Raw genomic sequence first — 48,572 nt, forward strand, 5'->3', positions numbered from 1 at the left:
CCGAGCGCGGCCCGGGCGCTGAGGCGCTCTTCAGCGCCCGCGGGCCGCGGGGGGGGCGCCCGCCGCGGGGGCGGCGCGCGGGCCCCTCCGTCGTGTGCGCGGCCTACGTGTGCGCGGCCTAGTAGACCGGCTTGTGCGGCTCGATCTGGTTCACCCAGCCGAGCACGCCGCCGCCGAGGTGGACGGCGTTGGCGAAGCCCGCCGCCTTCACCACGGCCAGCACCTCGGCCGAGCGCACGCCCGACTTGCAGTGCAGCACGATCTTCTTGTCCTGCGGCAGCTTCTCCAGCGCGTTGCCCATCAGGAACTCGTTCTTGGGGATCAGCACCGCGCCGGGGATGTTGACGATCTCGTACTCGCCGGGCTCGCGGACGTCGATGAGGTAGATGTCCTCCTCGTCGTCCTGCCACTGCTTCAGCTGCTGCGAGGTGACGGTCGAGCCGATGGCGGCGGCCTGCGCCTCGTCCGACACGACGCCGCAGAAGGCCTCGTAGTCGATCAGCTCGGTGACCGTCGGGTTCTCCCCGCAGACCGCGCAGTTCGGGTCCTTGCGGACCTTCACCTGGCGGTAGTTCATCTCCAGGGCGTCGTAGATCATCAGCCGGCCGACCAGCGGGTCGCCGATGCCCGCGAGCAGCTTGATCGCCTCGTTGACCTGGATCGAGCCGATGGACGCGCACAGCACGCCCAGCACGCCGCCCTCCGCGCAGGAGGGGACCATGCCCGCCGGCGGGGCCTCCGGGTACAGGCAGCGGTAGCAGGGGCCGTGCTCGGCCCAGAAGACGCTGGCCTGGCCGTCGAAGCGGTAGATCGAGCCCCACACGTACGGCTTGCCGAGCAGCACCGCGGCGTCGTTCACCAGGTACCGGGTGGCGAAGTTGTCGGTGCCGTCCACGATCAGGTCGTAGCCGGAGAAGATCTCCATGACGTTGGAGTTGTCGAGGCGCTCCTCGTGCAGCACCACGTCGACGTAGGGGTTGATCTCCTTGACCGAGTCGCGCGCCGACTCCGCCTTGGAGCGGCCGACGTCCGACTGGCCGTGGATGATCTGGCGCTGCAGGTTCGACTCGTCCACCACGTCGAACTCGACGATGCCCAGCGTGCCGACACCGGCCGCGGCCAGGTACAGCAGGGCGGGCGAACCGAGGCCGCCGGCCCCGACACAGAGCACCTTGGCGTTCTTCAGCCGCTTCTGCCCGGCCATGCCCACGTCGGGGATGATCAGGTGGCGGGAGTACCGGTGGACCTCATCGACGGTGAGCTCGTCGGCCGGCTCGACCAGGGGTGGCAACGACACGGGGACTCCGATGGGTGTCTTGTTCGGGTGGCCGGGGCCAGCCGCGGTGTGGGGTTGTTGCGCCGCCACTCGGGTGGCTGTCTAGGCCAACAGTGTCACGCCCGACCGGTATTCCGAGACAGCTCGTCCGATGGGCGAGACGGGCGGCGCCGGATCGTGGGACCGGCCACCGCACCCCCCGCAGACGCCCCGAGCCCGTGTTTCCGGGGCCCGGGACGTCCCCGCGGCACCACTCAGACCCGGCAGGCCGTCTCCAGCCAGACGTCCCCCAGCGACTCCTCCAGCGGCACCTGCGTCCGCCATCCGAGACGGTCCCGGGCGGTGCGCACGTCCGCCTGCCGCCACGGCACCGGCTCGCCCGGCACCGCCCGGCCCTCCGGCCGCTGACCCTCCGCCCGGTGGCCCGGCAGGTACGGGCCGGGCTGGTGGTGATGGTGGCCGGACAGGTGGTCGCCGCCCGTGCCGACCGCCTGCGCGGGCAGCAGGACCTGCCGGTTCTCCTCGACGATCGACCCCTCGAAGCCCGAGGCCCGCACCAGCAGCTGGGCCGCGTCCCGGGCCCGGACGGCGTGCCCGCTGCCGATGTTGACCACCCCGGTCGCGGCCGACACCGCCGCTGCCTGGATGGCCCGCGCGACGTCCCGCACGTCCACGAAATCCCGGTATCCGGACAGGTCCGGCATCCGCACCTGGTTCTCGTCCCGCTCCAGCGCCCGCCGCAGCCCCTCGGCCAGCCGTCCGAACAGCGAAGCGGTCGGCGCGCCGGGCCCCACCACGTCGAACACCCGCAGCACCGCCGCATCCAGCCCGGAGGCCAGCACCAGCTCCGTCCCGGCCAGCTTGGACACCCCGTACGGGCCGACCGGCCGCGGCTCGGCCTGCTCCGACACCGGCACCCCGCCGGGCACCGGCCCGTACTCGGCGGCCGAACCGACGTGCACCAGCCGGGCCGGCTCCCGGCTGCGCCGGATCGCCTCGCAGACCGTCGCGACGGCCAGCGTGTTCGACCGGATCAGGGTGCGCGAGCTGCCGTAGGTGGCGCCCGCGCAGTTGATCACCACCTGCGGCGCGACCGCGTCCAGGAAGCGGGCCAGCGCACCCGGGCTCCCGGCGGTCAGGTCGAAGCGGATGTCGGCCGAGTCGCGCCGGCCGAGCACCGTCACCTGCAACTCCTGGTCCATCAGCAGACGGTCGGTGACCCGGCGGCCGATGAAGCCGTCGGCGCCCAGCAGCAGCACCCTCATCGGGGGTGTCCTTCCACGAAGCGAGGTCGGGAGACGACCTGGCGGACTGAAATCAACGAACGGACGAAACGCAGATCGGGGATCGGAGTTCGGGACCGGGACCACGGAGCGGACCGGGGTCGCCGAACGGATCGGGGCCGCGGACGACGCGGCGGGTCAGCGGTGCGCGCCGGCCCGGCCGAGCACCGCCCAGGCGTACGCCAGCAGCGCCGCCGCGACGGCACCGCCGCCGAGCAGGAGGGCCGACGGCAGCGAGCGGCCCAGGGCGAGCAGCCCGAGCGTCGCGGCGGGCCCGGCCAGCGCGCCCACCGCTGCCGCCGCCGGCCGGTCGCAGCGCGCCAGCAGCGCGGGCAGCACCAGCAGCAGGCCCAGCACGCCCTGCGCCGCCCACGGCGCGGGGCCGGCCCGCTCGGCCGCCAGGTGCAGCAGCCCACCGTCGTGCCCCGGCCCCGGGCGCGGTGCGACGACGGCCAGCACGGCCAGGGCGGCGAAGGTCAGCACCGCGAGCACCGCCAGGTGCAGGGCGACCGCGACCGGCAGCACCGGCCGCATCCGGGACCGGAACTCCGCCAGCGTCCCCGCCGCGCCGAGGTGACCGCGGCCGACCTGCCGGTACCAGCGGGCCGCCCACTCGGCCGACCCGGCCGACACCGCCGCCGCGAGCACCAGCGCGACGGTCAACGGCCGGTCCCCGCCCGGTACGGCCGGCGGGAGCAGCAGCAGCCCGGCCAGCCCCAGCCCCCGTCCCGACCCGTGTCCCGGCGCGGCCGGTCCCCTCCGGGAGCCGGCCGGCCCGCCCGGCAGCGGCGCCGGCCCGAGCGCGTCCGCCGGACGGAACGGCCCGGCGGACGGCGGTCCCGGCTCGTCCCGCGGCGTGGTCAGCGTGGTCAGCGCGGGCAGCAGCACCAGCGGCACGGCGGCGGGCAGCAGCACCGGCCAGCGCGCGCCGAGCGCGGCCACCCCCGCGCAGGGCAGCGCGGCCAGCGCGGCGGCGGTCAGCGCCGCCCGGCCCGCGGCCCCGCGCCGCCCCGGCCGGACCGGCCCGGGCTCCGGCGGGCGGCGGGGCACCCGGGCGTACAGCTCGTCGGCGAGCGAGAACAGGTCGGCGTGCCGGCAACGGGCGGCGGCGTCCGAGCCGAGCCCGGCCTCCTCCAGCCCGGCGGCGATCTCCAGCGGGTCGACGGCGCGCTCGCACAGCTCGCGGTGCTCCGTCATGACCTCGCGCACCGGGTCCGCGCTGCGGCCGGGCGCCGCGGCGCCGGACATCAGACGGCCTCCGCGAGCGCGGCGGGCTCCCGCTCGGCCGGCTGCCGCGAGCCGGAGTCCCCGTCGTCGCCGGGGGCGCCCGCCCGGCCGTCCGCCAGCCAGTACTCGGCAGGGCGGGCGAACGGCCGCGGCACCGGACCGCCCTCGCCGCCGCCCCCACCGCCGGGGAAGGCCGGGTACTGCGAGACCAGCTCCAGGTAGATCTCCCGGAAGGCGCCTATGACCGGCTCGACGGCGAAGCGTTCCTGCGCCCGCAGCCGCCCGGCCAGCCCGAGCCGGGCCCGCCGCTCCTCGTCGCGCAGCAACGCCAGGCAGGCGCCCGCCAGGGCGCGCGGATCGCGGGCGGGCACCAGCAGACCGGTCGGCCCGACCACCTCGCGGGCCACCCCGACGTCGGTGGACACCACCGCCCGGCCGCTGAGCATCGCGTCCGCGAGCAGCCGGGGGGCGCGCTGGGAGAGCGCCGAGAAGACGACCACCGTGCCGGACTCCCAGGCCCGCGCGAGCGACGCCGGCCGCCCGGCGAAGTCCACCGCCGCGGCCACCCCCAGCCGCTCGGCCAGCGCGGCGCAGTACGCCCGGTAGCCGGGCGCCGTCTCCTCGCCGTACAGGACCAGGCGGACACCGGGCAGTTCCTCGCGGACCCGGGCGAAGGCGTGCAGCGCCAGCTCGGGGTCCCGGCCGGGCTCCAGCGCGCCCGCCCACACCAGGGTCGGCGCGGCCGGCTCCGGCCCGGCGGCCGGGCGGTCCACCGCCGGCGTCCCCTCGTACACCACCCGGGTGCGCGCCGGGTCGGCCCCGCAGCGGCGCTGCCACTGCCGGTCGTGGGCGCTGCCGGGGGTCAGCACGGCCGCCTGCCGGTAGGTCTCCTCGGTGAGCGCCCGGAAGAAGGACAGCAGCAGCGCCCGCACCGGCCACCGGTAGGGCGCCTCGCGGTAGCCGAGGTACTGCTCGCGCAGGTGCAGCCCGTGCTCGGTGACGGCGAACGGCACCCCGTGCAGGTGCCGGGCGACCAGCGCGGGCAGCGCGGCGAGCCCGCCGCCGACCACGTGGCACAGGTCGGCCGCGCCGAGGCCGCCCGGGCCGGTACCGTACCAGGGCGCGGACAGCGGCCGCAGGAACTGCTCCAGCAGGTCGGCCGCGACCAGCACGTCGCACACCAGCGGCTGTCCGGCCGAGGTGTCCGCGCCGGGCAGCCGCCAGGTCCGCTCCAGGATCCGGCGGGCGTGCCCGGAGGCCAGGAAGGCGGGCAGCGTGCCGTCCTCGCCGGACAGCACCGCCAGCCGGTACAGCCCGGGGCCGAAGCCGGCCCGCTCCCCCGGCAGCACCAGTGCCCGCACCAGTTCCTCGTACGCCCCGGCGTACCGGCGTCTGCGCAGCGCACCGGGCGCCCGCCCGGCGGGCCGGGGCCCCCACAACGCCAGGTCGCGGGCGTCGCGCCACAGCGGCGACGGCCGCTCGACGGCGCCCGGTCCCCGTTCCCCGCTGAGCCGGTACAGCGCGAAGTCGTGCTCCGGCAGGCCCCGGGCCAGCCGGTCGCACCAGCCTCCGGCGCCACGCTGGGAATACGGACGGGCACCCTCGGTGAGCAGGGCAACGCGCACGGGAGACCTCCAGGGCAGAGTGGATTCGCGGGCGGATCACGGACGGATCGACGGACGGCCGAGCGGCCGGGGCGCCCCCGGGCGGCGGCCGGGGAGCCGGTCGGCCGGGCCGGTGCCGCGGCGGTCCGACGGCGCGGCCGCGGCCGTGCCGCGGTCCGCTCCCCCGGGCGCCCGCCCGCTCCGGCGGCCTGGCCCGACCCGCCGGAACCCCGGCCGCGGCCGCCTTCCGGTTTCTCCGGCGGCCGCGGTTCCCCCACACCTGTTCGGTCCGACAGCAGAAAGGTAGGACCGGCCCCGGGCAATCCATCGGTCACATGCCTGGCTGCCACCTGAACGAGTGAAACGCCGTGACCTCGACCCGAACCGGGCCGTTACCGGGCGGTACGCGCGGCCGCCCGTGATACCCGCTCCCGGCGGGCTCAGCCGGCGGCGTGCGCGATCAGCTCCCGCACGGCGCGGGCGACCTCGTCGGGATGCTCCATCATCGCCACGTGCCCCGACTCCGGCAGCACCAGCAGCCGGGCGTCCGCGAAGGCCGCGCAGGCACGGCGGGCCGAACGGTAGGAGACCAGCTTGTCGCGCAGCCCGTACACCAGCAGCACCGGCACCCTCACCTGCTCGGCCTGCCGCCACAGCGCCTGGTCGCCGCGCTCGGTGTACGCCGAGACGATGCCGCGGGCCGAGCCGACCAGGGCCGGCATCGCGTGCGGCACCTCCAGCCGGCGCCGGTACTCGGCGACGGCCTCGGCCCGGGCGGCCGGGCTCAGGCCGGCCGGGTCGCCGTAGACCAGCCGCAGCAGGTCCTCGGTGGCGGCCTCGACGTCGCGCCCGTTCGCGGCCAGCCGGCGCAGCACCGCGGGCACCCCGGGCACCGCGAGCAGGCCGGTCGGCCAGGCGGAGCGCTGCGGGGGGAGTTCGGGCAGGGCCGGCGAGACCAGGGTGAGGCTGCGCACCAGGTCCGGGCGGAGCGCGGCGAGCCGCACGGCGACCGCGCCGCCGAGGGAGTTGCCGAACAGGTGGACCGGTCCGCGGTCGGCGGCCTCCAGGCAGCCGATCACCGCGCGGACGTGGCCGGAGAGGGTGAGGTTGCCGTCGGTGGGCGGGTGGGAGCGGCCGAAGCCGGGCAGGTCCACGGCCTCGCCGTCGACCAGGCCGGAGAGCCGGTCCATCAGGGCCGTCCAGTTGGCGGCCGAGCCGCCGAGCCCGTGCACGAAGAAGCCGGGTTCGCGCCCGCCGGCGGGCCCGTCGTCGGCGGGGCGGTGCACCGCGAGCACCGCCCCGGGAACCTCGACCGTACGTACCTGCTGCTCAGCGCTGCTCATGGTGGACGATGGTAGTGAGCCGAGGGCCGGAGCACCCGGGACGGTCGGCCGTTCCTTGTCTCTGTCGCACCACTGCCGAGGCCGAGGTCAGCGCCGTATTGTGGGCTCCTGACAACAAGGCCGACCGTCTTTTCTCGCCTTCGCCGAACGCGGGCGCGGTTACCGAAAAGTAGAATCGGCCATCTTGCCAGCCCCGAACAGACCCGAAGTGAGGAGCGCCGTGACGGCCATCCAGGAGGCGCAGGAGCGCCCGCGCGGTGCCCGCCTGCCGCGAAGCGCCCGCCGTGAACAACTGCTCGGTGCCGCCCAGGAGGTGTTCGTCGCGCAGGGCTACCACGCGGCCGCCATGGACGACATCGCCGACCGCGCCGGGGTCAGCAAGCCGGTGCTCTACCAGCACTTCCCCGGGAAGCTGGACCTCTACCTGGCGCTGCTGGACAAGCACTGCGACGCCCTGGTCGAGTCGACCCGCCACGCGCTGTCGACGACCACCGACAACAAGCAGCGCGTGGCCAACACCATGGAGGCGTACTTCAACTACGTCTCCAGCGAGTCGGGCGCCTTCCGGCTGGTCTTCGAGTCGGACCTGACCAACGAGCCGGCCGTGCGCGAGCGCGTCGAGCGGGCCTCCGAGGCGAGCGCGACCCTGGTCAGCAAGGTGATCCAGGAGGACACCGACCTGCCGGAGGCGGAGTCCAAGCTGCTCGCCGCCGGGGTCTGCGGCCTGGCCCAGATCACCGCCCGGTACTGGCTGTCGCAGGGGCTGGAGATCCCCCGCGACGAGGCGGTGCGCCTGGTCGCCAGCCTGTCCTGGCGGGGTCTGAAGGGCTTCCCGATGCACCCGGGCGACCAGCCCGGCGAGGGTGCCCACCAGGGGTGATCCGGCGACCTTCGCCTGGGCGGTGATCCGGTGCTCTATGGTGAAGCCGTACGGCGCGGTCGCCGCGAACGCCTGTTCCAGGCGGTCCGGTGCCCGCGCGTGGAGGCTGCAACCCCGGAGGGACGGAAGCCGTGGAGGTCAAGATCGGTGTGCAGAACGCGCCGCGCGAGATCGTGATCGAGAGCTCGCAGACTGCCGATGAGGTCCAGAGCGCGGTCGCGAAGGCGCTGGAGGGCCCCGAGAAGCTCCTCACCCTGACCGACGAGCACGGCCGCCGCGTCATCGTCCCGGCCGAGCGCCTGGCGTACGTGGAGATCGGCGAGCAGGCCGTCCGCAAGGTCGGCTTCGGCACCCTCTGAGGCGCCGCCCGAGCACGCGTTCCGGTGCCCCGTTCCCGCGAGGGAGCGGGGCACCGCTGCGTGTACGGCCGGGTGGGGCGGGGTACGGCGACAGGTGCGGCACCGGCGCCGCGGGCCCGTCCCCCGGGAGGCAGTCTTGCTGGTCGAGTCGATCGTCTTCACCCTGATCGGCCTGGCCACGGCCGGCGCCGCGCTGCTGGCCCTGCCCTCGTACTACCGGGCCGCCCGCGCGCTGACGGTCGGCACCGCACTGGCCTCCGCCCTGGTCGGCGGGGTGGTGGCGCACTTCTGCCTGGACGGGCGCCACCCAGCGGTGTCCGTGGCGGCCTCGGCGCTGGCCTCCGGCGTGCTCACCTCGCTGCTGGCCCGGCCGGACCTCGCCGACGGGCGGGCCCCGGCGCACCGGCACCACCCGCACCGGACCGGCGCCCACCGCGCGCCGCGGCGGCACCGGCCGGCGTAGCCGTCGTCGGGGCGCGGCCGGTCAGCTGGCCAGGCCCAGGGCGGCCATCCGCTTGGTGTGCGCCTCGGTGATCCGGTTGAACATCTTGCCGACCTCGACCAGGTCGAAGCCCTGCACCCGGACACCGCCGACCAGCAGGTTGGACAGCGCGTCACGCTCGGCGACCACCCGCTGCGCCTGGCTGAGCGCCTCGCCCATCAGCCGCCGGCCCCACAGCGCGAGCCGGCCGCCGGACCGCGGGTCGGCCTCGATCGCCTCGCGCACCTTGTCGACGGCGAACTGGGCGTGGCCGGTGTCGGACATGACGCCGAGCACCAGGTCGCGGGTGTCGTCGTCCAGCCGGACGGCCACCTCGCGGTAGAAGTCGGTCGCGATGGCGTCGCCGACGTAGGCCTTGACCAGGCCCTCCAGCCAGTCCGAGGGCGCCGTCATCCGGTGGAAGAGCTCCAGCGGCTCGACGAACGGCCGCATCGCCTCCTGCGGGTCGGCGCCGATCTCGGCGAGCCGGTCGTGCAGGCGCTGGTAGTGCTGGAACTCGGCGGAGGCCATCCGGGCCAGGGCCGCCTTGTCGGCGAGGTCCGGCGCCAGCTTGGCGTCCTCGGCGAGCCGCTCGAAGGCGCTCAGCTCGCCGTAGGCGAGCGCGCCGAGCAGATCCAGCACCGCCGCCCGGTAGCCGGGGTCGGCCGAGCACGCGGCCCAGTCGCCGATCGAGCCGGCCGCGGTGTCCTGCGTCTCACCATGGGTCTCCATGACCTGCCAGCTTAGTCCCGCAGGGCCGCCTCCCCCACCACCCGCCGCAGCCCGGTGACCGGCCGGATCGCCCGATCCCGCGGTCGTCGCCGGGGGCAATGTCAGACGCGTCACGTGTTCGAGTCGTCGCCTGACTGTATGGTGGTACGGAGCCCCGTCGTGCTCGCACGGTGTGACCGCCGTCTCGGTACCCGCGCAAGCCCGCTCCCAAGCGGCACCGTCCAGCCGGACGTGTCCGCACCGGAGGCACGGGTACTCACGTACGCGGATGCCCGGTCGGAGAGCCGATCGGCTCCGACCATGGCTTGGACTTCAAGCCTTGGCACCGCATCAGTGGCCGAGCGAGGGCCGCCGAGACCACGCCCCCTGGCGGAGGTCCCGCGCAGGTCCCTCACGGGAATCCTCCCCGACGCCGCCGGCGACGCGCCCCCGCACCGGGGCAGCGCGCACCGGCCGGCCGCAGGGACCGGCGCGGTTGTGCGTCCGCGCAGCTGTATTCGGGGCCGCACAGGCCCGTACGCAGCCGCGCGGCTGCCCGCCCGCCGCTCGCTCTCGGCCCCTCCACACGGAAGAGGCAGCACCCTGTCCACCACCGCTGAACCCATCAAGACGACCTTCCGGGACCTGGGGATCCTCCCGGAGACCGCCGAGGCCCTCGAGTCCGTCGGCATCGTCCACCCCTTCCCCATCCAGGAGATGACCCTCCCGGTCGCGCTGACCGGCCACGACGTCATCGGCCAGGCGAAGACCGGCACCGGCAAGACCCTCGGTTTCGGTCTGCCGCTGATCGAGCGCGTCACCGTGCGCGCCGACGTGGACGCCGGCCGGGCCACCGAGGAGCAGCTCACCGACTTCCCGCAGGCGCTGATCGTCGTCCCGACCCGCGAGCTCTGCACCCAGGTCACCAACGACCTGCAGACCGCCGGCAAGGTCCGCAACGTGCGCGTCCTCGCCGTCTACGGCGGCCGGGCGTACGAACCGCAGGTGGAGGCGCTCACCAAGGGCGTCGACATCGTGGTCGGTACCCCGGGCCGACTGCTCGACCTGGCCGGACAGAAGAAGCTGAACCTGTCCCAGGTCCGCTCGCTGGTCCTCGACGAGGCCGACGAGATGCTCGACCTCGGCTTCCTGCCGGACGTCGAGAAGATCATCACCATGCTGCCGGCCAAGCGGCAGACCCTGCTGTTCTCGGCCACCATGCCGGGCCAGGTCATCAACCTCGCCCGCCGGTACATGAGCCAGCCGACCCACATCCGGGCCGCCGCCCCGGACGACACCGGCACCACCGTCGCCAACATCGAGCAGCACATCTTCCGTGCGCACTCGCTCGACAAGGTCGAGATGGTCTCGCGCATCCTGCAGGCCGACGGCCGCGGGCTGGCGATGATCTTCTGCCGCACCAAGCGCACCGCCGCCGACGTCTCCGACCAGCTGACCCAGCGCGGCTTCGCGGCCGGCGCGGTCCACGGCGACCTCGGCCAGGGCGCCCGCGAGCAGGCCCTGCGGGCCTTCCGCAACGGCAAGGTGGACGTGCTCGTCTGCACCGACGTCGCCGCCCGCGGCATCGACGTCGAGGGCGTCACGCACGTCATCAACTACCAGTGCCCCGAGGACGAGAAGACCTACCTGCACCGGATCGGCCGCACCGGCCGGGCCGGCGCCTCCGGCACCGCCGTCACCCTGGTCGACTGGGACGACATCCCGCGCTGGCAGCTGATCAACAAGGCGCTGGACCTGCCGTTCAACGACCCGGAGGAGACCTACTCCACCTCGCCGCACCTGTACGAGCTGCTGAAGATCGCGCCGGGCACCAAGGGTGTCCTGCCGCGCTCGGAGCGCACCCGCGCGGGCCTCAACGCGGAGGAGGTCGAGGACCTCGGCGAGACCGGCGGACGCGGCAGCCGCACCGGCCGGGCCGGCCGCGGTCGCCCCGCGCAGGGCGGCCCCGGCCGTCCGGCCGCCGCCCCGGCCGAGGCCGAGGCCGAGGAGCAGAAGCCGCGCCGCACCCGTGAGCGCCGCCGCACCCGTCGGGGCTCGGCGGTCGGCGAGGGCGAGGCCGCGGTCACCGTGACCGACGCCGCCGCGGCTCCGGCCCCGGCCGTCGAGGGCACCGAGGGCGAGGCCGCCCCGCGCCGCCGCCGTCGCCGCTCGCGCGGTGGCGCCGCCGGCGAGGCGGCCGCGGCCGTCGAGGTCGTGGAGGCCGCCGAGGCGGTCGTCGCCGAGGCCGTCGCGGCCGTCGTCGCCGAGGCTCCGGCCGAGGAGAAGCCCGCCCCGCGCAGGCGCACCCGCAAGCCGAAGGCTGAGGCCGTAGAGGCTGTTGCCGAGGTCGTCGAGGCCGCTGCCGAGGCTGTTGCCGAGGCCGTCGTCGCCGAGGCTCCGGCCGAGGAGAAGCCCGCCCCGCGCAAGCGCACCCGCAAGGCCGCGGCCACCGCCGAGACCGCCCCGGCGGCCCCGGCCGCCGAGGCCGACGTGGCCGAGGTCCCGGCCCCGCGCAAGCGCACCCGCGCCCGCAAGGCCGCCGCGCCCGTCGAGGCGACCCCGGAGAGCTGACCGCAGCGCATCCCGCCCGAGGGGGCGGGCCAGGCCACCCGGCCCGGCCCGCCCCCTCGGCGTTCCTCCCGGCCCGCCCCGCCGCCGGACGCGCCGACGACGGGGTGCGCGACCCACGGCCTAAGCTCGGGGGCGTCGGGAAGCAGTGGGTAGCAGAGCAGGGAGAACACGCCATGAGCACGCCGCCGTTTCTGAGGTTGCCCGGGTGCGCGCGGGCCGAGCGGGTGGTGACCGGGCGTGGGGAGTTCGCGGCGTTGCGGGCGGAGCCGGCGGGGCCGGTGCGGGGGTCCGCGCTGCTGGTGCCGGGCTTCACCGGCAGCAAGGAGGACTTCATCGGGCTGCTCGAACCGCTGGCCGCGGCCGGGTACCGGGTGACCGCCGTGGACCAGCGCGGGCAGCACGAGACCGGCGGGCCGGACGATCCGGCGGCGTACGCCGTCGGGGAGCTGGGCGCGGACGTACGGGCGCTCACCGCGGCGCTGGCGGCGGACGGCGGGCCGCTGCACCTGGTGGGCCACTCCTTCGGCGGTCAGGTGGTGCGGGAGGCCGTGCTCGCCGCCGCGCCGGGCCCGCTGCCGTGGCGGTCGCTGACGCTGATGTCCACCGGCCCGGGCGCGATCGACCCGGCCGAGGCGGCCCGCACCAAGCTGCTGCTGGACGCGCTGCAGGTGATGGGCCTGGAGGAGATCTGGCAGGTCATGCGGCAGATGGAGGCGGACAGCGGGCAGTCGCAGCCGGGCCCGGCCCCGGCCGTCGCCGAGTTCCTGCACCGCCGCTGGCTGGCCAACGTGCCGCAGGCGCTGTCCGTCACCGGTGGCCACCTGGTCGCCGCGCCGGATCGCGTGGACGAGCTGGCCGCCGCCACGGCGGGGCTGCCGGTGCTGGTGCTGTCCGGGGTACGGGACTACGCCTGGCCCGTATCGGAGCAGACCGGGATGGCCCAGCGCCTGGGTGCCCGCCGGGTCGTCGTGGCGGACGCGGGCCACTCCCCCAACGCGGAGCAGCCGGCCGCGACCGCCGAGGCGCTGGCCGCGTTCTGGGCCTGACCGGACCCCGCTCCCCGGCCTGACCGGCTCCGTCGGACCTCCCGCCGGAAGTGGTCTCTACCACTTTCGGAACTTCGACCGGCTTCAACACAGGACAAAATTCGTTAGTTACGGTAATCTTTGATTCTGTCCGGGAATCATCGTCGGCCTCGACGCCGACGCACATCATCCGAAACCTGGACTTCACGGACGGGCAACGGCCCGGTAGCACCGCCACGACACCGTGGCTCACGAGGCACTGGACGCACCAGGCAAGCAGGGGGAGCCCTTGCCGCAGCAGACCGCCGCACGTACGACCCGCCCGGTCCGGCCGATCCGCCGGACCCGCAACATCCCGAAAGAGCTGATACCCACTCAGCCGCGATCGCCCCGCCCCGCGGGGCAAGGAAAGGAGACGCCCATGACGAAGACCATGCGCTTCGAGATCGTCCGACTGGACGACGCCAACGGCTCCGCCACCGACCGCCTGATCGCCGACGCCGCCACCGTGCGCGAACACGTCCAGGCCGCCGCCCGCACCGGCGAACGCCTGCTCATCCGGCCGTGCCCGACCGTCTGACCCCGCGCGGCGCCTCCACCCCGGAGCCCCCACCCGCCGCAGACGAGCCGGGAGCGTCCGATCCGGACGTTCCGATACCCGACTGACGCCCCGTCACCGCAATCGCCGATGACGGGGCGTCAGTGCGTCCGGGGTCCGCACCCGAAACGTTTGCCGCCGCCCCTCACGGGACATCCCCCAACGGGAACCGCCCGCGAACGCGCCCACCCAGCGCCGGCCGGGCGTCCGCGACCGACAGGTGCCGCCGAGCCCTCCGTACGGGTGATCGTCCTTGACGCGGCGGTCCGGAGGGAGGAGCGTTGTCGGCTATGAGGGGCGAGCCAAGCTGCCCGAGGTGCGCCGGTCGGGTCCGCGCCCCCGGTCTGTTCTCAGACACCTGGCAGTGCGACCGGCACGGAGCCGTCCACCCGATGCAGCCCGTGCTGCCCCCGAGTGTCGAGGCCCTGGGCGTCGCCGTCGTCCGTTCCCAGGTCCCCGTCTGGCTGCCGTGGCCGCTCCCGGTCGGCTGGCTGTACACCGGCATCGCCCACGTCGGTGACGACGTCTCCGGTGCCCGGGCCACCGCCGTCGCCTGCGCCGGCCCCGCTCCGCTCGGCGGCTTCGGCGAGCTGGTGCTGGTCGCCGAGGAACTGGGCGTCGGGCTCGGCGCCCGCTACGCCGGCCTGCCCGGGCCGGACCCGGGCGACTCCGTCGGCCTCTACAAGCCCGCCGACGCCAAGCTGATGGCGGCCGGCCGGCCCACCCCGATGTTCCACGTCCCGGACGCCCCGGCCGACCGCGCGGTGTTCGCCGGCGAGGCCCGCGGGCTCTGGCTCTGGGCGATCGCCTGGCCCGAGCAGTCCGCCCTGGTGATGTACGACGAGCTGGTGCTCACCGACCTGCGCGAGGCCGGCGCCGAGCTGGACCTGCTGCCCTGCGGGGCGCTCTCCCCCCGGTTGCTCGGCTGACCCGGGCCCCGGGGCCACCCGGACGGCCTATCCTGGGCGGCACCCACGAGCCCCCAGGAGTCCGCCCCGTGCGCATCGACCTGCACGCCCACAGCAACGCCTCCGACGGCACCGACAGCCCGGCCGAGCTGGTCGCGGCGGCCGTCGCCGCGGGCCTCGACGTCGTCGCGCTCACCGACCACGACACCGTGGCCGGCCACGTCGAGGCCGCCGAGGCGGTGCACGCGCTGCCCAACGGCGCCCGGCTGACCGTCGTGCCGGGCGCGGAGCTGTCCTGCGTCGTGGACGGCATCAGCATGCACCTGCTGGCGTACCTGTTCGACCCGGAGGAGCCGGAGTTCGCGCGCGAGCGGGAGCTGGTGCGCACCGACCGGTTCCGGCGCGGGCGGGCGATCGTCGAGCGTTGCCGGGACCTCGGCGCGGACATCGGCTGGGAGCAGGTGCAGCGGATCGCGGGCACCGGTTCGGTGGGACGGCCGCACATCGCCAGCGCGCTGGTCGAGGCGGGCGTGGTGGCCACCGTCTCGGACGCGTTCACCCCCGAGTGGCTGGCCAACGGGGGCCGGGCGGACGTCCGCAAGCACGAGACCGACCCGGTCGAGGCGATCCGGCTGGTCCGGGCGGCCGGCGGGGTGCCGGTCTTCGCCCACCCGGGCGCGGTCAAGCGCGGCCGGACCGTCTCGGACGGGGTGATCGCCGGCCTCGCGGTGGCCGGACTGGCCGCGCTGGAGGTCGACCACACCGACCACGACGAGGAGACCAGGGCCCGGCTGCGCGGCCTGGCCGGCGAACTCGGCCTGCTGGTCACCGGATCCAGCGACTACCACGGCACCCGCAAGACCGTCCGGCTCGGCGAGCACACCACGGACCCTGCGGTGTACGAGGCGCTGCTGGCCCAGGCCACCGGCGCGAAGCCGATCGAGCGCTGAGGGGTCGCGCCGCCGCACTCCGGCTCGCGGGGCACGGCGTGAGCGTACGGCGCGGCGCGCACGCCCCGACCGACCACTGCCCCGGCGGCCCCTGACCGTCCGTCGGCGAACGCCTCGGCCGGAGTCCGGGCCGGGCCTCCGGTCGGGCCGTCAGTCCAGCCGGGCGCCGCGGCGGTCCGGGTCGCGCAGGTCGGTGCCCTGGTTCAGCCAGCGCTCCTGGAGCGCGGCCGCGCCGTGCACCCGCTTCCAGCCCGCCTCGTTGGGCGTCATCGGCAGCAGCGGCAGGAAGCGGACCGGGTCGGCCGGATCCGCCAGCCCCAGGTCCTCGACCAGCCCGCCCGGCTCGGCCGCCAGCACCGAGGTGAAGGGCGCGCCGTCCCACAGCGGGGCGCCGAGGTCCAGCGAGCCGCCCGGGGCCACCACCAGCCCCTCGACCTGCGGCGTCGCGGCGAAGGTGGCCAGGCTGCGCAGCACGCTGTCGCGCCCGCCGCGGACGGTCAGCACCAGTTCGACCCGCGGGCCGCGCACCTGGTCGGCGACCGGCGAGGTGGGGTCGGCCATCGGCGCGGCGGACATCCCGAGCGTCGCGTACCGCACCAGGCCCTCCGGGTCGGGGCCGAAGCGCAGCACCTCGATCCGGTCGGTGCCGAGGAAGGTGACCGCCGCGCGGCCGCCCGGTTCGCCGAAGGTGGAGATCAGCCGGGCCTCGACGGCGGCCAGCACCGCCTCCCGGGAGAGCTCCGGGGAGCTGCCGCCGTGGGGGTCGCCGAAGAGCGGGAAGTCGTGGGCCATGCCGGTGAGCGTAACCCGCTGGTCCGCGCGGCCCCCGTGCGGGCGGCGCGGAGGGCCGGCCCGTCAAGGACCCGTAAAGCCTCGGGAACCCCCCGGCGCCGATGGCCGGTCAGATGTTAGGGTGAGCGACTGGCCACCGGGATTCTTCCGTCCCGGGGCGGCGGCGCGAAGGAGGTGGTTGCGGTGGATACCGGCCGACCATGCAGTACCGGCAGCTCTGCCCGGCCCCGACTTCCCCGTACCCCTCGCCCCGCAGGCGCAATCGGCTGAATCAGCCGCAGTAGCCCCGGGCGCAGGCCCCACGGCGGACGGACCGGCCGGGAGAGCACCTTCATCCCCCCCTTTCACCGGTGTTCTTCGCCGTCGTACCGCGGCCGAACGTTTCTCCATTCCGCGCCGCACCGCGACGGCTCCCCGCCCCTGGGAGCCTGCCATGTCGATGATCAACAGCCTGCGTGCCGCCGTCCGCACCAACCGCCGCCGCGGCGCGGCCGGGGTGTACGACGTCCTGTCCGAGGACGCCGCCTCGGCGATCGTGGACTGCGCGGTCTACCAGCACGGCAAGCGCAAGGGCGAGACCTGCAGCCCGCGCGAGGCCGCCCGCCGGGTCAAGGCCGAGCAGCAACTCCCCGAGGGCGAGGGCTCGTTCAGCTGGATCGGACTGCACGAACCGACCGAGGCGGAGTTCGAGGGGATCGCCCAGCGCTTCGGCCTGCACCCGCTCGCGGTCGAGGACGCCGTGCACGCCCACCAGCGGCCCAAGGTCGAGCGCTACGACGACGTGCTGTTCGCCGTCTTCAAGACCATCCGTTACGTCGAGCACGACCAGCTCACGCCCACCAGCGAGGTGGTGGACACCGGCGAGCTGATGGTCTTCGCCGGGCGGGACTTCGTCATCACGGTCCGGCACGGCGGCCACGGCTCGCTGCAGGAGCTGCGCCACCGGCTGGAGGCCGACGCCGACGAGGCCGGACTGCTCGCCAAGGGCCCGGCGGCGGTGCTGCACGCGATCGCCGACCACGTCGTGGACAACTACCTGCTGGTCGCCGAACGGCTGCAGAACGACGTCGACGAAATCGAGTACGGCGTCTTCTCGGCCAAGGGCGGCCGCAGTGCCGACGTCGGCCGGGTCTACCAACTCAAGCGCGAGGTGCTGGAGTTCAAGCGGGCCGTGGTGCCGCTGCTGCGCCCGATGCAGCAGCTGTCCGAGCCGATGCAGCGTCTGGTGGACCCGGACATCCAGAAGTACTTCCGGGACGTCGCCGACCACCTGGCCCGGGTCGCCGAGCAGGTGCACGGCTTCGACGAACTGCTGAACTCGCTGCTGCAGGCGAACCTGGCGCAGGTGTCGGTGGCGCAGAACGAGGACATGCGCAAGATCACCGCCTGGGCGGCGATCTTCGCGGTCCCCACCATGATCACCGGCGTCTACGGCATGAACTTCGAGTACATGCCCGAGCTGCACCACAAGTACGGCTACCCGATGGTGCTCGGCGCGATCGCCCTGATCTGCGTCGGGATGTACCGGGGCTTCCGCCGCAACGGCTGGCTCTGACCCTCAGCGCCGCCCGCCGCGGGCGACCAGGACCAGCCCGAGCAGGATCAGCACCACCGCCGGGTAGGCGGCCGCCGGAGGCCACTGGCCCAGCCAGAGGGCGGCGATCAGCGCCGCCCCCGGGGTCTCCAGCAGGATCGCGGTGGAGGTGATCGACGGGCCCAGGCTGCGCACCACGCGGTTGCTCAGCGAGTGGCCGAGCAGCTGGGCGGCGACCATCAGCATCACGATCTGCCACCACACCCCGGCCGGCCATCCGGCCAGCGGGGTCCCCGCGACCAGGCAGATCCCGAGCAGGACCACCGCCGTGGTGGCGTAGCAGACCAGGGTGTACCCGGTCGTGCTGACCGTCTTGCGGACCTCGGCGCCCAGCAGCATGTACCCGGCCGCGGCCAGTCCGGCGGCGAGGGCGAGCGCGTCGCCGAGCAGCGCGCGCGGGGAGAGCGAGAGGTCGACCCCGGTCAGCACCAGCACCCCGGCGAAGGCCACGACCGTGCCGAGCCAGACCGCCCGGGGCGCCCGGACGCCCATCAGCCGCATCAGCAGGATGGTCCACAGCGGGGTGGTGGTGACCAGGGCGGTGGCGGAGGCCACCGAGGTCATCCGCAGGCTGGGCATCCACAGCGCGAAGTGCACGGCGAGCAGCGCCCCCGCCGCGACCGCGAGCAGCAGCGCCCGCCGGCCGATCCCGCGCAGCTCGGCGCGGTGGCGCAGCAGCGCGTACGGGCCGAGGACGCCGACCGACATGACGTTGCGCCAGAAGGCGATCGCCAGCGCGGGCGCGGCGGTGGCACTGATCAGCGGGCCGGACAGCGAGATGCCGCCGATCGACACGGCGAGCAGCAGCAGGTCGACGGTGGGGAGCGGACGCGTCGACCCCGGGTCGGCGGTGGGTGCGGGTGCGGGGGCGGTCGCGGGCCGGGCGGCGGGCACGGCGCTCCTCTGCTGGTCGCGGCGGGTGGGGCGGCTCATACGGTAAGGCCCGTGGCGCGGCAATGGAACTGTCGCCCGGAGGCTGAGACGTCCCCTGGACGGAACCGGAGGGGAAAGCCGTACGCTGTCGGCCATGGACCGTACGCCCGCCGCCGCGACCGCCGACGCCTTCCTCGACCAGGCCCTGCTGGAGGAGGCCGCGAAGAAGTCCGGCCTGCTCTGGGTGCGCGCCGACGGGCAGGAGCAGGCCCGGCCGCTGTGGCACGCCTGGCACGACGGCGCGGTCGTGGTGGTCGGCGACGGCGACGAGCAGCCGCTGCACGGCCTGGTCCCCGGCGCCGCGGCCGTGGTCACCGTCCGCAGCAAGGACAAGGGCGGCCGGCTCACCGGCTGGAGCGCCCGGGTCGTCGAACTCCCGCCGAACGGCGAGGCCTGGCTGGGCACGGTCGAGGAACTCAAGGGCAAGCGGCTCAACGCCCCCGACACCGACGCCATCACCGAGCGCTGGGCCCGCGAGTGCCGGGTGCTGCGGCTGGAGCCGGCCGGCCCGCTCACCGAGCGTCCGGGCGCGATGCCGGACGGCTCGCACGCCGCCGAGCCGATGCCCTCCCCGGCCACCACCCGCCGCCCGGTCCCGGCCGGACTGCCGAAACTGCTGTTCAAGCGCCGCTGAGGGTTCACTCCGGGGACTCCTCCCGCCGCTACGGTGCCTCATCGGGCCGGGCCACGCGGTCACGGGTAGATTTGGCCGCGGGTGCGCCTCGGCGTACCGCGTACGGCGTCGAGCGAGTCGAGGGAGTTCATGGCAGGGCCAGGCACCCGGGTCTTCATCTCCCATCTGTCCGCCATCGCGGTCTTCGACCCCAACGGCGACCAGGTCGGCCGGGTCCGGGACGTGGTCGTCTCGCTGCGCCTCGGCGGGCGTCCCCCGCGCGTGCTCGGCCTGGTGGTCGAGGTGGTCGGCCGGCGCCGGATCTTCCTCCCCATGACCCGGGTGACCAGCCTGGAGTCCGGCCAGGTGCTCACCACCGGCGTGATCAACCTGCGCCGCTTCGAGCAGCGCCCGTCCGAGACCCTGGTGCTCGCCGAACTGCTGGACCGCACCGTCACCTGGTCCAAGACCGGTGAGGACGTCACCGTGCTGGACATCGGCATGGTGCAGAGCCGGCTGCGCGAGTGGGAGATCAGCAAGGTCTTCGTCCAGCTCGGCCGGGCCGGCCGGCTGCGCAAGGCCAAGGGCGAACGGCTCACGCTGGACTGGCAGGACGTCACCGGCTTCGCGCTGCCCGAACAGGACCAGGGCGCCGCCAACCTGCTCGCCACCTTCGAGCAGCTGCGCCCCGCCGACCTCGCCAGCGTGATGCACCACCTGTCCGCCAAGCGCCGCGCCGAGGTGGCCGCCGCCCTGGACGACGAGCGGCTCGCCGACGTCCTGGAGGAGCTGCCCGAGGACGACCAGGTCGAGATCATCGGCAAGCTCCAGGAGGAGCGCGCCGCCGACATCCTGGAGGCGATGGACCCGGACGACGCCGCCGACCTGCTCTCCGAGCTGCCCGGCGACGAGGCCGAACGGCTGCTCCAGCTGATGGAGCCGGACGAGGCCGCGCCGGTGCGCCGCCTGCTGACCTACGAGGAGGACACCGCCGGCGGTCTGATGACCACCGAGCCGATCGTCCTGGAACCGGACGCGACCGTCGCCGAGGCCCTGGCCCGGGTCCGGGTCAGCGACCACAAGCCGGCCCTCGCCGCGCAGGTCTTCGTCTGCCGGCCGCCGAACGAGACCCCGACCGGCCGCTACCTGGGCACCGTGCACTTCCAGCGGCTGCTGCGCGAGCCCCCGTACGTCCTGGTCGGCTCGCTGGTCGACGACGACCTGGACCCGCTGCCGCCGGACACCCCGCTGTCGCTGATCACCAGCTACCTGGCCGCCTACAACCTGGTCGCGGCGCCGGTCGTGGACGAGGCGGACCACCTGCTCGGCGCGGTGACCGTCGACGACGTGCTCGACCACCTGCTGCCGGACGACTGGCGCGACGCCGCACTGCACGCCGACGACGAGGCCCGGCACGACGACAGGGAAGGGGTGACCGGTGGACGGTGACCGCAACGGCCGGCCGGACGACTCCGCGCGCCGCCGCCTGCAGGGCGAGCTGCGGCAGCTGCGGCAGCTGCGCGAACTGCGCACCCGCGAGGGCAGCCGGGAACGGCGGGTGGAGACCGCCCCGATCACCGGCACCGGCCGCACCCGGCTCGACCAGCCGCGCACCGCGCGGCCCGGCCTGCTCTCCCTGCCCTCCTACGACCCGGAGGCGTTCGGCGTCCTGTCCGAACGGATCGCCCGCTTCCTCGGCACCGGGCGGTTCATCGTCTGGATGACCGTCGTGGTCGTCGTCTGGATAGCCTGGAACACCCTGCTGCCGGCGACCGTGCGCTTCGACGAGTACCCGTTCATCTTCCTGACCCTCGCGCTGTCCCTGCAGGCCTCGTACGCGGCCCCGCTGATCCTGCTGGCGCAGAACCGCCAGGACAACCGGGACCGGGTCAACATGGAGCAGGACCGGGCCCGCAGCGACCGCAACATCGCGGACACCGAGTACCTGACCCGCGAGGTCGCCGCCCTGCGGCACGGGCTCGGCGAGGTCGCCACCCGGGCCTTCATCAGCTCCGAGATGAGCGGCATCCGCTCCGAACTGCAGTCCCTGCTCAGGGAGATCGAGGAGCGCCGGGACGCCTCCGAGCCGCTGTGACCGGCGGCACGCTACCGACGGGTTAAGCGGTTCGCCCGGCGCCGTACCATCAAGGCATGGCCAACGAGACAGAGGTCGCGGCCGGCGTCACGGAGGAGTCCGTACGCCAGGCGCTGGCGACCGTCAACGACCCGGAGATCAACCGCCCGATCACCGAGATCGGCATGGTGAAATCGGTCGGGATCACCGAGGGCGGCGCCGTGCACGTCGCGGTCTACCTGACCGTCTCCGGCTGCCCGATGCGCGACACCATCGTCACCCGGGTCCGCGAGGCGGTCGGCAAGGTCCCCGGCGTGACCGGTGTCGAGGTCGAGCTCGACGTGATGAGCGACGAGCAGCGCAAGGAACTCTCCCAGCTGCTGCGCGGCGGCGCCCCCGAGCGGGAGATCCCGTTCGCCAAGCCGGGCACGCTGACCCGCGTGTACGCCGTCGCCTCCGGCAAGGGCGGCGTCGGCAAGTCCTCGGTGACGGTCAACCTGGCGGCCGCGATGGCCGCCGACGGCCTGAAGGTCGCCGTCGTGGACGCCGACATCTACGGCCACAGCGTGCCGCGCATGCTGGGCGTCGAGGGCCGGCCCACCCAGGTCCAGGACATGATCATGCCGCCGCAGGCGAACGGCGTGAAGGTCATCTCGATCGGCATGTTCACCCCGGGCAACGCCCCGGTGGTCTGGCGCGGCCCGATGCTGCACCGCGCGCTGCAGCAGTTCCTCGCCGACGTGTACTGGGGCGACCTGGACGTGCTGCTGCTGGACCTGCCGCCCGGCACCGGCGACATCGCGATCTCGGTGGCCCAGCTGGTCCCCAACGCGGAGATCCTGATCGTCACCACCCCGCAGATGGCCGCCGCCGAGGTGGCCGAGCGGGCCGGCACCATCGCGGTGCAGACCCACCAGAAGATCGTCGGCGTGATCGAGAACATGTCCGGCATGCCGTGCCCGCACTGCGACGAGATGATCGACGTCTTCGGCACCGGCGGCGGCCAGACCGTCGCGGAGGCGCTCACCCGTACGGTCGGCGCAACCGTCCCGGTGCTCGGCTCGATCCCGATCGACGTGCGGCTGCGCGAGGGCGGCGACGACGGCCGCCCGGTCGTGCTCGCCGCGCCCGACTCCCCGGCCGGCGCCGCCCTGCGCGCGGTGGCCGGCAAGCTCGGCGGCCGCCAGCGCGGCCTGTCCGGGATGTCGCTCGGGCTGACGCCCAGGAACAAGTTCTGAGCCGTTGAACGCCCGCCGCCCCTTCGCCCCGCGAGCGGGCGGACGGGCGGCGTCGGGGGCCGGGTGGTGCCGTGTGCACCGCCCGGCCCCTTCGTCGTGCCGCGGCCCCTACGGGCGGGTGTAGGCCGCCAGGTCCGGGACCGTGGAGAAACCGACGCCGTAGGCGCTGACGCCGCGGCCGAAGGCGCCGAGCAGGACGCCGGGGGCCTCGCCGGCCAGCACCCAGCCGTACTCGGACTCGCGGTAGCGGAAGGGCTGCGGAAGGCCGTTGACCGGCAGGCTGAGGGTGGACCAGCCGGGGCCCGCCAGATCGTCGGCGAGGTCCCAGGCGAGGCTGCTCTGCTGGTCCAGCCAGTCCTGGCGCAGCGCGCGGTCCAGCTGGCCGGGCCAGGTCGCGGCGAGCAGGCCGGAACCGGCCAGCCAGGCGGCCGAGGAGGCGGAGGTCGCCTCCAGCGTGCCGGTGTTGTCGGCGCTGCGGCGGCTGTCCCGGCGGGCGACGGTGACCACGGCCGCGAACTTCCGCACGTCACGCGGCTCGAACTGCTTGGCGGGCTCGTCACCGTGGCCGAGCGAGCCGTAGTCGACGCTGCCCGCGGCGCGGGTGCCGGCGCCGGCCTGCATCAGGTAACGGCGGCCGGTCCAGCCCTCGTCCAGCCCGTACCAGGGGAAGTCGGCGGACAGGTAGGGCACCAGCGGGTCCGCCGGGCCGGCCTGTCCGCCGACCACCGGGCCGCCGGCCGTGGCCGTCGCCCCTCCCGCCTGACTCGTCGCGTCCATCCCCGGGCCTCCTCAAACGCACGTTTGCCTGCCGTGGCGCGCTCCCATGGTGGCGCACCGCGGCGTTCCCGGGGGCCGTTCCTGGTCCGCGAACACGCGGAATGTGACGGACGGCTCAGCGGGAACAATCAGCACAATAGCGGCGCACGCACCACCGCCCCGCTCAGCAGGGCGGCCGGGCGGGGCGGTGGCGTGCCTCCGGGGCGTCGTGCCGGAGCGGGGATCAGGTGGCGTCGGGGTCGAACGGAGGCCGCTCGCCGGGCGCCAACGGGGCACCTGCGGAGGCGGGCGCCGGAGCGGACTTCTCGAAGCTGACGCTGCCGCTGCGGCCGTTCACCGGCGCCGCGGGCTTGTCGTCCAGGACGGACCGGATATCCAGCGAGTCCTTCATCCCCTTGAGGCCGAGCGGGTCCTCCTCGCCGCCCATGAGCTGCTTGCGGACGAAGGTCTTGGGGTTGAGGTCCTCGAACTCGAAGTCCTTGAACTCGGGGCCGAGCTCGGTGCGGATGTCCTCCTTCGCGTTGTCGGCGAAGGAACGGATCTTCCGGATGAAGCCCATGGTGTCCTGGATCAGCTTGGGCAGCTTGTCCGGACCGAAGATGATGATCGCCATGACGACCAGGGTCAGGATCTCCAGCCCGCCTACGTCGCTGAACACCTTTGCTCCCTAGCTCGTCGGACGACGGTCCCTACAGGGTAATGGCCACCGGCGAGTCCCCGGCCCACGCTGCGATGAAGCCGTGGTAAAGACCTGCCGGTGGCCGAGCGCGTCGGGACCGGGGCGCCAGGGCCCGTCCAGGGGGGCTCTAGCGGGTCTGCTGGCGCAGGGCGGCGACGCCGCCGGGGTAACGCTCCGGGGAGGACGGCGGGGACGCCTCACGGGTCGCGGCGACCGGGCGCCCCGGGAAGTCCACCGGGACCTGGGCGGTCATCGGGACGAGACCGCCACCGCCACCGCGACCGGTGCCGGTGCCGCCGCCGGGCGGGCTGACGGTCGTACCGTGGCGGTCCTCGCCCTGCGGGCTGAGCCCGCCGACACCGCCGAGCGTGACCGCGGCGACGGAGAAGGCGCCCGCGGCGGCGAACACCAGCCGGCGCCCGCGCGCGGAGGAGCGGACGGCGGCCGCGGACGGCTGCGGCCGGGCGGCGTGTTCGGGCGCGACTGCTTCGGGACGGGCGGAGCGCCGGCCCATCAGCGGCCGCAGCACCGCACCGCGCCCGAAGGCCCGCGGGTCGACCCCGGGCACCGGGGTGTCGGCACCGAGCGCGCCCGCGCCGAACGAGGCCCCCGCGCCGCGGCCGAAGGAGCCGCCGGTGAGCCGGCTGCCGCCGAGCGTGCCGGTGGCCGCGACCCCGCCGCCGGGCAGGTCGTCGTCGTCGTGGCGCCCGCGCCCGGGCGGCCAGTCGCCGTCCGACGGGCCGTCCTCGGGGAGGTTGCCGACGGCCATCAGCCGGGCCATCAGCGCGGAGGACGGGCCGGGCGTGCCGGTGCGGGTCAGCAGGTGCTTCACGGAGCGGCCCTCGTCGGCCTCGGCGAGGCACTGCGGACAGGTCGCCAGGTGCGCCTGGACGCGCTCGCGCGAGTCGTGGCCGAGTTCACCGTCGAGGAAGGCGGAGAGGCGGTCGCCGAGGTGGTGCTCCTCGACCGCGGGTTCGGCGGGCCGTACGGGCAGCGCGTGCAGGGCCGTGTCGGCGGGCAGCGCCAGCGCGGGCAGCACGGGCTCACCGGGTTCGTCGGTGCCCCGACGGCCCGGCAGGCCCCAGCTCCGCCGGTTCAGGGCCCGGCCGGACGTGTCCGACCGGTCCGAGCCGGACCGGCTGGTTCCGCTCACGATCGCCTCCGTCCGCGCCCACCGGGCGCGACCGCGGCCTCCACCGCGCCGACGCCGACCGGCACCGGCTCCTCCGAGCCGCCGCGGCGCTCACGGCCGGGGGCCGAGCCGGGGGCGCGGTGCTTGAGCGCGGCACGCAGGTGCGAGCGGCCGCGGTGGATGCGGCTGCGGACGGTGCCGAGCTTGACGCCCAGCGTGGCGGCGATCTCCTCGTACGACAGGCCCTCGATGTCGCACAGCACCACGGCCGCGCGGAACTCCGGCGCGAGGGTGTCCAGGGCCTGCTGCACGTCGGCGTCGAAGTGGGTGTCACTGAAGTGCTGGGCCGGGCTGGGCTCGCGGGAGGCGAGCCGCTCGGCCGCGTCCTCGCCGAGCGCGTCGAAGCGGATGCGCTGGCGGCGGCGGACCATGTCCAGGAAGAGGTTGGTGGTGATCCGGTGCAGCCAGCCCTCGAACGTGCCGGGGGTGTAGGTGGACAGCGAACGGAACACCCGGACGAAGACCTCCTGGGTGAGGTCCTCGGCGTCGTGCTGGTTGCCCGTCAGACGGTAGGCGAGCCGGTAGACGCGGGCGCTGTGCGCCTCGACGATCTCCTCCCAGGTGGGCGGAGTCCAGGTCTGCGCGTCGGGGCCCTCGGCGAACGTGGCGAGGGCGGGGGCCTCGGTGGTACCCGCGGCCGGCGTCGCGGCGGCGGGCTGGTCCAGGTCGGAGTGCGCAGACTGGTTCATCACGGGCTTCGGCGTACGGGCTGACGCGGTGCCGCGGGAGTGCCGCCGCACGGGGACGTCGCCCTCGGCCACACCTCCTCGGTCGGCTCTTCTGCCCAGCAGGGCCACCACCATATCCACCTCACCCGTCAAGCCCGGATAAAAGTGCCCGGGAGGCCTCCCGCACCCGGTCCGTCATGACAACGGCCCGCCGCCGTACGCGGTTCCCGGTCGGCCAGTAATCTGTGGCAGGAAATATCGACATCCCCCGGCACCGGGCCGCCACCCGGGGCTCCGAAAGAGGCAGCCATCAGCGAGTTCGGGCCCGCGCGCGCGGCCCTCGCCGACACCTACGTGGGCGAGGACGCGGTGCTGACCTACGCCCGGGCGCAGTCCGCGCGAACCGGCATACGCGCGATCGGGCCGAGCGGCGGGGCCTGCCTGCGGCTGCTGGCGGCCGCGCTGGACGCCAAGGCCGTGGCCGAGATCGGCACCGGCACCGGGGTCTCCGGGGTCTACCTGCTGCGCGGGATGCGGCCGGACGGCGTCCTCACCACGGTGGACTCGGAGCCGGTGCGCCAGCAACTGGCCCGCGAGGCGTACCAGGCGGCCGGGTTCGCGGCCAACCGTTCCCGGTTCATACCGGGCCGGGCGCTGGAGGTGCTGCCCCGGCTCGCCGACGGCCAGTACGACCTGGTGTTCTGCGACGGCGACCCGGCCGAGTCCCGCGAGTACCTGCTGGAGTCGCTGCGGCTGCTGCGGCCGGGCGGGATGGTCTGCTTCGAGGGGGTCTTCCAGGAGGGCCGGCTGGCCGAACCGGAACTGCAGGACCCGCAGACCGGCGCGGTGCGGGACCTGGTCCGCGACGTCCGGGAGAGCGAGGCCCTGCTGCCGGCCCTGCTGCCGGTCTCCGACGGGCTGCTCTGCGCCGTCAAGCGCTAGTCGGACGCCGGAACCCGTCCCCGGACCTCCCGCGGGGCGGCCCCGGGGCACCGGCGGGCGGGGCCGGGAGGGCCCGCCGGAAAACGCGCGGACCCGGGCCGACGTGACGTCGTACCCGGGCCCGGCAGCGCATCTCCAGGAGATGGCGAGCACCCGCTGCGGTCAGCCGCAGGCCTTCTTCAGGGCCTCGCCGAGGGCGTCGGCCTCGTCAGGCGTGAGCTCCACCACGAGGCGTCCGCCGCCTTCGAGCGGAACGCGCATGATGATGCCCCGCCCCTCTTTGGTGACTTCGAGCGGGCCGTCACCCGTCCGCGGCTTCATGGCCGCCATGCTCGTTCCCCTTCCTGCAACCGCCAGCTACGCACCGGCAGTCCGTCCACCGCCGGTATCGAACGCATTGATCGGAAGCCATTATCCCGCATGCCACGGGCTGATGACCAACATCACTCTCGGTGCAACCTCGGCCGGACCGCCCCCAACCACCGCAATTCACGTCATAAGCCCTGGCGTGGCGACGGTGTGGACGGCACCGGAAGGTGCGATACCTCACACTCCCCAGGCCACCTCGTGCTCCGGCATCCTGGCACACGACACCGACACCACGACGATCACCCGGGGAGCCCTCGCGCATGTCCGATTCCGTGCTGTACGAGCTGGACGGCGGCCTGGCCGTCATCACCATCAACCGACCCGAGGCGATGAACGCCCTCGACGTCGCCACCAAGGTCGCGCTGCGCGACACCGTGGTCGCCGCGGCCGCGGACCCCGCGGTCCGGGCCGTGCTGCTGACCGGAGCGGGCGAACGCGCGTTCTGCGTCGGGCAGGACCTGAACGAGCACCTGGCGCAGCTGAAGCTGGCCGAGGAGACCGGGGAGGGCGCGCTGCGGACCGTCGCCGAGCACTACAACCCGCTGACCCGGGCGCTGGCCGGGATGCGCAAGCCGACCGTCGCCGCGGTCGGCGGGGTGGCGGCCGGAGCGGGCGCCTCGCTCGCCTTCGCCTGCGACTTCCGGATCGTGTCCGACCGGGCCGGCTTCAACACCGCCTTCGCCGGCATCGGCCTGACCGCCGACTCCGGCGCGTCCTGGACGCTGCCCCGGCTGGTCGGGCACGCCAAGGCGACCGAACTGCTGATGCTGCCCCGGACGGTCAAGGCCGCCGAGGCGATGGAGCTGGGCCTGGCGACCAAGGTGGTCCCCGCCGAGGAACTCGCCGCCACCGCGCGGGTCTTCGCCCGTGAGCTGGCCGAGGGCCCGACGGTCGCGTACGGCGCCATCAAGGCCTCACTCGCCTACGGCGCCTCGCACTCGCTGGACGAACTCCTCGACAAGGAGGACGAGCTGCAGACGCTGGCCGGCGCGAGCGAGGACCACCGGATCGCGGTGCGCGCCTTCATCGCCAAGGAGAAGCCGAAGTACGTCGGCCGCTAGGGCTGACAGAGCCCAGGAGGCCTGCTCAGCCCTTCGCCCCGGTGCGGACGTGGCAGTCCGCCAGGTGGTCGTCCACCAGGCCGCAGGCCTGCATCAGGGCGTAGGCGGTGGTCGGGCCGACGAAGCGGAAGCCCGCCTTCTTCAACGCCTTCGCCAGTGCCGTCGACTCGGGCGTGACGGCCGGCACCTCGCTCATCCGGCGGGGGGCCGGCCGGCCCGGCTCCGGGGCGAACCCCCAGATCAGCGCGTCGAGGCCGCCCTCCAGGTCGCGGGCGACCCGCGCGTTGGCGACCGCCGCCTCGATCTTGGCCCGGTTGCGGATGATGCCGGTGTCGGCGAGCAGCCGCTCCTTGTCGGCCTCGCCGAACTCGGCGACCTTGCCGATCTCGAAGCCCGCGAACGCGGCGCGGAAGCCCTCGCGGCGGCGCAGGATCGTCAGCCAGGACAGGCCGGACTGGAAGGCCTCCAGGCAGACCCGCTCGAACAGCGCGTCGTCGCCGTGGACCGGCCGGCCCCACTCGGTGTCGTGGTAGACCCGGTAGTCGTCGGTGGAGTCGCCCCAGGCGCAGCGGCGCAGCCCGTCCTGACCGAGCACCGCGCCGTCGGCCGGGGAGGTCACTGGTCCTTCACCGGCTTCGCGTCCTCGGGCGCCCGGGCCGGCGTCTCGGCCTGCCGCTCGGCCGACGGCTCGGCCGACGGCTCGGCCGACGGCTTGGTGAGGGCGACGGCCGGCTCGACGACGCGGGCGAACTGCTCCAGGCCGGGCAGCGGTTCGGCCGCCGGGTCGGGGGCGTTGGTCGCCTCGACCGTGCCGCGCAGGTGGGCGGCGGCCTCCAGCTCGGCGATCCGCGCGTCGCGGTAGGCGAGTTCGGCGCCGAGGCGGTCCAGGACGTCGTCCACCTCGTCCATCCGGTAGCCGCGCAGCGCCATCGGCAGGCGCAGTTCGTCCACGTCGGCCTTGCCCAGCGGCCGGTCCTGCGGGAGCCGTGCGGAGATGCGGTCCGGTACCGCCTCCGGCATCGAGCCGCCCCCGCCGAGCGCCACCAGGGCGGCGCCGCCGACCACCACGGCCATGGCGACCACGATCACCCAGAACACGAGCTGTCCTCCCGAACTCCCGGTCGGCCTTCGTCGAGGTTCCAGGGAACCAGACTGATCATGACAGCATGGTCCCTCAGTGAGGCCGGGGGCCATCATCGCACCCGCAGGAGCTCTGGAGGAGACATCGGTGGCACTGCGCCTGGGACCGCGGGAATTCGGTGACGACGAACTGGTGATCATGGCGATCGTCAACCGGACGCCGGACTCGTTCTTCGACAAGGGCGCCACCTTCGCCGACCCGGCCGCGTTCGCCGCCGCCGACCGCGCGGTGGCCGAGGGCGCCGCGATCCTGGACATCGGCGGGGTCAAGGCCGGACCGGGCGACGAGGTCACGGTCGAGGAGGAGCTGCGGCGCACCGTGCCCTTCGTGGCCGAGCTGCGCAAGCGCCACCCCGACGTGGTGATCAGCGTGGACACCTGGCGGCACGAGGTCGGCGAGGCGGTCTGCGAGGCCGGCGCGGACCTGCTGAACGACGCCTGGGGCGGGGTGGACCCGGAGCTCGCCGAGGTGGCCGCCCGCCACGACGTCGGGCTGGTCTGCACCCACGCGGGCGGCGCCGAGCCGCGCACCCGCCCGCACCGGGCCGGGTACGAGGACGTGATGGCGGACATCCTGCGGGTGACCGTGGGGCTGGCCGAGCGCGCGGTGGAACTGGGCGTGCGGCGGGACGCGGTGATCATCGACCCGGGGCACGACTTCGGCAAGAACACCCGGCACTCGCTGGAGGCCACCCGGCGGCTGCCGGAGATGACCGCGACCGGCTTCCCGGTGCTGGTCTCGCTCTCCAACAAGGACTTCGTCGGCGAGACCCTGGACAAGCCGGTGGACGAGCGGCTGCTCGGCACCCTGGCGACCACGGCGGTCTCGGCCTGGCTGGGCGCGCGGGTCTACCGGGTGCACCAGGTCGCGGAGACCCGCCAGGTGCTGGACATGGTCGCCTCGATCCGGGGCACCCGCCCCCCGGCGGTCGCCCGCCGGGGGCTGGCCTAGGCCCCGGCCCGTACCGGTGCCGGTGCCGGTGCCGGGCGGCCCGGGCTAGATCTCGATCGCCGGCCGGCGGGCGTCGGCGAGGATCTTCATGACCTCGTCGACCTCGTCGGTGATGTGGAACAGCTCCAGGTCGTGCGGGGCCGCCTTGCCCTGCGCGACGAGGGTGTTCTTCAGCCACTCGAAGAGGCCGCCCCAGTACGCGGTGCCGTAGAGGATCACCGGGAAGCGGGTGACCTTCTTCGTCTGCACCAGGGTGAGCGCCTCGAACAGCTCGTCCAGGGTGCCGAGGCCGCCGGGCAGGACGACGAAGCCCTGCGCGTACTTCACGAACATCGTCTTGCGGACGAAGAAGTAACGGAAGTTCAGCCCGAGGTCGACGTACTCGTTGAGGCCCTGCTCGAAGGGGAGCTCGATGCCGAGGCCGACGCTGAGGCCGCCCGCTTCGGAGGCGCCGCGGTTGGCGGCTTCCATCGCACCGGGGCCGCCGCCGGTGATCACCGCGTAGCCGGCCTCGGCGAGGGCCCGGCCGATGGCCATGCCGGCCTCGTACTCGGGTGAGTCGGCCGGGGTCCGGGCGGAGCCGAAGACGCTGATCGCGGGCGGGAGTTCGGCGAGGGCGCCGAAGCCCTCGACGAACTCGGAGGTGATCCGCAGCACCCGCCACGGGTCGGTGTGCAGCCAGTCGGTGGGGCCGGTGGTGTCCAGCAGGCGCTGGTCCGTGGTGCTCGTGCCGACCTGGTCCCGGCGCACCAGCACCGGGCCCTTCTGCTTCTCGGGCCAGGCCTTCTTCTTCTTCGGCACGCCGACCTGCTCGGGTCCGTGCCCGTACTGCTTCTCGTCTCCTGTGCCTGTCATGACGAAACCCTACGCCCGCCTTCCCCCGTTTTCAGGCAACGGGGGAAGGTCGGTTGGGCAACCGGAAGATGGCGTTCGACCGTTGATCGGATCAGCTGTCCCGGGGCCGGGGGCTCAGTCGGTCAGCCAGGCGCGCAGCCGCTCCTCGGTCTCGGCGATGGCGCTCAGCGAGCAGTGCTCCTCCCGCTTGTGTGCGAGGTTCGGGTCGCCGGGGCCGTAGTTGACCGCCGGGACGCCCAGCGCGCTGAAGCGCGCGACGTCCGTCCAGCCGAACTTGGCCCGGGCCTGGCCGCCGGTGGCCGCCAGGAAGGCCTGCGCGGCCGGCTGGGAGAGCCCGGGGAGGGCGCCCGGGGCGAAGTCCGTGACGGTCAGCTCGAAGCCGTCGAAGACCTCCCGCACGTGCTTCTCCGCGTCCGCCTCGCTGCGGTCCGGCGCGTAGCGGAAGTTGACCGTGACGACGCACTCGTCCGGGATGACGTTGCCGGCCACGCCGCCGTCGATCCGGACCGCGTTCAGGCCCTCGCGGTACTCCAGTCCGTCGATCTCCACCCGGCGCGGCCGGTAGTCCGCGAGCCGGGTGAGCACCTCGGCGGCCCGGTGGATGGCGTTGTCGCCGAGCCAGCTGCGGGCCGCGTGGGCACGCACGCCGGTGAGCCGGACCTGCGCCCGCAGGGTGCCCTGGCAACCGCCCTCGACCATGGCGCCGCTGGGCTCCATCAGCACCGCGAAGTCGGCGGCCAGCCACTCCGGGCGGTCCTTGGCGAGGTGGCCGAGGCCGTTGCGGTGGGCCTCCACCTCCTCGCAGTCGTAGAACACGAAGGTGAGGTCGCGGTTGGGCTCGGGCAGGGTGGCCGCGAGCCGCAGCTGGACGGCCACGCCGGACTTCATGTCCGAGGTGCCGCAGCCGTACAGCAGGTCGCCCTCGACGTAGGAGGGCAGGTTGTCGGCGATCGGCACCGTGTCGAGGTGGCCGGCCAGCAGGACCCGCTCGGCGCGGCCCAGGTTCGTCCGGGCGACCACGTTGTTGCCGTACCGGTCCACGGTGAGGTGCGGGCAGCCGCGCAGCGCGGCCTCCACGGCGTCGGCGAGCGCCTGCTCGTCGCCGCTCACCGAGGGGAAGTCGACGAGCCGGGCGGTCAGCGCGCCGCCGTCGAGAGTGAGGTCCAGGGGCGTCGGGTCGAGGCTGCTCATGGCGCCAGCCTAGTCCGCGGGCCGGATGCCCTCCGTGGTCGCCCTGTGACACGGATCGGCTTCGGTTCGGCAACCGGGGGGCGCCGCACATCCGTCCGAGTGGGTACGGTGTCGGATCAAGGACCAGGTGCGAGAGGGGCGACGGTGGCCAGGAGAAGGAGCAGCGCGGAGCCGGGCGACGAGGCGGCGCCCGCCCGCCGCCGCGGGCCGTTGCGCGCGCTGCTGATGGTGATCGTCGGGTTGCTCGGCCTCGCGCTGGTCGCGGGCCTTGCCGTGGTGGGCATCTGGTGGTTCGGCTTCAAGCCGGGCGAGTCCGAGGGCTGCACGGTGAAGACCGCGGCCGGCAACGGCACCCTGGAGCTGCCGCAGGCCGCGAACGCCGCGACGATCGCCGCGGTGGCGCGTTCGCGCGGGCTGCCGGACCGGGCCACCGCGATCTCGCTGGCGACCGCCATGCAGGAGTCCAAGCTGCGCAACCTCGCGGGCGGCGACCGGGACTCGATCGGCCTGTTCCAGCAGCGACCCTCGATGGGCTGGGGCACCCCGGACCAGATCGCGGACCCGGTGTACGCGACCAACAAGTTCCTGGACGGCCTGGTCAAGGTCCCGGGCTACACCCGGCTGCCGCTGACCGACGCCGCGCAGGCGGTGCAGAAGAGCGGCTACCCGCAGGCGTACGCCAAGCACGAGACCAAGGCGACCCTGCTCACCTCGGCGCTGGCCGGCCGGGAGCCCGCCTCGTTCTCCTGCATCGTGCACGACTACGCCAAGCCGGACCCGCAGGACTCCTCCTCCCCCACCGCGGGCGCCACCGCCACGGCCACCCCGGCCGCGGCGCCGGACCGCGCCCAGGTGCTGTCCGACCGGGTGCGCCGGGAGTTCGGCCGCACGGTCACCCCGGCCACCGGCTACGCCTCGACCATCAAGGGTGCCGAGAACGCGGTGTCGCTGACCCCGGACCCGGCCACCGCCGCGCTGACGTCCTCCGCGGACGGCACGGCCGACGGCGGGGTGAGCGCGGAGCGCGCCAGCGGCTGGGAGGTGGCCCACTGGGCGGTCGCCCAGGCCCAGCAGCTGGGCATCGCGACGGTCGCCTACGACGGGAAGATCTGGCGCAAGACCACGTCGGACGACGGCTGGCAGCCGCAGACCTCGGGCACCTCGACCAAGCTCGTCCAGGTCACCCTGGCACCGGCCGGCAAGGGCTGACGAACAGGCGTACGGGTTGCCGCCGGACGGGTGATTCCGGTCAACCCCGGTGGACCCGGGCCCCGTTCCGTCACCCCCGGGCGGAGAACCGTCACTTCCCTTGGCCCGGGCCGGTTCGGCGACGCCCGGCGGGGCCCGGCGGGCGCCGCCGCTGCGGTCCTACGATCCGATGGTCGGTCAGACACTTTCCTTGCACGGGCCGAAACCTTCTGGCTTCTCAAGCGGTAACAACGTCGTCCGCCCGGTCGTTCACGCCCGGTCCCACGGGCGGACGGGACGGAACCAGACCCCTTCGAGGAGCCCCATGTCTCACCCCCTCACGCGCCGGATCGCTCAGGCCGCGCTCGTCGTGGCCGCCGGAGCGACCCCGCTGGTCGCGGCCGGCTCCGCGTCCGCCCTGGGCGGGGACGCCCTGCTGCCCAAGAGCGACCTCGCGGCGCCGCTGGGCCAGCTGACCAACACCGACACCGGCTCCACCCTGCAGCACACCACCCACCAGCTGGGCCAGGCCGCCGGCACCACCGGCGCGGCCACCGTCGCCGCGGGCGTGCCGGCCTCCGCCGACGCCGCCGGCAACATCGTCGCCCACCAGCTCCCCGAGGCGAACGAGAAGGCCAGCTCGCTGACGGCGCCGGTCGACCAGACCGCCGCCACCACCGGACAGCTCTCCGCCGTCACCCCGAAGGTCGCCTCGGCACTGGCCGGCAAGCTCGGCGAGGCCGTCACCGGCAAGGGCGCGGCCACCCGCAGCGCCGACGCCGGCGCCGGCCCGGTCGGCGGGCTCGCCCAGGCGGGCTCCCTCGCCCACGCCCTGCCGGGTGCCGGTCAGCTCTCCGGTGCCGTCCCCGGCACCAACACCGTGACCGACGCGCTGCCGCTGGGCTCGGTGGAGCGCGCGCTGCCGCTCGACTCGGTCCAGCACGCCGTGCCCGGCGGCCTGCCCGGCGCCGACGTGCTCGGCCTGGCCGAGCACGGTTCGGCCAACCGCCTCGGCGGCGCCGACCTCGGGCCGAACAACCCGCTGTCCGGCCTCACCGGCGCGCTCGGCCCGATCGGCGGCCTGCTGGGCGGCGTGAACGGCGGCAGCATCAGCGGCCTGCCGCTGTAGTCCGCTTGCGGTGATCCGCACGTCCACGTGCCGAAGGGCCGGTGCTCCTCCTGAAACCCACGGTTCCAGGAGGAGCACCGGCCCTTCGCCGTGCGGTCAGCGCGCCGCTGCCAGCCGCTCCACGGCCGCGGCGACCCGCTCGTCGGTCGCGGTGAAGGCGACCCGCACGAAACGCTCGCCGGCCGGACCGTAGAAGTCGCCGGGCGCCACCAGGATGCCCAGCCCGGCCAACTCGGCCACCGTCTCCCAGCACGGCCGGTCCTGGGTCGCCCACAGGTAGAGGCTCGCCTCGGAGTGCTCGATCCGGAAGCCGTACGCCTCCAGCGCGGCCCGCAGCGCCGAGCGCCGGGCGGCGTACCGCCCGCGCTGCTCGGCCACGTGCGCGTCGTCCGCCAGCGCGGCGACGGTCGCGGCCTGGACCGGGGCGGGCACGATCATGCCCCCGTGCTTGCGCACCTCCAGCAGCTCCCGGACCACCACCGGGTCGCCCGCGACGAAGGAGGCGCGGTAGCCGGCCAGGTTGGAACGCTTGGAGAGCGAGTGGACGGCCAGCAGGCCCTCGTGGTCCTCGCCGCACACCTCCGGGTGCAGGACGGAGACCGGCTCGGCCTCCCAGCCCAGCTCCAGGTAGCACTCGTCGCTGACCAGCAGCGCCCGGTGCTCCCGGGCCCACTCGACGGCGCGACGCAGCTCGTCCGCGCCCAGCACCCGGCCGGTCGGGTTGGACGGCGAGTTCACCCAGAGCAGCCGCACCCGGGAGCCGTCCAGCTCGTCCACCGAGTCGTACTCGACCGGTTCGGCGCCGCACAGCCGGGCGCCCACCTCGTACGTCGGGTAGGCCAGCCGGGGGTAGGCGACCTGGTCGCCGGGGCCGAGGCCGAGCTGGGTCGGCAGCCAGGCCACCAGCTCCTTGGAGCCGACGGTCGGCAGGACGGCCTGCGGGCCGATCGCGGCGCCGAGGCGCCGGTGCAGCCAGCCGGCGATCGCCTCGCGCAGCTCCAGCGGGCCCCAGACCGTCGGGTAACCGGGGGTGTCGGTGTGCGCGGCCAGCGCCTTCTGGACGACCTCCGGGACCGGGTCCACCGGGGTGCCGACGGAGAAGTCGCAGAGGCCGCCCGGGTGGGCGAGGGCGGTCGCCTTGTACGGCTCCAGCTTGTCCCAGGGGAAGACCGGCAGGAGGTCGGAAACGCGGCGCGCCGCTCCCGGGTGGCCCGGGAACGGCGCGCGCGTGCTGTCGTTGCTCACAGCTTCGTTGCCACCGATCGTCAGTGGTCGGCGTTCTGCGGCGGCAGAGCGGCGATGAACGGGTGGTCGCGCTCGATCAGGCCCAGCTTCGAGGCGCCACCGGGCGAACCCAGGTCGTCGAAGAACTCGACGTTCGCCTTGTAGTAGTCCTTCCACTCCTCCGGAGTGTCGTCCTCGTAGAAGATCGCCTCGACCGGGCAGACCGGCTCGCAAGCGCCACAGTCGACACACTCATCCGGGTGGATGTAGAGCGATCGCTCGCCCTCGTAGATGCAGTCAACCGGGCACTCTTCGATGCACGCCTTGTCCTTCACGTCGACACAAGGCTGCGCGATGACGTAGGTCACGCTGTCGTTCCTCCTAGGAAGGGCCTGGCGGCCCGTTCTGTTCTGCTCGCGTGCGCGGTGAGCGCGGCGTCGTCGATGCCCGCCCCTAGTATCGCGGGTCGGAGACCGCAAATGCACAGGAGGTGGCCACATGGCGACAGGCAACCCGGTCAGCGATCGTCCGGAGGTCCGGATAGATCGCTCTGACGTGGGACGACGCGTGTCCGTCCGACGCCTCTCCGAGTTCGTGGACGACCGGCCGGTGTTCCGGGATTCGATCGGCGTGCTCACATCGTGGGACGATCTTGGGTTGACGATCGTGCCTCGAACCGGGGACCCGGTCTTCTTGCCGGAGAAGCTGCTGGTCGCAGGCAAGGTCGTGCCGCCGTTTCCCGCCCGGCGCGCTCCGCTGCCGGTCACCGACCCGGTCGAACTGCAGCGGATCGCGGGCCGCGGCTGGCCGGCCGTCGAGCAGCAGCCGCTCGGCGCGTGGACGCTGCGCGCCTCGGCCGGATTCACCCGGCGGGCCAACTCCGTCCAGGCGCTCGGGGACCCGGGGCTGCCGCTGCCGGACGCCCTGGCGGCCGTCCGCGCCTGGTACGCGGAGCGCGGGCTGCCCTCGTACGTCGAGGTGATCACCCCGGGGTCGCCGGAGCCGCTGCGCGCCGAACTCGACCGGCTCGGCGCCGGGTACGCGCCCACCCTGGTCCGCACCGCCCCGCTGGCCGGGCTCGCCCGGACCGGCGGCGGGCACGACCGGGTGCGCCTGGCGCGGACGGCGGACCCGGCGTGGCTGTCGCTGTACCGGCGGGTGACCGGGGACCCCGCGGTCGAGGAGGCGGCGCTGCGGGTGCTGCACGGCGGCCCGTCGGTCTGGTTCGCGACCGTGCCGGGCGCGCCGGGACAGCCGCCGCTGGCGATCGGACGCTGCGTCATCGAGGGGCCGTGGGCCTGCTTCGGCGCGATCGAGGTCCAGCCGTACGCCCGCCGGGCCGGGCTGGCGACCGCGGTCATGGCGGTGCTCGCCGCACGGGCGGCCGAGGAGGGCGCGAGCGGCGGTTACCTGCAGGTCGAGGCGGAGAACGCCGGGGCGATCGCGCTCTATGACCGACTCGGCTTCACGACCAGTCACACTTACCACTACGCCCTTCTTCCCCAGGGGTAGCGCTCGGGTCGTTCCGTCCGCTGCCGGAACCGTCCGTCGCCCGTCGCCCGAACCGCCCGTCGCCCCGTCCGTCCGCCGTACGAAAGCCGTCGCCGTCACCGTGACCGAGCAGAGCAGAGACCGCTTCCGGACCGCCGCCCGCGCGGAGCAGCCCGACCCGGTGCTGCTCTGCCTGCTCGCCGCCGCCGAGCACGGCCCGGCGCTCGACCCGGGCGACCCCGGCGAGCCGCCGGGCGTGGACGCCCTGCTCGCGGCCTGCGAGGCCGCCCTGGAACGGCACGCGGCCGCCGTCCGGCTGGCCGTCGCCGAGCGGGCGCCCGCCGGACCGGAGGAGACCGCCGCCCTGCTCGCGGCCGTCCTCGGCGGGCGGGAGCGCTTCCACGGGCGGCAGGCCGACTACCGGCGGCTGGAGTCCTCGCTGCTGCCCGAGGTGCTGCGGCGGCGCCGCGGCCTGCCGATCACCCTGTCGCTGGTGTGGATGGCGGTGGGACGGCGGGCCGGGCTCACCGTCCACGGTGTCGCGTTGCCCGGCCACTTCATCGTCGCCGTGGGCGGGCCGGGAGGCGGCGGCGACTACGTCCTGGCCGACCCGTTCCACGGCGGACGGCTGCTCGACCCCGGGGACGTCGAGCACCTGGTCGCCGCCGCCGGGCACGAGTTCACGCCTTCGATGCTCTCCCCGGCCCAGCCGCTGGACGTCGTGCTGCGGGTGCTCGGCAACATCCGGGCCTGGGCCTCCGAACGTCCCGAACACGCCCGCACCCAGCTCTGGGCCACCGAACTCGCCCTGCTGCTGCCGCGCCACCCCGCCCAGCTCCGGCTGGAGCGGGCCGAACTCCTCGTCCGCACCGGGGACTTCCTCGGCGGCTCGGCGGAGATGGACGCGTACGCGCAGATCCTGGACGCCTTCGACCCGGACGGGGCGGCCAAGGTCCGGCAGGAGGCGCGGGCGGCCCGCCACCGGCTGAACTGATCCGCGACGGGGCTACAGCCAGCCCTTCTCGCGGGCGATCCGGACTGCCTCGGTGCGGTTGCGGGCCTCGGTCTTCTGGATCGCCATCGAGAGGTAGTTGCGGACCGTCCCCTCCGACAGGTGCAGTCGCCGCGCGATGTCGGCGTTCACCGCGCCGTCGGCGGCCGCGCCCAGCACGTCCCGCTCGCGCGGAGTCAGCGGGTTGGCGCCCTCGGCCAGCGCGGCCGCCGCCAGCACCGGGTCGATCACCCGCTCGCCGCGCAGCACCCGGCGGATCGCCTCGGCCAGCTCGGAGGCAGGCGCGTCCTTCACCAGGAACGCGTCCGCGCCCGACTCCATCGCCCGGCGCAGGTAGCCGGGACGCCCGAAGGTCGTCGCGATGACCACCTTGGTGCGCGGCGCCTGCCGGCGCAGTTCGGCCGCCGCCTCGATGCCGGTCATCCCCGGCATCTCGATGTCCAGCACGGCGACCTGCACCTCGTTCGCCAGCACCGCCGACACCACCTCGTCCCCGCGCCCGACCTGCGCGACGACGTCGATGTCCCCCTCCAGCCCGAGCAGCGCGGCCAGCGCCTCCCGGACCATCCCCTGGTCCTCGGCGAGCAGCACGCGGATCGAGGCCCCGTTGTCAGTGTCGTTCATGGCCATGACCTTAGAGGGCAACGGGCTTGAGTCTCCGGCAGGGGGAGAGTCCACAGTGGTGCCCATGGACGGCAGCACTGCGGACGACATCCGGTACTCGATCGGCGACCTCGCCCGGCGCACCGGGCTCACGGTCAAGACCGTCCGGTTCTACGCCGACACCGGGCTCGTCCCGCCCACCGGCCGCACCCCGGCCGGCTACCGGCTGTACGACGTGCACGCGCTCGCCCGGCTGGACCTCGTCCGCACCCTGCGCGAACTCGGGCTCGACCTGCCCGCGGTCCGCCGGGTGCTGGAGCGGGAGGCCCCGCTGCAGGAGGTCGCCGCCGCGCACGCCGAGGCGCTGGAGGTGCAGATCCGCACCCTGCGGCTGCGCCGGGCGGTGCTGCTCGCCGTCGCCCAACGCGGCTCCACCCCCGAGGAGATGAGACTGATGCACAAACTCGCCAAGCTCTCCGACGCCGAACGCCGGCGTCTCGTCCACGACTTCATCGACGAGACCTTCGGCGGCCTGGACGCCGACCCCGGGTTCGTCGCCATGATGCGCTCGGCGATGCCGGAACTGCCCGACGAGCCGCGGCCGGAGCAGGTCGAGGCCTGGGTCGAGCTGGGCGAACTCGTCCAGGACCGGAACTTCCGCGCGGCCGTGCGGAAGATGGCCGAGCACCAGGCCGCCGAGCGGGCGGAGGGGGACCGCAGCGGTCTGCACATCGCGCTGACCGGGACCGTGACGTCCCTGGTCCGCGCCGCGCTGGCCGCCGGGACCGCCCCCGCCTCCCCCGCCGCCGACCCCGTCGTCGCGGCCCTGACCGCCGCCTACGCCGAGGCCTTCGGACGCCCGGACGACGAGGAGCTGCGCCAGTGGCTGTCCGACCGCCTCGGGACGGCGAACGACCCCCGCGCGGACCGCTACTGGCAGCTGCTGGCGGTCATCAACGGCTGGCCCGCCCGGGAGAGCCTGCGGGACGTATTCGAGTGGTTCACCGAGGCCCTGCGGGCCAGAATGGCCGGATGCTGAGCCTGGAACTCCTCCGCCCCGACCACGCCGACGCCCTGCTGGCCTTCGAACGCACCAACCGCGCGTACTTCGCCCGCAGCGTGCCGGACCGCGGGGACGCCTACTTCGCCGAGTTCCCGGCCCGGCACGGCGCGCTCCTCGCCGAGCAGGCCGAGGGCACCTGCCGGTTCCACGTCGTCCGGGACGCGGACGGCGAGCTCGTCGGCCGGGTCAACCTGGTCGACCTCGCCGACGGCGGAGCCGAACTCGGCTACCGCGTCGCCGAGTCCGCCGGCGGCCGCGGGATCGCCACCGCCGCCGTCGCCGAGGTCTGTCGGCTCGCGGCCGGCCCGTACGGCCTGCGCTTCCTGACCGCGGCCACCACCGTCGACAACGCCGCCTCCCAGGCAGTGCTCGCCCGCAACGGCTTCCGGTTCCGGCAGGAGATCCTGCTCGCCGAGCGCCCGGGGCTCGCCTACCGCCGCGAACTGGCCGACCCGCACCCGACGCGGTAGCCGGGGCGGGGCCTTCGCCGGCCCAGGCCCAGGCCCCGGCCTCGGCCTGGGCTCAGAGCCGGCGCAGGGCGGCTTCGACGCTGTCCGCGGCGCTGGTGTTGAAGGCGATGGCGGCCTGCGGCGCGTGCCGGCGGACCAGGTTGACGACGAGTTCGAAGAACGGGAGGGCCGGCTCGGGCTTGCGGATGCCGCCGCCGATGACGACCACGTCCCACCCGCGGCCGTCGAGCGCCGCGACGATCGCGGGCTCGGCGGTGTCGTCGGGGGCGACCAGGGTCATCGCGGCGTCGATGCCGTGGTCGGCGAAGCGGGCGAGTTCGGCGTCGAGGACGGCCCGCACGCCGTCGCCGTCCATGCCGGGCACGGTGTGCGGGTCGAAGCCGAGAACGAGAACGGTGGGCATGCCGGGGAGGACGATCAGCGGGGGTCGCAGGGTTCCCCGCGCAGGAAACGGGCGGCTTCGGCGAGGGTGAGCTTGGGGTCGGTCCAGGAGCACACCTCCAGCCAGGACAGGCTCCCGGCCTCGGCGAACAGCAGCACCTCGCCGTCGTCGCCGAGGCCCGCCTCGGCGACGATCTCCGCGCGCGCGGCGGTGCCGGTGCCGGTGAAGTGGACGGTGCAGCCGCAGGCGCAGCGGGACTCGATGCGCAGGTGCGGGAGTTGGGCGCGCAGCGGATGGCCCGGACGGAGCAGGGCGTCGAGGGTGCGCCGGACGTCGGCGGGCAGCTGGTTCACGGAGGTCATCGGTTTCATCGGTTCCATCACCTTCATCGGTTCCATCGCCTCGGTTCCATCGGCTTCATCGGTTCCATCGGCTTCATCGGCTTCACCGGCGGCGCAATCGCGAGGTGAGGGCGGACAGTTCTTCGACGCGGAGGAGGTGGGCGAGCAGCAGGTAGCCGACGGCGAGGACGGCGACGGCGGGCAGCAGGCCGTAGCGGGTGGTCCACCAGGCGGCGGCCGCGGCCGGGAGGGCGGCGGCGAGCAGCCTGACGTGCGCGCCCAGCACGGGCAGCGGGCCGAGGCGGCGGCGCAGCAGCAGGTGGGCGGCGACGCAGGTGAGCAGGAACGAGCCGCCGTAGCAGCCGGCCGTCCCGGTGACGGCCCAGCGCAGCGGCAGCAGCCGGTGGCAGAGCAGGGCGCCGAGCGCGGTGGCGGCGACGGGCAGGAGGTTGAGCAGGAAGGGCGTGCGGCTGTCGCCGAGCGCGTAGAAGGCGCGGGTCAGCGCGTAGGAGGCCGAGTAGAGGACCAGGCCGGGCGCGAAGGCGGTCAGCATGCCCGCGATCGCCTGGACGTCGGCGGAGTCGGTGCGGCCGTGGCCGAAGGCGAGGGCGCACAGCTGCGGCGCGAGGACGGCGAACGCGCAGGCCGCCGGGACGGTGACCACGCCGATCGTGCGGACGGTGCGGGCGAGGACGGTACGCACGGTGTGCGGGGCGTCGGCGGCCGCGGTGAGCGCGGGGACGACGGCGGTCACCAGGGACACCGTGACCACGCCGTGCGGCACGATCCAGAGCAGGTAGGCGCTGCTGTACGCCGTGTACCCGACGCCGGGGAGCCCGGCCTCGGCGGCCCGCGCGCCGTCGAGCGTGGCCAGCCGGGTCACCACCCAGTAGCCGACCTGGTCGCTGAGCACGAGCAGCAGCGTCCACCCGGCGGCCCGCAGCGGCTCGCCGAGCCCGGCCTGCCGCCAGTCCCAGCGCGGCCGCAGCCGCACCCCGGCGGCCCGCAGGCACGGCAGCAGCACCAGGCTCTGCGCGACCACGCCCGCCGTCGTACCGGCACCGAGCACGGTCAAGTCGGTGGCGGAGAAGGACCGTTGGCCGATGTAGGCGCCGAAGACCGCGATCACGACCAGGTTGTTCAGAACCGGCGCCCACGCCATCGGCGCGAACCGCCGCCGGGCGTTCAGGATCTGGCCCAGCACGGTGAACAGCCCGTAGCAGAACACCTGCGGCAGGCACAGGTACGCCAGCAGCACCGTACGGTCCAACTGCGCTCCGCCGTACGAGGTGTACGCCCGCACGACGAGCGGCGCGGCCGGCACCGCCACGGCCGTCAGCACCAGCAGGGCCGTCACCAGCACCGTCACCAGCCGGTCGACGTGCGCGGCCCCGCCGTCCGCCGACTCCTTGGCGGCGCGCACCAGATGGGGCACCAGCGCGGTGTTCAGCGCGCCGCCGATCAGCAGCACGAACAGGATGTTGGGCACCGTGTTCGCCACGTTGTACCCGTCCGCGAGCACCCCCGAGCCGAGGACGGCCACCAGGACGGCCGAGCGGACGAAGCCGGTGGCCCGGGACACCACCGTCCCCGCCGCCATCACCAGGCTGGGCGGGGCGGTGCGCCGCGGTTTGCGGTGCCGGGCGGACGGACCGGGCGGCGCCGGCACGACCGGCACGCCCGCCCCCGCCGAGGCCCCCACCCCCGCCGAAGCCCCGGCCCCGGCGCCGGACCCCGCGCCGCCCGGTGCCGGCGGCCGACGTGCGGCGGCCACCCCCGCCGACTCGGCGCCGGCCCGCGCCGCGCGCTCCTCGGCGGACGCCGGTGCCGGCCGCGGCCCGAAGTCACGGACCCCGACGGCCTCCTGGAGAACGGTCATCCGCCAGCCCCTCTCGCTCCGGGCACCGACCCGAACGGATCGGCGAAAACGGCGAGAGCATGCGACAAGACCCCTGAAGCGACGCTGAGAAAGCTGAAGGCCGCTTAAGGAACGGATCCGGCGCCGGTGGCATCCTGATCCGCATGGAGATTCTGGTGGTGGAGGACGACGCCCAGGTCGCCGCGGCCGTCCGGCGCGGCCTGGAGGCCGAGGGCTACACCGTGGACCTCGCCCCGGACGGTCTCACCGGCCTGCGGCTGGCCCAACGGCACGCCTACCGGGCGATCGTGCTCGACATCATGCTGCCCGGCCTGAACGGCTACAAGGTGTGCGAGGCGCTGCGCGCCGACGGCGTGACCACCCCGATCCTGATGCTGACCGCCAAGGACGGCGAGTACGACGAGGCCGAGGGCCTGGACACCGGCGCCGACGACTACCTCACCAAGCCGTTCTCCTACCTGGTCTTCCTGGCCCGCCTGCGCGCCCTGATCCGCCGCAGCCAGACGCCCGGCCCGCTGCTGCGGGCGGGCGACCTGTGGCTGGACCCGGCGGGCCGCCGCTGCGGCCGCGGCGGCGCCGAAATCACCCTCACCGAGCGCGAGTTCGCCGTGCTGCGCTGCCTGGTCGAGCACCCCGGCGAGGTGCTGTCCAAGCGCCGGATCGTCGACGAGGTGTGGGACATCGCCTTCGACGGCGAGGAGTCCATCGTCGAGGTGTACGTCAGCATGCTGCGCCGCAAGGTGGACACCCCGTTCGGCGTCCGCTCGATCACCACCGTGCGCGGCGCCGGCTACCGAATGGAGTCCTGACCGTGCTCAGCCGCCTCTCCACCCGTCTGCGCACCTCGCTGGCGGCCGGCCTGGCGGCGCTGCTGCTGCTCGGCGGCGGCGCCTGGTGGCTGCGCGGCCACATGTACGACGCCCAGGTGCAGGCCGCGAACGCGGAGGCGAAGGCACAGGCCCGGGAACTCAGCAACGGCTTCAAGTACGGCCAGCAGGTGACGGACAGCTGGCAGCTGCCGTACGTGGTGCTGGGCAGCGACGGTCAAGTGCTGCTCATGGGGGGCCCGCTGACCACCCAGCACCTGACCGGGCCGCTGCCGGCCGCCGTGCCGCACCTGGCACCGGACGACTGGCAGACGGTCCAGCGGATCTCCATCGGCCCCGCGGGCACGGCCGCCGCCAACCGCTACTCGGGGCGCGCCTTCACCGCGATGGGCAGTTGGAGCCCGCTGCTGCGCAAGGACGGCACCCAGGTGAAGCCGACGGTCGGCCCGTTCACGGTGTACGTGCTGGCCACCCCGTTCGCCGCCGAGGCCTCGCTGCACAGCATCGACCCGGTGCTCCGGGCCGGTGTGCCGACCGCCGCCCTGCTGGTCGCGCTGATGGCCTGGATCGCGACCAGCCGCGCGCTGCGCCCGGTGGACGCGATCCGCGCCGAGCTGGCCGAGATCGGCGAGCACCGGCTGGACCGCCGCGTCCCGGTGCCGCGCTCCGGCGACGAGATCACCCGGATGGCCCGGGCCACCAACGCCACCCTGGACCGGCTGGAACGCTCCGCCGCCCAACAGCAGCGCTTCGTCGCGGACGCCTCGCACGAGCTGCGCAGCCCGATCGCGGCCCTGCGCACCAACCTGGAGGTCTCGCTCGCCCACCCCGAGCACACCGACTGGCCCGCCGCGACCCGGGAGGCGCTCACCTCGGTCGAACGCCTCCAGCAGCTCACCGAGGACCTGCTGTTCCTGGCCCGCGGCACCCACCCGGCGACGGCCGGCCGGCTCGGCACCGTCGACCTGTCCGCCGTGCTGCGCGAACTCGCCGACCAGTACCGCCCGGTCCTCGGCGCCCGGCTCACCCTGCGGGTGGACGCGGCCGAGGCGGTGCTGGTGCACGGCAGCCGGATCCGGCTGCACCGGCTGGTGCGCAACCTGCTGGACAACGCCCAGCGGCACGCGGCCACCGAGGTGACGATGTCCGCGCGGCAGAGCGCCTACGGCTGCGTCGTGGAGATCCGGGACGACGGCCCGGGCGTGCCGCCGGAGGACCGCGAGCGGATCTTCGAGCCGTTCACCCGGCTCGACGAGGCCCGTAGCCGGGACGCCGGCGGCAGCGGTCTGGGCCTGGCCATCGCGGCGGACGTCGCCACCCGCCACGGCGGCACCCTGCGCGTCGCCCACGCCCCGCGCGGCGCCCGCTTCGTCCTGGAGCTGCCGCCCGTCGAGGCGGCCGGCCGGGGACGGTCCGCGGACTCCGGCGGGCGGGAGCCCGCGAGCCGCACCTGACCCTGCGCCGGGGCCCGGGCGCCGGCCGTCCTTCGAGGGGGCGGGCGCTACCCCACCTTCGAGGCGTCGGGCGCGACGGTCACCGTCCGCAGCGGAACCGAGGCCCGCATCCGGAAGCCCTTCCCCCGCTCCCCGGGCCCGGTCTCCAGCCGCCCGCCGACCAGCGCCAGCCGCTCCTCCAGCCCGGACAGCCCGTTCCCCGGCTGGGACTTGCCCGGCCCGCGCCCGTTGTCGGCGACCTCCAGCACGGCGTAGCGCCCGCCGTGCTCCTCCCAGCTCTCGTCGGCCGTCACCGTGCAGACGGTGGCGCCCTCGCCGTGCCGGACGATGTTGGTGACGGCCTCGCGCAGCGCCCAGGCCAGCGCGCCCGCCTCCTCGTCGGCCAGCCCCGGCCAGCTGTCCACCAGCTCCGGCGCGGCCTCCAGCCGGACCTGGGCGGCGGCCAGCGCGGTACGGGCGGCGGCGAGTTCGACCGGCAGGGTCGGCCGGCGGAAGCCGGTCACCGCCTCCCGGACGTCGATCAGCGACTGCCGGGCGACCTGTTCGATGTCGGCGACCTGCGCCCGCGCCTTCTCGTCGGCGCCCGCGTCCATGAACCGGCCGGCCAGCTCGCTCTTCAGGGTGATCAGCGAGAGCGAGTGCCCGAGCAGGTCGTGCAGGTCGCGGGCGAGTCGCAGCCGCTCCTCGGAGGCGGCCAGGTGCGCGACGGCGGCCCGGGCCTCGCGCAGTTCCTTCATGGTGGCGACCAGCCGCTGGAGGCCGGTCATCGCGACCCCGGCCAGGAAGGCGCTGAGCGTGAAGGTGGCGATGTTGTCGGTGTCGACGCCGCTCAGCAGGCCGACCGCGGCGGTGAGCCCGGCCATGGCCCCGAGGGCGCCCAGCGCGTAGTTCGCCGGGGTGATGATCGCGACGCACACCGAGGCGTAGATGAACAGGGTGAGGAAGGCGTCGCCGAGGACGAAGGGCGCCACCGAGGCCAGCACGATCATCGTCGCGACGATCACCCGGCAGGCCCGCGGCCGCATCCCCGACTGTGAGCGGAAGATCACCAGCAGCACGTACGCCGCCACGAACCCGGCCAGGCAGCACCAGCCGAACACCCGGTCGGCCGTACTGTGGCCCCCGCTCACCAGGTCGCCCGCCGGGTAGGCCAGGTAGGTCATCCACAGCAGCATCCAGGAGACCTTGACCACCAGCTGCCGCCTGGTCTCCACCGGGGAACCGGGCACGCTCATGAACGACGCGCGCTCCGCACCCGCCTTCGGCGACTCGTCGGGGCCGTGGGTCTGACGCGCGTCGCTCATGTGGATCATCATGCCTGTCGGGTGTCGCGCCGGTACAGGGCCGCCGCGGCGACGACGAACACCACCAGGAAACCCGCCAGCCCGGCGACCGCGACGGTGTCCAGGGAGTGCCCGGGCCGGGTGAAGCCCGCCAGGTGGTTGTACAGGTACACCGGGTCGAACCGGGCGAACTTCTCCAGCGAACCGCTCACCGGGAACCAGGTCCCGCCGAACAGCGCCATCGCCATGTAGGTGATCATCACGATCGGCTGCACCGCGTCCGGCGCCGCCGCGTACCCGAGCGCCACGCCGAGCGCCGCGAAGACGAAGCTGCCCAGCCACAGCGCGAGGCCCAGCCCGGTCCACTGCGCCGCACTGAGCACGACGCCCTGGGCCGCGCCGACCGCGAAGACCACCAGGATCGCCGGCAGCGTGGTGACCGCGCTCGCCGCGATCTTGCCGACGGTGTACGCCCGGCCGGGCAGCGCGGTCAGCCGCAGCTGCCGGGTCCAGCCGCTCTTGCGCTCCAGCGAGATCCGCTGCGCGCTGCCGGTCAGCACCGCGCCGACCGCGCCGAAGGTGGCCATCGAGACCATGAAGTAGGTCTTCACCGGCAGTCCGCCGGCCTGGTCGGCGGCCCCGTAGGCGTGGATGAAGAAGACGTACATCAGGGCCGGGTACAGCACGGTGAAGAACAGGTAGCGCCGGTTGCGCAGGGTCCGCAGGACCTCCAGCCGGATCAGGGTCGTCATCGCACGCTCTCCTTGTCGACGCTCCGGCCGGTGGCGGTGCTCCCGGCGCTCCCGGCGTTCCCGGCGTTCCCGGCACCGTCGGCACCGTCGGCGCTCCGGGGCCCGGCCGCGCGGTCCAGCTCGCCGGTGATGGTCAGGAAGGCCTGTTCCAGGCCCACGCCGGTGACCTCCAGCCCGCGCGGGTACAGGCCCGCCCGGTAGAGCCCGGCGACGCTCGCGTCGGCGTCCGCGGTCCGGATCCGCACCGTCCGCACGCCCGGGACCCGGGCCGTGACGTCCAGCGACTGCACGCCCGGCAGGGTGCGCAGCAGGCGCTCGTCGGCCTGCCCGTCGCCGTCGTGGAGCTCGAAGGCGATCCGGCGCACCCCGGCCCGCGCCTTGATCTCGGCGGAGCTGCCGTCGGCGATCAGCCGGCCCCGGTGCAGCACCAGGACGCGGTCGGCGATCGAGTCGGCCTCCTCCAGGTAGTGGGTCGCGAACAGCACCGTGCGCCCGGCGTCGGCCTGCGCCCGCATGCTCGCCCAGAACGACTGCCGGACGCCGACGTCCATGCCGGTGGTGGGTTCGTCCAGCACGATCAGATCGCTGTCGCCCGCGATCGCCAGGGCGAAGCGGACCCGCTGCTCCTGGCCGCCGGACAGCTTGTCTACCCGGCGCTCCGCCAGCTCGGTGATCCCCGCGTCGGTCAGCACCCCCGTGACCGACCGGCCGCGCGGGTGCACGTCGCAGGCGAGCCGCACCAGCTCGCGCACCTTGACGTCGGACATCAGCCCGCCGCTCTGCAGCATCGCGCCGACCCGGCCGGCCGCGATCGCCGCCCGCGGGGTGCCCCCGAAGAGCGTCACGCTGCCCCGGTCGGGCTCGCGGAGCCCCAGCAGCAGGTCCAGGCTGGTGGACTTCCCGGCGCCGTTCGGGCCGAGCAGGGCCACGGTCTCGCCCGGCCGCAGCACGAGGTCCAGTCCGTCCACGGCGCGCACCCGCCCGTAGCTCTTGCCCACGCCGCGGAAGGCGGCCACCTCGGTGTCCATCGCCCGGCTCCTCTTCCCTGGTGCTGTCGCGTCCGGTGCTGTTCGCACCGGTTCAGGGTCCCGCGCGGGCGGTCGGCGGCGGCAGTGTCCGCCGTCGTGCCTTCGGCATGACGGATGTCATGCCGAAGGCCGGTACCCCCCACAGGGGTACCCGCCGCGG

At 74.5% G+C, this 48,572-nt stretch carries 50 protein-coding genes; 24 read left to right on the plus strand and 26 right to left on the minus strand.

Annotated elements, in window-relative coordinates; all coding sequences use genetic code 11:
* Window positions 1-118: 118 nt before the first annotated feature.
* From moeZ to ACFV0O_RS20670, 5 genes are all read right to left on the minus strand, one after another.
* Window positions 119-1,297: an adenylyltransferase/sulfurtransferase MoeZ gene (gene moeZ / locus ACFV0O_RS20650; protein WP_360259564.1), complete on the minus strand. Its 1,179-nt coding sequence runs from the start codon at window positions 1,295-1,297 to the stop codon at window positions 119-121.
* 233 nt (window positions 1,298-1,530) lie between these two features.
* The gene (locus tag ACFV0O_RS20655; RefSeq protein WP_380343669.1) at window positions 1,531-2,541 is read right to left on the minus strand and encodes an NAD-dependent epimerase/dehydratase family protein; all 1,011 of its coding nucleotides are present in this window, start codon (window positions 2,539-2,541) and stop codon (window positions 1,531-1,533) included.
* 156 nt (window positions 2,542-2,697) lie between these two features.
* Window positions 2,698-3,807 (minus strand): hypothetical protein, encoded by a 1,110-nt coding sequence (locus tag ACFV0O_RS20660; RefSeq protein ID WP_380343672.1) that lies wholly within the window; start codon window positions 3,805-3,807, stop codon window positions 2,698-2,700.
* On the minus strand, window positions 3,807-5,411 hold the full coding sequence (locus ACFV0O_RS20665) for a DUF3492 domain-containing protein (RefSeq protein ID WP_380343675.1): 1,605 nt from the start codon (window positions 5,409-5,411) through the stop codon (window positions 3,807-3,809). Before ACFV0O_RS20665 ends, ACFV0O_RS20660 begins: the two co-directional genes overlap by 1 nt.
* Before the next feature lie 419 nt (window positions 5,412-5,830).
* Window positions 5,831-6,733: an alpha/beta fold hydrolase gene (locus ACFV0O_RS20670; RefSeq protein ID WP_380343678.1), complete on the minus strand. Its 903-nt coding sequence runs from the start codon at window positions 6,731-6,733 to the stop codon at window positions 5,831-5,833.
* A 220-nt stretch (window positions 6,734-6,953) separates the two neighbouring features.
* Between ACFV0O_RS20670 and ACFV0O_RS20675 the strand changes: the two genes are divergently transcribed.
* The 3 genes from ACFV0O_RS20675 to ACFV0O_RS20685 all read left to right on the plus strand — a co-directional run bounded on the left by ACFV0O_RS20675 (window position 6,954) and on the right by ACFV0O_RS20685 (window position 8,435).
* Entirely contained in the window at window positions 6,954-7,613 is a 660-nt protein-coding gene (locus tag ACFV0O_RS20675) for a TetR/AcrR family transcriptional regulator (RefSeq protein WP_360259576.1), read from the plus strand.
* A gap of 131 nt (window positions 7,614-7,744) precedes the next feature.
* Complete coding sequence (locus ACFV0O_RS20680) at window positions 7,745-7,972, plus strand: DUF3107 domain-containing protein (protein ID WP_360259579.1); 228 nt, start codon at window positions 7,745-7,747, stop codon at window positions 7,970-7,972.
* Between the two features lie 136 nt (window positions 7,973-8,108).
* Entirely contained in the window at window positions 8,109-8,435 is a 327-nt protein-coding gene (locus ACFV0O_RS20685; protein ID WP_380343683.1) for a hypothetical protein, read from the plus strand.
* Window positions 8,436-8,456: 21 nt separating this feature from the next.
* Here the strand turns inward: ACFV0O_RS20685 and ACFV0O_RS20690 are convergent, their stop codons facing one another.
* On the minus strand, window positions 8,457-9,185 hold the full coding sequence (locus ACFV0O_RS20690) for a ferritin-like fold-containing protein (protein ID WP_360259584.1): 729 nt from the start codon (window positions 9,183-9,185) through the stop codon (window positions 8,457-8,459).
* Window positions 9,186-9,881: 696 nt separating this feature from the next.
* On the opposite strand from ACFV0O_RS20690, the gene ACFV0O_RS20695 reads away from it, so the two are divergent.
* From ACFV0O_RS20695 to ACFV0O_RS20715, 5 genes are all read left to right on the plus strand, one after another.
* Window positions 9,882-11,735, plus strand: a complete 1,854-nt coding sequence (locus tag ACFV0O_RS20695; RefSeq protein WP_380343686.1) for a DEAD/DEAH box helicase — start codon at window positions 9,882-9,884, stop codon at window positions 11,733-11,735.
* A 173-nt stretch (window positions 11,736-11,908) separates the two neighbouring features.
* Window positions 11,909-12,781, plus strand: a complete 873-nt coding sequence (locus ACFV0O_RS20700; RefSeq protein ID WP_380343689.1) for an alpha/beta fold hydrolase — start codon at window positions 11,909-11,911, stop codon at window positions 12,779-12,781.
* Between the two features lie 400 nt (window positions 12,782-13,181).
* Window positions 13,182-13,340, plus strand: coding sequence for a hypothetical protein (locus tag ACFV0O_RS20705; protein WP_157849739.1), 159 nt, complete (start codon window positions 13,182-13,184; stop codon window positions 13,338-13,340).
* A 308-nt stretch (window positions 13,341-13,648) separates the two neighbouring features.
* Window positions 13,649-14,287: a DUF6758 family protein gene (locus ACFV0O_RS20710; RefSeq protein ID WP_360259589.1), complete on the plus strand. Its 639-nt coding sequence runs from the start codon at window positions 13,649-13,651 to the stop codon at window positions 14,285-14,287.
* A 68-nt stretch (window positions 14,288-14,355) separates the two neighbouring features.
* Window positions 14,356-15,216 carry a PHP domain-containing protein gene (locus ACFV0O_RS20715; RefSeq protein ID WP_380343693.1) on the plus strand — a complete coding sequence of 287 codons (861 nt, stop codon included), beginning with the start codon at window positions 14,356-14,358 and terminating at the stop codon, window positions 15,214-15,216.
* A 150-nt stretch (window positions 15,217-15,366) separates the two neighbouring features.
* Here ACFV0O_RS20715 and ACFV0O_RS20720 read toward each other — a convergent pair whose 3' ends face one another.
* On the minus strand, window positions 15,367-16,008 hold the full coding sequence (locus ACFV0O_RS20720; protein ID WP_380343696.1) for a suppressor of fused domain protein: 642 nt from the start codon (window positions 16,006-16,008) through the stop codon (window positions 15,367-15,369).
* 433 nt (window positions 16,009-16,441) lie between these two features.
* On the opposite strand from ACFV0O_RS20720, the gene corA reads away from it, so the two are divergent.
* On the plus strand, window positions 16,442-17,563 hold the full coding sequence (gene corA / locus ACFV0O_RS20725) for a magnesium/cobalt transporter CorA (protein ID WP_360259596.1): 1,122 nt from the start codon (window positions 16,442-16,444) through the stop codon (window positions 17,561-17,563).
* Between the two features lie 3 nt (window positions 17,564-17,566).
* Here the strand turns inward: corA and ACFV0O_RS20730 are convergent, their stop codons facing one another.
* Entirely contained in the window at window positions 17,567-18,535 is a 969-nt protein-coding gene (locus ACFV0O_RS20730) for a DMT family transporter (RefSeq protein WP_380343699.1), read from the minus strand.
* A 94-nt stretch (window positions 18,536-18,629) separates the two neighbouring features.
* Here ACFV0O_RS20730 and ACFV0O_RS20735 point away from each other — a divergent pair, with 94 nt between their 5' ends.
* The 4 genes from ACFV0O_RS20735 (at window position 18,630) to ACFV0O_RS20750 (ending at window position 22,460) form a co-directional block, all read left to right on the plus strand.
* Window positions 18,630-19,169 (plus strand): hypothetical protein, encoded by a 540-nt coding sequence (locus tag ACFV0O_RS20735; protein ID WP_380343702.1) that lies wholly within the window; start codon window positions 18,630-18,632, stop codon window positions 19,167-19,169.
* 129 nt (window positions 19,170-19,298) lie between these two features.
* On the plus strand, window positions 19,299-20,597 hold the full coding sequence (locus tag ACFV0O_RS20740; protein WP_380343705.1) for a magnesium transporter MgtE N-terminal domain-containing protein: 1,299 nt from the start codon (window positions 19,299-19,301) through the stop codon (window positions 20,595-20,597).
* A 49-nt stretch (window positions 20,598-20,646) separates the two neighbouring features.
* On the plus strand, window positions 20,647-21,243 hold the full coding sequence (locus ACFV0O_RS20745; RefSeq protein ID WP_380343819.1) for a DUF1003 domain-containing protein: 597 nt from the start codon (window positions 20,647-20,649) through the stop codon (window positions 21,241-21,243).
* A gap of 56 nt (window positions 21,244-21,299) precedes the next feature.
* Entirely contained in the window at window positions 21,300-22,460 is a 1,161-nt protein-coding gene (locus ACFV0O_RS20750) for an Mrp/NBP35 family ATP-binding protein (protein ID WP_380343708.1), read from the plus strand.
* A gap of 108 nt (window positions 22,461-22,568) precedes the next feature.
* On the opposite strand, the gene ACFV0O_RS20755 is transcribed toward ACFV0O_RS20750, so the two are convergent.
* From ACFV0O_RS20755 to sigE, 4 genes are all read right to left on the minus strand, one after another.
* A complete protein-coding gene (locus tag ACFV0O_RS20755) occupies window positions 22,569-23,237 on the minus strand; it encodes a hypothetical protein (protein WP_380343711.1) in 669 nt (222 codons plus the stop codon).
* A gap of 223 nt (window positions 23,238-23,460) precedes the next feature.
* On the minus strand, window positions 23,461-23,895 hold the full coding sequence (locus tag ACFV0O_RS20760; RefSeq protein ID WP_380343714.1) for a sec-independent translocase: 435 nt from the start codon (window positions 23,893-23,895) through the stop codon (window positions 23,461-23,463).
* Window positions 23,896-24,043: 148 nt separating this feature from the next.
* Window positions 24,044-25,069 carry a zf-HC2 domain-containing protein gene (locus ACFV0O_RS20765; RefSeq protein ID WP_380343717.1) on the minus strand — a complete coding sequence of 342 codons (1,026 nt, stop codon included), beginning with the start codon at window positions 25,067-25,069 and terminating at the stop codon, window positions 24,044-24,046.
* The gene (sigE, locus tag ACFV0O_RS20770) at window positions 25,066-25,797 is read right to left on the minus strand and encodes an RNA polymerase sigma factor SigE (protein ID WP_380343822.1); all 732 of its coding nucleotides are present in this window, start codon (window positions 25,795-25,797) and stop codon (window positions 25,066-25,068) included. The genes ACFV0O_RS20765 and sigE overlap by 4 nt, the downstream gene beginning before the upstream one ends.
* 288 nt (window positions 25,798-26,085) lie before the next feature.
* Between sigE and ACFV0O_RS20775 the strand changes: the two genes are divergently transcribed.
* Window positions 26,086-26,718 (plus strand): O-methyltransferase, encoded by a 633-nt coding sequence (locus ACFV0O_RS20775; protein ID WP_207809516.1) that lies wholly within the window; start codon window positions 26,086-26,088, stop codon window positions 26,716-26,718.
* Window positions 26,719-26,880: 162 nt separating this feature from the next.
* Here the strand turns inward: ACFV0O_RS20775 and ACFV0O_RS20780 are convergent, their stop codons facing one another.
* Window positions 26,881-27,048, minus strand: a complete 168-nt coding sequence (locus tag ACFV0O_RS20780) for a DUF3117 domain-containing protein (RefSeq protein WP_014137929.1) — start codon at window positions 27,046-27,048, stop codon at window positions 26,881-26,883.
* A gap of 299 nt (window positions 27,049-27,347) precedes the next feature.
* Here ACFV0O_RS20780 and ACFV0O_RS20785 point away from each other — a divergent pair, with 299 nt between their 5' ends.
* Window positions 27,348-28,148, plus strand: a complete 801-nt coding sequence (locus ACFV0O_RS20785) for an enoyl-CoA hydratase-related protein (protein ID WP_380343720.1) — start codon at window positions 27,348-27,350, stop codon at window positions 28,146-28,148.
* Window positions 28,149-28,173: 25 nt separating this feature from the next.
* Here ACFV0O_RS20785 and ACFV0O_RS20790 read toward each other — a convergent pair whose 3' ends face one another.
* Entirely contained in the window at window positions 28,174-28,767 is a 594-nt protein-coding gene (locus tag ACFV0O_RS20790) for a DNA-3-methyladenine glycosylase I (RefSeq protein WP_380343723.1), read from the minus strand.
* The gene (locus ACFV0O_RS20795; RefSeq protein ID WP_380343725.1) at window positions 28,764-29,246 is read right to left on the minus strand and encodes a DivIVA domain-containing protein; all 483 of its coding nucleotides are present in this window, start codon (window positions 29,244-29,246) and stop codon (window positions 28,764-28,766) included. Before ACFV0O_RS20795 ends, ACFV0O_RS20790 begins: the two co-directional genes overlap by 4 nt.
* A gap of 181 nt (window positions 29,247-29,427) precedes the next feature.
* On the opposite strand from ACFV0O_RS20795, the gene folP reads away from it, so the two are divergent.
* Window positions 29,428-30,240, plus strand: a complete 813-nt coding sequence (gene folP / locus ACFV0O_RS20800; protein WP_380343825.1) for a dihydropteroate synthase — start codon at window positions 29,428-29,430, stop codon at window positions 30,238-30,240.
* A gap of 45 nt (window positions 30,241-30,285) precedes the next feature.
* Here folP and ACFV0O_RS20805 read toward each other — a convergent pair whose 3' ends face one another.
* On the minus strand, window positions 30,286-31,095 hold the full coding sequence (locus tag ACFV0O_RS20805; RefSeq protein WP_380343728.1) for a TIGR00730 family Rossman fold protein: 810 nt from the start codon (window positions 31,093-31,095) through the stop codon (window positions 30,286-30,288).
* 114 nt (window positions 31,096-31,209) lie between these two features.
* Window positions 31,210-32,286: a succinyl-diaminopimelate desuccinylase gene (gene dapE, locus ACFV0O_RS20810; protein ID WP_360259624.1), complete on the minus strand. Its 1,077-nt coding sequence runs from the start codon at window positions 32,284-32,286 to the stop codon at window positions 31,210-31,212.
* 144 nt (window positions 32,287-32,430) lie between these two features.
* Here dapE and ACFV0O_RS20815 point away from each other — a divergent pair, with 144 nt between their 5' ends.
* Both ACFV0O_RS20815 and ACFV0O_RS20820 read left to right on the plus strand, forming a co-directional pair.
* A complete protein-coding gene (locus ACFV0O_RS20815) occupies window positions 32,431-33,495 on the plus strand; it encodes a hypothetical protein (RefSeq protein WP_380343731.1) in 1,065 nt (354 codons plus the stop codon).
* A gap of 304 nt (window positions 33,496-33,799) precedes the next feature.
* A complete protein-coding gene (locus ACFV0O_RS20820; RefSeq protein WP_380343734.1) occupies window positions 33,800-34,603 on the plus strand; it encodes a hypothetical protein in 804 nt (267 codons plus the stop codon).
* A gap of 96 nt (window positions 34,604-34,699) precedes the next feature.
* Here ACFV0O_RS20820 and dapC read toward each other — a convergent pair whose 3' ends face one another.
* Together dapC and fdxA are read right to left on the minus strand one after the other, a co-directional pair.
* Window positions 34,700-35,848 (minus strand): succinyldiaminopimelate transaminase, encoded by a 1,149-nt coding sequence (dapC, locus tag ACFV0O_RS20825; RefSeq protein WP_380343736.1) that lies wholly within the window; start codon window positions 35,846-35,848, stop codon window positions 34,700-34,702.
* A gap of 20 nt (window positions 35,849-35,868) precedes the next feature.
* The gene (fdxA, locus tag ACFV0O_RS20830; protein ID WP_030061559.1) at window positions 35,869-36,195 is read right to left on the minus strand and encodes a ferredoxin; all 327 of its coding nucleotides are present in this window, start codon (window positions 36,193-36,195) and stop codon (window positions 35,869-35,871) included.
* Between the two features lie 199 nt (window positions 36,196-36,394).
* Here fdxA and ACFV0O_RS20835 point away from each other — a divergent pair, with 199 nt between their 5' ends.
* Window positions 36,395-37,339 (plus strand): GNAT family N-acetyltransferase, encoded by a 945-nt coding sequence (locus tag ACFV0O_RS20835; protein ID WP_380343739.1) that lies wholly within the window; start codon window positions 36,395-36,397, stop codon window positions 37,337-37,339.
* A gap of 100 nt (window positions 37,340-37,439) precedes the next feature.
* Window positions 37,440-38,312 carry a transglutaminase family protein gene (locus ACFV0O_RS20840; RefSeq protein ID WP_380343741.1) on the plus strand — a complete coding sequence of 291 codons (873 nt, stop codon included), beginning with the start codon at window positions 37,440-37,442 and terminating at the stop codon, window positions 38,310-38,312.
* A gap of 12 nt (window positions 38,313-38,324) precedes the next feature.
* Here the strand turns inward: ACFV0O_RS20840 and ACFV0O_RS20845 are convergent, their stop codons facing one another.
* A complete protein-coding gene (locus ACFV0O_RS20845; RefSeq protein ID WP_360261048.1) occupies window positions 38,325-38,954 on the minus strand; it encodes a response regulator transcription factor in 630 nt (209 codons plus the stop codon).
* Between the two features lie 64 nt (window positions 38,955-39,018).
* Here ACFV0O_RS20845 and ACFV0O_RS20850 point away from each other — a divergent pair, with 64 nt between their 5' ends.
* Together ACFV0O_RS20850 and ACFV0O_RS20855 are read left to right on the plus strand one after the other, a co-directional pair.
* Window positions 39,019-39,972, plus strand: a complete 954-nt coding sequence (locus tag ACFV0O_RS20850; protein WP_380343745.1) for a MerR family transcriptional regulator — start codon at window positions 39,019-39,021, stop codon at window positions 39,970-39,972.
* Window positions 39,966-40,466: a GNAT family N-acetyltransferase gene (locus tag ACFV0O_RS20855; protein ID WP_380343748.1), complete on the plus strand. Its 501-nt coding sequence runs from the start codon at window positions 39,966-39,968 to the stop codon at window positions 40,464-40,466. Before ACFV0O_RS20850 ends, ACFV0O_RS20855 begins: the two co-directional genes overlap by 7 nt.
* Before the next feature lie 52 nt (window positions 40,467-40,518).
* Here ACFV0O_RS20855 and ACFV0O_RS20860 read toward each other — a convergent pair whose 3' ends face one another.
* Genes ACFV0O_RS20860 through murJ form a run of 3 tightly spaced genes read right to left on the minus strand, consistent with a single transcriptional unit; the run spans window position 40,519 to window position 43,068 of the window.
* Window positions 40,519-40,869 carry a hypothetical protein gene (locus tag ACFV0O_RS20860; RefSeq protein WP_360261041.1) on the minus strand — a complete coding sequence of 117 codons (351 nt, stop codon included), beginning with the start codon at window positions 40,867-40,869 and terminating at the stop codon, window positions 40,519-40,521.
* Between the two features lie 14 nt (window positions 40,870-40,883).
* Window positions 40,884-41,246, minus strand: a complete 363-nt coding sequence (locus ACFV0O_RS20865) for a hypothetical protein (protein ID WP_380343752.1) — start codon at window positions 41,244-41,246, stop codon at window positions 40,884-40,886.
* A gap of 46 nt (window positions 41,247-41,292) precedes the next feature.
* Window positions 41,293-43,068, minus strand: coding sequence for a murein biosynthesis integral membrane protein MurJ (gene murJ / locus ACFV0O_RS20870; protein WP_380343755.1), 1,776 nt, complete (start codon window positions 43,066-43,068; stop codon window positions 41,293-41,295).
* A gap of 143 nt (window positions 43,069-43,211) precedes the next feature.
* Between murJ and ACFV0O_RS20875 the strand changes: the two genes are divergently transcribed.
* Both ACFV0O_RS20875 and ACFV0O_RS20880 read left to right on the plus strand, forming a co-directional pair.
* Window positions 43,212-43,877, plus strand: a complete 666-nt coding sequence (locus tag ACFV0O_RS20875) for a response regulator transcription factor (RefSeq protein WP_380343757.1) — start codon at window positions 43,212-43,214, stop codon at window positions 43,875-43,877.
* A 2-nt stretch (window positions 43,878-43,879) separates the two neighbouring features.
* Window positions 43,880-45,349: a sensor histidine kinase gene (locus ACFV0O_RS20880; RefSeq protein ID WP_380343760.1), complete on the plus strand. Its 1,470-nt coding sequence runs from the start codon at window positions 43,880-43,882 to the stop codon at window positions 45,347-45,349.
* Between the two features lie 47 nt (window positions 45,350-45,396).
* Here the strand turns inward: ACFV0O_RS20880 and ACFV0O_RS20885 are convergent, their stop codons facing one another.
* Genes ACFV0O_RS20885 through ACFV0O_RS20895 form a run of 3 tightly spaced genes read right to left on the minus strand, consistent with a single transcriptional unit; the run spans window position 45,397 to window position 48,412 of the window.
* Entirely contained in the window at window positions 45,397-46,653 is a 1,257-nt protein-coding gene (locus ACFV0O_RS20885; RefSeq protein ID WP_380343763.1) for a sensor histidine kinase, read from the minus strand.
* An 8-nt stretch (window positions 46,654-46,661) separates the two neighbouring features.
* The gene (locus ACFV0O_RS20890) at window positions 46,662-47,384 is read right to left on the minus strand and encodes an ABC transporter permease (RefSeq protein WP_380343766.1); all 723 of its coding nucleotides are present in this window, start codon (window positions 47,382-47,384) and stop codon (window positions 46,662-46,664) included.
* Window positions 47,381-48,412, minus strand: a complete 1,032-nt coding sequence (locus tag ACFV0O_RS20895) for an ABC transporter ATP-binding protein (protein ID WP_380343769.1) — start codon at window positions 48,410-48,412, stop codon at window positions 47,381-47,383. Before ACFV0O_RS20895 ends, ACFV0O_RS20890 begins: the two co-directional genes overlap by 4 nt.
* Window positions 48,413-48,572: the final 160 nt, after the last annotated feature.

It is taken from the genome of Kitasatospora sp. NPDC059577 (assembly GCF_042735475.1).
Classification (GTDB): domain Bacteria; phylum Actinomycetota; class Actinomycetes; order Streptomycetales; family Streptomycetaceae; genus Kitasatospora.

Coding starts and splice junctions, on each gene's coding strand:
- ACFV0O_RS20655 (WP_380343669.1), bottom strand. CDS start 2,541: ATGAGGGTGCTGCTGCTGGGCGCCGACGGCTTCATCGGCCGCCGGGTC.
- ACFV0O_RS20660 (WP_380343672.1), bottom strand. CDS start 3,807: ATGTCCGGCGCCGCGGCGCCCGGCCGCAGCGCGGACCCGGTGCGCGAG.
- ACFV0O_RS20670 (WP_380343678.1), bottom strand. CDS start 6,733: ATGAGCAGCGCTGAGCAGCAGGTACGTACGGTCGAGGTTCCCGGGGCG.
- ACFV0O_RS20690 (WP_360259584.1), bottom strand. CDS start 9,185: ATGGAGACCCATGGTGAGACGCAGGACACCGCGGCCGGCTCGATCGGC.
- ACFV0O_RS20695 (WP_380343686.1), top strand. CDS start 9,882: ATGACCCTCCCGGTCGCGCTGACCGGCCACGACGTCATCGGCCAGGCG.
- ACFV0O_RS20700 (WP_380343689.1), top strand. CDS start 11,909: ATGAGCACGCCGCCGTTTCTGAGGTTGCCCGGGTGCGCGCGGGCCGAG.
- ACFV0O_RS20705 (WP_157849739.1), top strand. CDS start 13,182: ATGACGAAGACCATGCGCTTCGAGATCGTCCGACTGGACGACGCCAAC.
- ACFV0O_RS20710 (WP_360259589.1), top strand. CDS start 13,649: ATGAGGGGCGAGCCAAGCTGCCCGAGGTGCGCCGGTCGGGTCCGCGCC.
- ACFV0O_RS20720 (WP_380343696.1), bottom strand. CDS start 16,008: ATGGCCCACGACTTCCCGCTCTTCGGCGACCCCCACGGCGGCAGCTCC.
- corA (WP_360259596.1), top strand. CDS start 16,442: ATGTCGATGATCAACAGCCTGCGTGCCGCCGTCCGCACCAACCGCCGC.
- ACFV0O_RS20730 (WP_380343699.1), bottom strand. CDS start 18,535: ATGAGCCGCCCCACCCGCCGCGACCAGCAGAGGAGCGCCGTGCCCGCC.
- ACFV0O_RS20735 (WP_380343702.1), top strand. CDS start 18,630: ATGGACCGTACGCCCGCCGCCGCGACCGCCGACGCCTTCCTCGACCAG.
- ACFV0O_RS20740 (WP_380343705.1), top strand. CDS start 19,299: ATGGCAGGGCCAGGCACCCGGGTCTTCATCTCCCATCTGTCCGCCATC.
- ACFV0O_RS20750 (WP_380343708.1), top strand. CDS start 21,300: ATGGCCAACGAGACAGAGGTCGCGGCCGGCGTCACGGAGGAGTCCGTA.
- ACFV0O_RS20755 (WP_380343711.1), bottom strand. CDS start 23,237: ATGGACGCGACGAGTCAGGCGGGAGGGGCGACGGCCACGGCCGGCGGC.
- sigE (WP_380343822.1), bottom strand. CDS start 25,797: ATGAACCAGTCTGCGCACTCCGACCTGGACCAGCCCGCCGCCGCGACG.
- ACFV0O_RS20780 (WP_014137929.1), bottom strand. CDS start 27,048: ATGGCGGCCATGAAGCCGCGGACGGGTGACGGCCCGCTCGAAGTCACC.
- ACFV0O_RS20785 (WP_380343720.1), top strand. CDS start 27,348: ATGTCCGATTCCGTGCTGTACGAGCTGGACGGCGGCCTGGCCGTCATC.
- folP (WP_380343825.1), top strand. CDS start 29,428: ATGGCGATCGTCAACCGGACGCCGGACTCGTTCTTCGACAAGGGCGCC.
- ACFV0O_RS20805 (WP_380343728.1), bottom strand. CDS start 31,095: ATGACAGGCACAGGAGACGAGAAGCAGTACGGGCACGGACCCGAGCAG.
- dapE (WP_360259624.1), bottom strand. CDS start 32,286: ATGAGCAGCCTCGACCCGACGCCCCTGGACCTCACTCTCGACGGCGGC.
- ACFV0O_RS20820 (WP_380343734.1), top strand. CDS start 33,800: ATGTCTCACCCCCTCACGCGCCGGATCGCTCAGGCCGCGCTCGTCGTG.
- ACFV0O_RS20845 (WP_360261048.1), bottom strand. CDS start 38,954: ATGAACGACACTGACAACGGGGCCTCGATCCGCGTGCTGCTCGCCGAG.
- ACFV0O_RS20850 (WP_380343745.1), top strand. CDS start 39,019: ATGGACGGCAGCACTGCGGACGACATCCGGTACTCGATCGGCGACCTC.
- ACFV0O_RS20855 (WP_380343748.1), top strand. CDS start 39,966: ATGCTGAGCCTGGAACTCCTCCGCCCCGACCACGCCGACGCCCTGCTG.
- ACFV0O_RS20860 (WP_360261041.1), bottom strand. CDS start 40,869: ATGCCCACCGTTCTCGTTCTCGGCTTCGACCCGCACACCGTGCCCGGC.
- ACFV0O_RS20865 (WP_380343752.1), bottom strand. CDS start 41,246: ATGGAACCGATGAAGGTGATGGAACCGATGAAACCGATGACCTCCGTG.
- murJ (WP_380343755.1), bottom strand. CDS start 43,068: ATGACCGTTCTCCAGGAGGCCGTCGGGGTCCGTGACTTCGGGCCGCGG.
- ACFV0O_RS20875 (WP_380343757.1), top strand. CDS start 43,212: ATGGAGATTCTGGTGGTGGAGGACGACGCCCAGGTCGCCGCGGCCGTC.
- ACFV0O_RS20885 (WP_380343763.1), bottom strand. CDS start 46,653: ATGAGCGACGCGCGTCAGACCCACGGCCCCGACGAGTCGCCGAAGGCG.
- ACFV0O_RS20890 (WP_380343766.1), bottom strand. CDS start 47,384: ATGACGACCCTGATCCGGCTGGAGGTCCTGCGGACCCTGCGCAACCGG.
- ACFV0O_RS20895 (WP_380343769.1), bottom strand. CDS start 48,412: ATGGACACCGAGGTGGCCGCCTTCCGCGGCGTGGGCAAGAGCTACGGG.